Origin of the sequence: Scytonema hofmannii PCC 7110, assembly GCF_000346485.2 — a bacterium.
In the GTDB taxonomy this organism is placed as follows: domain Bacteria; phylum Cyanobacteriota; class Cyanobacteriia; order Cyanobacteriales; family Nostocaceae; genus Scytonema; species Scytonema hofmannii.
In genome coordinates, this window is sequence record NZ_KQ976354.1 from 11,119,795 (window position 1) to 11,177,465 (window position 57,671).

General features: G+C 41.1%; 48 protein-coding genes (1 of these 48 running past the window's edge). 30 read left to right on the forward strand and 18 right to left on the reverse strand.

Annotation, left to right across the window (positions count from 1 at the left end):
• On the reverse strand, positions 1-2,357 hold the 5' portion of the coding sequence (locus WA1_RS46805; protein WP_017744978.1) for a helicase-related protein. 1,207 nt of this gene lie to the left of the window's left edge; the window shows 2,357 of its 3,564 coding nt (coding positions 1-2,357); its start codon is at positions 2,355-2,357; its stop codon lies off the left edge, out of view.
• Positions 2,358-2,636: 279 nt separating this feature from the next.
• Positions 2,637-4,565 carry an ABC-F family ATP-binding cassette domain-containing protein gene (locus WA1_RS46810; RefSeq protein WP_017744979.1) on the reverse strand — a complete coding sequence of 643 codons (1,929 nt, stop codon included), beginning with the start codon at positions 4,563-4,565 and terminating at the stop codon, positions 2,637-2,639.
• 303 nt (positions 4,566-4,868) lie between these two features.
• Between WA1_RS46810 and WA1_RS46815 the strand changes: the two genes are divergently transcribed.
• Both WA1_RS46815 and WA1_RS46820 read left to right on the forward strand, forming a co-directional pair.
• A complete protein-coding gene (locus tag WA1_RS46815) occupies positions 4,869-5,321 on the forward strand; it encodes a DUF6932 family protein (RefSeq protein WP_017744980.1) in 453 nt (150 codons plus the stop codon).
• Entirely contained in the window at positions 5,318-5,860 is a 543-nt protein-coding gene (locus WA1_RS46820; RefSeq protein ID WP_272819372.1) for a helix-turn-helix domain-containing protein, read from the forward strand. The genes WA1_RS46815 and WA1_RS46820 overlap by 4 nt, the downstream gene beginning before the upstream one ends.
• 137 nt (positions 5,861-5,997) lie before the next feature.
• On the opposite strand, the gene WA1_RS46825 is transcribed toward WA1_RS46820, so the two are convergent.
• The gene (locus WA1_RS46825; protein WP_017744982.1) at positions 5,998-6,414 is read right to left on the reverse strand and encodes a DUF1824 family protein; all 417 of its coding nucleotides are present in this window, start codon (positions 6,412-6,414) and stop codon (positions 5,998-6,000) included.
• Between the two features lie 74 nt (positions 6,415-6,488).
• Complete coding sequence (locus tag WA1_RS46830; protein WP_017744983.1) at positions 6,489-7,340, reverse strand: prohibitin family protein; 852 nt, start codon at positions 7,338-7,340, stop codon at positions 6,489-6,491.
• Positions 7,341-7,628: 288 nt separating this feature from the next.
• On the opposite strand from WA1_RS46830, the gene WA1_RS46835 reads away from it, so the two are divergent.
• Positions 7,629-9,428, forward strand: coding sequence for an ABC transporter ATP-binding protein (locus WA1_RS46835; protein ID WP_419183634.1), 1,800 nt, complete (start codon positions 7,629-7,631; stop codon positions 9,426-9,428).
• Between the two features lie 85 nt (positions 9,429-9,513).
• The gene (gene ccmS, locus WA1_RS46840; protein ID WP_017744985.1) at positions 9,514-9,942 is read left to right on the forward strand and encodes a beta-carboxysome assembly chaperone CcmS; all 429 of its coding nucleotides are present in this window, start codon (positions 9,514-9,516) and stop codon (positions 9,940-9,942) included.
• A gap of 103 nt (positions 9,943-10,045) precedes the next feature.
• Here ccmS and WA1_RS46845 read toward each other — a convergent pair whose 3' ends face one another.
• Positions 10,046-10,315, reverse strand: a complete 270-nt coding sequence (locus tag WA1_RS46845; RefSeq protein WP_026134832.1) for a GlsB/YeaQ/YmgE family stress response membrane protein — start codon at positions 10,313-10,315, stop codon at positions 10,046-10,048.
• Between the two features lie 511 nt (positions 10,316-10,826).
• Here WA1_RS46845 and WA1_RS46850 point away from each other — a divergent pair.
• The 3 genes from WA1_RS46850 (at position 10,827) to WA1_RS46860 (ending at position 12,555) form a co-directional block, all read left to right on the forward strand.
• Positions 10,827-11,333, forward strand: a complete 507-nt coding sequence (locus tag WA1_RS46850) for a hypothetical protein (protein WP_017744987.1) — start codon at positions 10,827-10,829, stop codon at positions 11,331-11,333.
• An 82-nt stretch (positions 11,334-11,415) separates the two neighbouring features.
• Positions 11,416-11,739, forward strand: coding sequence for a hypothetical protein (locus WA1_RS46855; RefSeq protein WP_017744988.1), 324 nt, complete (start codon positions 11,416-11,418; stop codon positions 11,737-11,739).
• A 300-nt stretch (positions 11,740-12,039) separates the two neighbouring features.
• Positions 12,040-12,555, forward strand: coding sequence for a DUF4168 domain-containing protein (locus WA1_RS46860; protein WP_017744989.1), 516 nt, complete (start codon positions 12,040-12,042; stop codon positions 12,553-12,555).
• Between the two features lie 134 nt (positions 12,556-12,689).
• Here WA1_RS46860 and WA1_RS46865 read toward each other — a convergent pair whose 3' ends face one another.
• On the reverse strand, positions 12,690-13,010 hold the full coding sequence (locus tag WA1_RS46865) for an MGMT family protein (RefSeq protein ID WP_017744990.1): 321 nt from the start codon (positions 13,008-13,010) through the stop codon (positions 12,690-12,692).
• Positions 13,011-13,403: 393 nt separating this feature from the next.
• On the opposite strand from WA1_RS46865, the gene WA1_RS46870 reads away from it, so the two are divergent.
• Positions 13,404-13,994 (forward strand): hypothetical protein, encoded by a 591-nt coding sequence (locus tag WA1_RS46870; protein ID WP_148662906.1) that lies wholly within the window; start codon positions 13,404-13,406, stop codon positions 13,992-13,994.
• A 49-nt stretch (positions 13,995-14,043) separates the two neighbouring features.
• On the opposite strand, the gene gcvP is transcribed toward WA1_RS46870, so the two are convergent.
• The 3 genes from gcvP to gcvT form a co-directional block, all read right to left on the reverse strand.
• The gene (gene gcvP / locus WA1_RS46875; protein ID WP_419183635.1) at positions 14,044-16,881 is read right to left on the reverse strand and encodes an aminomethyl-transferring glycine dehydrogenase; all 2,838 of its coding nucleotides are present in this window, start codon (positions 16,879-16,881) and stop codon (positions 14,044-14,046) included.
• Positions 16,882-17,179: 298 nt separating this feature from the next.
• Positions 17,180-17,566 (reverse strand): glycine cleavage system protein GcvH, encoded by a 387-nt coding sequence (gene gcvH / locus WA1_RS46880; protein WP_017744993.1) that lies wholly within the window; start codon positions 17,564-17,566, stop codon positions 17,180-17,182.
• A gap of 102 nt (positions 17,567-17,668) precedes the next feature.
• Complete coding sequence (gene gcvT / locus WA1_RS46885) at positions 17,669-18,814, reverse strand: glycine cleavage system aminomethyltransferase GcvT (RefSeq protein WP_017744994.1); 1,146 nt, start codon at positions 18,812-18,814, stop codon at positions 17,669-17,671.
• 727 nt (positions 18,815-19,541) lie between these two features.
• Here gcvT and WA1_RS46890 point away from each other — a divergent pair.
• On the forward strand, positions 19,542-20,291 hold the full coding sequence (locus WA1_RS46890; protein ID WP_017744995.1) for a class I SAM-dependent methyltransferase: 750 nt from the start codon (positions 19,542-19,544) through the stop codon (positions 20,289-20,291).
• Between the two features lie 264 nt (positions 20,292-20,555).
• Here WA1_RS46890 and WA1_RS46895 read toward each other — a convergent pair whose 3' ends face one another.
• Positions 20,556-21,476, reverse strand: coding sequence for a GIY-YIG nuclease family protein (locus WA1_RS46895; RefSeq protein ID WP_017744996.1), 921 nt, complete (start codon positions 21,474-21,476; stop codon positions 20,556-20,558).
• Between the two features lie 27 nt (positions 21,477-21,503).
• Positions 21,504-22,373 carry a DUF72 domain-containing protein gene (locus tag WA1_RS46900; RefSeq protein ID WP_017744997.1) on the reverse strand — a complete coding sequence of 290 codons (870 nt, stop codon included), beginning with the start codon at positions 22,371-22,373 and terminating at the stop codon, positions 21,504-21,506.
• 215 nt (positions 22,374-22,588) lie between these two features.
• On the opposite strand from WA1_RS46900, the gene WA1_RS57830 reads away from it, so the two are divergent.
• Complete coding sequence (locus WA1_RS57830; protein ID WP_017744998.1) at positions 22,589-22,729, forward strand: hypothetical protein; 141 nt, start codon at positions 22,589-22,591, stop codon at positions 22,727-22,729.
• Between the two features lie 87 nt (positions 22,730-22,816).
• Positions 22,817-23,842: a DUF6745 domain-containing protein gene (locus WA1_RS61035; protein WP_017744999.1), complete on the forward strand. Its 1,026-nt coding sequence runs from the start codon at positions 22,817-22,819 to the stop codon at positions 23,840-23,842.
• Between the two features lie 80 nt (positions 23,843-23,922).
• On the opposite strand, the gene WA1_RS46910 is transcribed toward WA1_RS61035, so the two are convergent.
• On the reverse strand, positions 23,923-25,329 hold the full coding sequence (locus WA1_RS46910) for an ATP-binding protein (RefSeq protein WP_017745000.1): 1,407 nt from the start codon (positions 25,327-25,329) through the stop codon (positions 23,923-23,925).
• Positions 25,330-25,464: 135 nt separating this feature from the next.
• On the opposite strand from WA1_RS46910, the gene WA1_RS46915 reads away from it, so the two are divergent.
• A complete protein-coding gene (locus WA1_RS46915) occupies positions 25,465-26,424 on the forward strand; it encodes a 50S ribosomal protein L11 methyltransferase (protein WP_017745001.1) in 960 nt (319 codons plus the stop codon).
• Positions 26,425-26,572: 148 nt separating this feature from the next.
• Here the strand turns inward: WA1_RS46915 and WA1_RS54225 are convergent, their stop codons facing one another.
• Complete coding sequence (locus tag WA1_RS54225) at positions 26,573-26,926, reverse strand: four-helix bundle copper-binding protein (protein ID WP_081403083.1); 354 nt, start codon at positions 26,924-26,926, stop codon at positions 26,573-26,575.
• A 1,079-nt stretch (positions 26,927-28,005) separates the two neighbouring features.
• Between WA1_RS54225 and WA1_RS46925 the strand changes: the two genes are divergently transcribed.
• The 5 genes from WA1_RS46925 to WA1_RS46940 all read left to right on the forward strand — a co-directional run bounded on the left by WA1_RS46925 (position 28,006) and on the right by WA1_RS46940 (position 36,576).
• Complete coding sequence (locus WA1_RS46925) at positions 28,006-28,710, forward strand: DUF305 domain-containing protein (protein ID WP_201789176.1); 705 nt, start codon at positions 28,006-28,008, stop codon at positions 28,708-28,710.
• A gap of 203 nt (positions 28,711-28,913) precedes the next feature.
• On the forward strand, positions 28,914-30,602 hold the full coding sequence (locus tag WA1_RS46930; RefSeq protein WP_017745004.1) for an efflux RND transporter periplasmic adaptor subunit: 1,689 nt from the start codon (positions 28,914-28,916) through the stop codon (positions 30,600-30,602).
• A gap of 2 nt (positions 30,603-30,604) precedes the next feature.
• The gene (locus WA1_RS46935) at positions 30,605-33,730 is read left to right on the forward strand and encodes an efflux RND transporter permease subunit (RefSeq protein WP_017745005.1); all 3,126 of its coding nucleotides are present in this window, start codon (positions 30,605-30,607) and stop codon (positions 33,728-33,730) included.
• 319 nt (positions 33,731-34,049) lie between these two features.
• On the forward strand, positions 34,050-34,190 hold the full coding sequence (locus tag WA1_RS57835; RefSeq protein ID WP_017745007.1) for a hypothetical protein: 141 nt from the start codon (positions 34,050-34,052) through the stop codon (positions 34,188-34,190).
• A gap of 361 nt (positions 34,191-34,551) precedes the next feature.
• Entirely contained in the window at positions 34,552-36,576 is a 2,025-nt protein-coding gene (locus tag WA1_RS46940; protein ID WP_017745008.1) for a tetratricopeptide repeat protein, read from the forward strand.
• A gap of 141 nt (positions 36,577-36,717) precedes the next feature.
• On the opposite strand, the gene WA1_RS46945 is transcribed toward WA1_RS46940, so the two are convergent.
• A complete protein-coding gene (locus WA1_RS46945) occupies positions 36,718-38,154 on the reverse strand; it encodes a PP2C family protein-serine/threonine phosphatase (protein WP_017745009.1) in 1,437 nt (478 codons plus the stop codon).
• Between the two features lie 804 nt (positions 38,155-38,958).
• Between WA1_RS46945 and WA1_RS46950 the strand changes: the two genes are divergently transcribed.
• From WA1_RS46950 to WA1_RS47005, 12 genes are all read left to right on the forward strand, one after another.
• Positions 38,959-39,714: a VOC family protein gene (locus WA1_RS46950; RefSeq protein ID WP_017745010.1), complete on the forward strand. Its 756-nt coding sequence runs from the start codon at positions 38,959-38,961 to the stop codon at positions 39,712-39,714.
• A 19-nt stretch (positions 39,715-39,733) separates the two neighbouring features.
• On the forward strand, positions 39,734-40,300 hold the full coding sequence (locus WA1_RS46955) for a hypothetical protein (protein ID WP_017745011.1): 567 nt from the start codon (positions 39,734-39,736) through the stop codon (positions 40,298-40,300).
• Between the two features lie 241 nt (positions 40,301-40,541).
• A complete protein-coding gene (locus tag WA1_RS46960; protein WP_017745012.1) occupies positions 40,542-41,204 on the forward strand; it encodes a DJ-1/PfpI family protein in 663 nt (220 codons plus the stop codon).
• Between the two features lie 18 nt (positions 41,205-41,222).
• Positions 41,223-41,825, forward strand: coding sequence for a 6-phospho-3-hexuloisomerase (gene hxlB / locus WA1_RS46965; protein ID WP_017745013.1), 603 nt, complete (start codon positions 41,223-41,225; stop codon positions 41,823-41,825).
• A 33-nt stretch (positions 41,826-41,858) separates the two neighbouring features.
• Positions 41,859-42,488, forward strand: coding sequence for a DJ-1/PfpI family protein (locus WA1_RS46970; protein WP_017745014.1), 630 nt, complete (start codon positions 41,859-41,861; stop codon positions 42,486-42,488).
• A 211-nt stretch (positions 42,489-42,699) separates the two neighbouring features.
• A complete protein-coding gene (locus WA1_RS46975; RefSeq protein WP_017745015.1) occupies positions 42,700-44,517 on the forward strand; it encodes an AGE family epimerase/isomerase in 1,818 nt (605 codons plus the stop codon).
• A gap of 197 nt (positions 44,518-44,714) precedes the next feature.
• The gene (locus WA1_RS46980; protein WP_017745016.1) at positions 44,715-46,196 is read left to right on the forward strand and encodes an NAD(P)/FAD-dependent oxidoreductase; all 1,482 of its coding nucleotides are present in this window, start codon (positions 44,715-44,717) and stop codon (positions 46,194-46,196) included.
• A 31-nt stretch (positions 46,197-46,227) separates the two neighbouring features.
• Complete coding sequence (locus WA1_RS46985) at positions 46,228-47,286, forward strand: methyltransferase (protein ID WP_017745017.1); 1,059 nt, start codon at positions 46,228-46,230, stop codon at positions 47,284-47,286.
• A 132-nt stretch (positions 47,287-47,418) separates the two neighbouring features.
• Positions 47,419-47,757 carry an anti-sigma factor antagonist gene (locus tag WA1_RS46990; RefSeq protein WP_017745018.1) on the forward strand — a complete coding sequence of 113 codons (339 nt, stop codon included), beginning with the start codon at positions 47,419-47,421 and terminating at the stop codon, positions 47,755-47,757.
• A 153-nt stretch (positions 47,758-47,910) separates the two neighbouring features.
• Positions 47,911-50,040 carry a glycogen debranching protein GlgX gene (glgX, locus tag WA1_RS46995; RefSeq protein ID WP_017745019.1) on the forward strand — a complete coding sequence of 710 codons (2,130 nt, stop codon included), beginning with the start codon at positions 47,911-47,913 and terminating at the stop codon, positions 50,038-50,040.
• A 116-nt stretch (positions 50,041-50,156) separates the two neighbouring features.
• Entirely contained in the window at positions 50,157-50,495 is a 339-nt protein-coding gene (locus WA1_RS47000) for an anti-sigma factor antagonist (protein WP_017745020.1), read from the forward strand.
• Between the two features lie 112 nt (positions 50,496-50,607).
• Complete coding sequence (locus WA1_RS47005) at positions 50,608-51,036, forward strand: ATP-binding protein (RefSeq protein WP_272819373.1); 429 nt, start codon at positions 50,608-50,610, stop codon at positions 51,034-51,036.
• A gap of 249 nt (positions 51,037-51,285) precedes the next feature.
• Here the strand turns inward: WA1_RS47005 and WA1_RS47010 are convergent, their stop codons facing one another.
• The 4 genes from WA1_RS47010 to WA1_RS47025 all read right to left on the reverse strand — a co-directional run bounded on the left by WA1_RS47010 (position 51,286) and on the right by WA1_RS47025 (position 56,112).
• Positions 51,286-51,909 carry a hypothetical protein gene (locus WA1_RS47010; protein WP_017745022.1) on the reverse strand — a complete coding sequence of 208 codons (624 nt, stop codon included), beginning with the start codon at positions 51,907-51,909 and terminating at the stop codon, positions 51,286-51,288.
• A gap of 295 nt (positions 51,910-52,204) precedes the next feature.
• Positions 52,205-53,959: an iron uptake porin gene (locus WA1_RS47015; protein ID WP_017745023.1), complete on the reverse strand. Its 1,755-nt coding sequence runs from the start codon at positions 53,957-53,959 to the stop codon at positions 52,205-52,207.
• A 206-nt stretch (positions 53,960-54,165) separates the two neighbouring features.
• Entirely contained in the window at positions 54,166-54,939 is a 774-nt protein-coding gene (locus tag WA1_RS47020; RefSeq protein ID WP_017745024.1) for a GntR family transcriptional regulator, read from the reverse strand.
• 642 nt (positions 54,940-55,581) lie between these two features.
• Positions 55,582-56,112: a hypothetical protein gene (locus WA1_RS47025; RefSeq protein ID WP_017745025.1), complete on the reverse strand. Its 531-nt coding sequence runs from the start codon at positions 56,110-56,112 to the stop codon at positions 55,582-55,584.
• Positions 56,113-56,642: 530 nt separating this feature from the next.
• Between WA1_RS47025 and phnD the strand changes: the two genes are divergently transcribed.
• The gene (gene phnD, locus WA1_RS47030; protein WP_017745026.1) at positions 56,643-57,602 is read left to right on the forward strand and encodes a phosphonate ABC transporter substrate-binding protein; all 960 of its coding nucleotides are present in this window, start codon (positions 56,643-56,645) and stop codon (positions 57,600-57,602) included.
• Positions 57,603-57,671 lie beyond the last annotated feature (69 nt).

Here is a 57,671-nt window from a genome sequence, read left to right on the forward strand (position 1 = left end):
ATCAGTTGCTTGTCAAAACAAATCCTCTCGTAACGGGTGAGAATTGCTTCTCTAGTCCCTACAACCCGTCCTCGGTTGCGAATTATGGCTGGAACATAAGTAATTTCATAACGGTGAGATTCCCGTTCCCTGACTGTTCCGCCTAACTTTTGAAAAGCTTCCAAGAAAAACGAAGCAACGAAATGCGGTTGCAATTTTCTGGCTTCGGCTCGTTCCATTTCTTCTCGAATTTGCCGTACCTTAGAAATATCCATTGCATCCCGTGCTAGAGCTTTTTCTTCTAATAACTGTTGCAAGCGCTGACGATCTAAGCAATCGGCAACAACTTTGGTGAGTCGCTCTTTCACTTCCAGAGAATCACCATAGCGAATTGCCTCAATCAAAAGTTCCCGCAGTTGCACGCCGTCAATGGCTTTGCCCAGAACATCAAAAACTTTACCTCCCAAGGCATCCTGCTCGACTTCCAGCTTTTTCAACAGTGCTAAGTAGACATCACCTTCACGAGTTTCCTTCGCAACCAAATTCCACAGGTGACAAACTTCAGTTTGCCCAATACGGTGAATGCGACCAAAACGCTGTTCCAAGCGGTTGGGGTTCCAGGGCAAATCGTAATTCACCATAAGGTGCGCTCGTTGCAGGTTAATGCCTTCTCCAGCAGCATCTGTCGCAATCAATACTTGTACGTCAGGATCTTGGGTAAATGCTTCTTGGGATTTTCGCCTTTCTTCTCGCCCCATCCCCCCGTGAATTGTTGCTATAGCTTCGGGGTTTCCCAAGAGGGTACTAATCTGCTGTGTTAAGTAATTTAACGTATCGCGATGTTCGGTAAATATGACGAGTTTGCGGCGGTGACCCTTGGCATCAAACAGTTCTGCTTCATTTTGTAGAATCTGGGAAAGTTCCTCCCACTTTCTATCCGTACCTCCACGACGAACTTTTAAGGCAAGCTGCTCTAATTGCTGTAACTGAGCAATCTCTACTTTGAGTTCAGCAATGGTTCTTGCAGCAGAAGCTTGGTCAACCACTTCTTCTTCTGTTGCTTCTCGTTCATCACTGGGGCTATCTTCTTCAAATTCCTCTACATCTTCAATTACGACTCCGAATATATCAATTCGGGCATCATTGCCTCGTTTGAGTAATTCTTCTTCTCGCAAGCGTTTTTGTAACCGTTCCCGTCGCCGTCGCAGTGACTGATAGATAGCTTCTGGAGAAGATGCCAAGCGGCGCTGTAAAATCGTCAAAGCAAAGCCTACAGTTCCTTTGCGTCCTTGATTGTCAAGGGCATCAGCACGGTTAAACTCTTCGCGAACATACTCGGTAACCTGTTTGTAAAGCACCGCTTCTAAGTCGGAAAGTTCGTAATCGACAGTAGAAGCGCAGCGTTCGGGAAATAGAGGAGTGCCATCAAATTTCAACAAATCTTCTTTGACCAACCGCCGCATCAAGTCGGAGGTGTCGCAAACGTGAACTCCATCTCGGAATCTACCCTCAAAGCGATCGCCATCTAACAACGCCATGAAGAGTTGAAAGTCTTCTTCCTTACCGTTGTGAGGTGTAGCAGTCATGAGCAAGAAATGCCGGGTAATACTGGAAAGCAACTTACCTAGCTTGTAGCGCTTTGTTTCTTTAATATCACCGCCAAAAAAGGAGGCAGACATTTTGTGTGCTTCATCGCAAATCACCAAATCCCAATCAGTTTGGGCTAGTTTCGCAAGTAGGTCATCGTCACGGCTCAATTTATCTAGACGTGCAATGACTAGAGGCATTTCTGCCAAAGCATTGCCTGTACGGGCGGCTTCAATGCGATCGTTGGTGAGGATTTCAAACGGGAGGTGAAAGCGCTGGTATAATTCATCTTGCCACTGAGCAGCGAGACTGCCCGGACAAACTACAAGACAGCGGTGTAAGTCACCTCGGACAGAAAGTTCTGCCATCAGCAATCCCGCCATAATCGTTTTCCCTGCACCGGGATCGTCAGCCAGTAGAAACCGCAAGGGTTGGCGAGCGAGCATTTCCCCATAAACTGCCGTAATTTGATGGGGAAGGGGTTCGACTAGGGATGTGTGTACTGCTAGTAGGGGGTCAAAAAGGTGTGCTAAACGAATGCGGTGTGCTTCTGAAACCAGACGTAATAACGAGCTATCGGCGTTAAAACTCCAAGGACGGTCTTGAGTAACGCTTTCCAGTGTGGTTTCGCGATCGCGATACAATAACTCATTTCCCGGACGACCACTGGTGTCTTTGTATGTTAATTCTATAACATCAGAGCCAAACCATTTTATGTCAACAACTGTAACCGCTTGATTGAGTAAAATGCCTCTGACTATTGCCCCTTTAACCAATTCCTCTAGTCGCATTGCTCGCGAATCTTTTAGGTCTAATATTATTTTATGTTATGGATTGGGCGGGAAGAGAAATTTTGATTTTGTAACGAAGTGTAAAATTTTTAGCTTCGATTTGTAGTTGAGATGCACGCGAAGACAGCGCTACTACGAACCAATTATGTTACGAACCCAACTATGCTCTTGTGGTACGGGCGAGGACGCCCGTACCACAAGAATTAGGTTGATTAAGATTGTGCAAGTTAAACAATTCTGAGCTTAATCTTCAATTCACAATTAGCAATTAGCAATTAACTAAGACTCCCTTTCAGCCAATTCCAACCATCGTTCAGTTGCTGTATCAATTGCTTGCTTTAAAGTTTCTACTTGTTCGTAGAGTTTCTGCACTTGGCTGTAGTTACCAGGAGGAACTTTTGTCAGTGCTTTTTCCGCTTCTGTTTTTTGAGTTTCTAGCTGAGCAATTTTCCCTTCTAATTGTTCAAATTCGCGCTTCTCCCAATTGGATAATCCTCGCTTTTTCGCTGTTCCATTCTCTTGAGAGTGAGACTTTGCATCTAATGTCTCATTTTTGACTTTCTCTTTGGTAGGAGCGCTTTGTTGCAGCTGTTCTTCTTCTGCTTTCTTATAATCTAAATAAACCGAGTAATTGCCTGGATACTGTCGAATATTTCCACCTTCTTCAAAAGCCAATATAGTGTCTACTGTCCTATCTAGAAAATAGCGATCGTGAGAGACAACGATCGCACAACCAGAAAAATCCTCTAGATAATCTTCCAGTACTGCCAAAGTCTGAACGTCCAAATCGTTCGTCGGTTCATCTAATATTAGGACATTGGGCGCACCCATCAAAATACGTAGCAGAAATAACCGTTGTTTTTCTCCTCCAGAAAGTTTGTGAATGGGAGCATATTGTTGGTTACCTGGAAACAAAAAGCGCTCTAGCATTTGGGAGGCAGTAATTCTCGTGCCATCCGCTATACTGACAAATTCTCCTTCTTCTTTAATGTAGTCAATCACGCGCTGATTTTCGTTCAATGCCGATAGCAATTCTTCAGAATGTTGATCGAAATAACCAATGTGAATGGTAGAACCGATGTCTACAAGCCCGGAATCTGGAGTACTGCGTCCCGTAATGATGTTTAGTAAAGTGGATTTACCCGCACCATTACTACCAATGATACCAACTCGGTCTTCCGGGCTAAATTCGTAGGTAAAATCTTTGATTAATGTTCTTTCATTATAAGCCTTAGATACGTTATTAATTTCAATAACTTTTTTGCCGATACGACGACTTACTGTAGAAATATCAACTTTACCTTGAACTTGTTTAAACTCTGTTTCCCTCATTGCCTGAATGCGGTCAATTCTGGCTTTTTGTTTCGTACTGCGGGCTTTGGGTCCCCGTTTTAACCATTCCAATTCACGCCGCAAGACACCTTGATGTTTTCGTTGGCTGCTAACAGCAGAGTCTTCCGCTAATGCCTTCTTTTCTAAGTAGTAGGAGTAGTTACCTGCGTAGGTGTAAATGTCTCCTCGGTCAATTTCAATAATCCGATTGGTGACTTTATCCAAAAAGTAGCGATCGTGAGTTATCAGTAAGAGTGCGCCACGATAACGATTTAAGTAACTTTGCAACCACTCTACAGAATTGGCGTCTAAATGGTTTGTCGGTTCATCCATGAGCAACAAATCAGGTTCTGACAGCAAAGCCGTAGCCAAAGCGATTCGTTTGCGATAACCACCAGATAAAGTGCCAACAAGAGCATTAAAGTCTGTGATGCCTAATTGTGAAAGAATGATTTTAGCATTTGTTTCCAGTTCCCAAGCATTAATTGAGTCCATCCGCTGCATGACGGAAGATAAACGCGATAGCAACTGTTTATTTTCTGGTGTATGGGCTAATTTATCGGAAAGTTCTTCATACTCCCGCACTAAAGTCATTTGTTCGCCACTGTCAGCAAAAACTTGCTCTAAAACTGTGTGGTTTTCATCGACTTCTGGTTGTTGGGGTAGATATATGATTTTAGCACCAGAATTGGCTAGAATTTGACCGCTATCAATCGGTTCTAATCCGGCAATCATTTTTAACAATGTGGATTTTCCAGAACCATTGGTTCCAATTAATCCGACTTTATCATTTGCATCTAGGCTAAAACTTGCCTCTTTGAGAATTTCTTTGATACCAAAATCTTTTTTAACTGATTGTAGTGTGATAATACTCATAATATTTGGTTAGTGGTTAGTTGTTAGTAGGGGCGCAAGGCTTTGCGCCCGTACAGTGGTTGGTACATTGAGAAATCCGGGAACTACAGATGAACGCAGACGGTTGATTGCTCTTCCGAATGATAATGTTATCAATACCTCTTTTGAGTTTGGTTAAGATTTATTGTAGCAAGCAAATAACCACTTACCTCCAACTAAACACACTAATCTAAGGGGAAATGCTTAAATACATTGTTGACTTTGCCTTGAAATTAAAGTTACTTAGAGAAGGAGTAATTATGATATGTGCTAAGGTGTGAGTTAATGATTCCGGAGTTTGACGAAAATGGTAATTTGCCACTAGGCATTCATTTCTGTGAGTGGGAGGAGTTTGTCGAACGATTTGGTACTACACCGCGTCGGTTGAAATTGATAGATGGACTAAAAAAAGCAATGGAGCAACTCAAAGAAGCTGAGTGTCCTACTATTTATATAGATGGTAGTTTTGTTACCAGTAAACAAAATCCTGGAGATTTTGATGCATGCTGGGAAGATAATGGAGTTAATGTTAGCTATCTAAAATTTATAGCGCCTACTTTATATAATTTTACAGTTATGCGTGTCGAACAGAAAGTTAAGTATAGAGGTGAAATTTTTTCCTCGAATTATCCTGCTAATGAATCGGGTATGGTTTATATAGATTTTTTTCAATTTGATACAAGAACGAATACACGTAAAGGGATTATCGCTATAGATTTAGTGAGGTGGGAACCATGATGATTAAAAATGACCAACAGTTACGCAATACAAAGGAATGGTTACAGCGATTTGAACAATCTGTAGCCGAACTAGATAATAATGATACTTTAAAAGCAGACCTTACACGCTGGAAGTTGCATAGAGATTCATACCAGAGCCAAGTTGATGAGTTAAAGGAAAAAATTGCTGAATATGAAGCCCTCGTTAATCACGATTATTTGAAACCAATTGTCCTAAAAATTAATGAGATTAATCATCTACCTCAGATCCTAATTAAAGCACGTATGGCAGCTAAACTTAGTCAAAAGGAACTAGCTGACTTAGCAGGACTAACAGAGGAACAAATTAAGCTTTATGAAGATAAAGATTACGAGGGGGCTAGTTTTTTAGATGTGCTGGCAGTATTTGATGCATTGGAGATAAAAATCCAAGCAGGTGAGTTTTTAGTTCCTTTAGATACTTTAAGAAGAACACCAATTACTAAAGATGAATTAATATCATCTCATCAAGAAAAGAGGAATCAAAACCAACAAACAATTCAAGAACTACAAGCTTAACCAAGTTTACATTTTAACTGACTCTGAAGTAATGCCTGTTGCTCTGGTTCTACAGTTTTTTTGCATTGTATTAAAAAGGAGAGCAATGCCCATCTTTTGAATACAAGCAGCACGAACAACAGGTAACTAACTAATAACTAAACAAACAAATCAAGAGGTAAATGCCCAAACATTTCATTAACTCCTCCCTGAGAATAAGATTGACAGCTAACAAGTACACCACGATGATGTCCTGAGTAAGAATCAAGGTAGCACAAGCCATTTTTCCCATTTAATTTGATGTAGACTGGACCCTCCATCATAGGTAGATCGCTAGGTGCTTCATAACCAAAGGCATGGGAATAAGTTTTCATTGCCAACATTCCTTCTTCAGCAGTATCAGCACAGATACCTAAAATTTGATAGTCAGAAAGATTTGCAAATAAAATTAACGCTTCACGGACTGCAGCCTTTTCTGATGATTTGAGATTGGGGGCAATGTCTACGCAGTTAAATTTATTAAGAATTTTTTTAGCTTCTTGAATGTTCAAATTGTTTTGTTGTCGATTGGTCATATATGAATTTATGATCCTTGATGTGTTATTCGTCATTGGTCACTGGTTACTGGTCACTGGTCACTGGTCACTGATTACCGATCGCTAGTCACTGTATTGCCTAAGTTAAAAAGAAATGGCGCGCTACTCTTAGAATCGCTATCCATAACCAGAACTTTTGGCATTTGAGCACCGCCACTTTTCCAAGCTTCAATAGCTTCTTTCTGCAAAACTAACTGTCCCCCTTGAGCTTTCAACGTTTCGGCTAATAGTCTTTGGGCTTCTGCTTTACCCTTAGCACGATTGATATCTGCTTGTGCTTCTTGTTCAGCTTCTTGTGCTACATAAACTGCTCTTTGTGCTCTTTGTTCGGCAATTTGTTTTTCTTCTACTGCTCTAGCAAACTCTGGAGAAAACGTTAAGTCTACTACACTAGTATCCAGTACTATTATTCCATATTTATCTAAGCGTTGCCCCAAGGCTGCGTCAAAGTCTTCTTTTAATTCACTCCTTTTAGTAATAGCTTCTTCTACTGTTCTTCTGGCAGCTGCAATTTTGAAGGATTCTTGTGTTTGTGGGGCAATAATTTTGGTAACAATATTTTCTAGTGTCCCTTGTTTCCTTCTAATTTGAACAACCTGGATGGGGTCGATGCGAAAGTTAATTGCAAATCTTGCTGTTAAAGTTTGCAAATCCTTTGTCGAACTCTCTGCAGGAACCTCAAACTTTTGTACTGTTAAATCATACACATCCACTACTGAAATAAAAGGTGGTATGAGGTGGATACCTTCTATCAAAACTCCATCTTTAGCTTTACCCAAAATACTCAGTACCCCTGCTTGTCCGGGGTTGATAATAATGAAGGAATTTAAGCTTAAAGCGACAAGTATCGCCGCTACAATTCCCAAAACTGTGATTTGCCAATTTGCAAACTGCTGATTTTTCAATTCCTTCTCTCCTTCAAATTTTGGATTAACCGATTTTGGATTTTAGATTTTGGATTTGGATTTTGGATTAACCGATTTTGAGTTTTGGATGGAAAAGCTTTACATTTGAACTGTCTTAACCTTAGCAAACAATACTAAGTAGAAGCTCTCAGATCGAGTGTAAAACACTCAAAACTAGTACAACTTTTTATCCTTCTGCCCAATCCCCGATGCCCAATGCCCAATGCCCAATGCCCAATCGTCGTGCTACTATTCAGATCCAAGCATCTACTTACGACAGTGGCTAAGATACTTAGGTCTTATCAAAAATCGAGAAGGCAAGCGTCTTCAACCCATCCCCTTAAGCGATTGCTGAATTACGGACATCGATATCGCAAACAAATTTGGCTGGCGACAGGTTGTTCGATCCTCAATAAGCTTTTTGACTTAGCACCACCAGGGTTAATTGGCATCGCAGTGGATGTGGTGGTAAAGCAGCAAGATTCTATCATTGCTCAGTTGGGTGTGAAAGATATCTTTTGGCAATTCTTAATTCTTTCATTTTTGACTGTTATTGTCTGGATACTGGAATCTGTTTTTGAATACGCTTATGCCAGACTCTGGCGCAATTTAGCGCAAGATATCCAGCACGATCTCCGTCTAGATGCTTACAAACATTTGCAAGAGTTGGAACTGGCATATTTTGAAGAACGCAGTACAGGTGGTTTGATGTCCATACTTAGCGATGATATCAATCAACTGGAACGTTTTTTGGATGTGGGAGCAAATGATATTCTCCAAGTTGTCACTACCGTTGTGATTATTGGTAGTGCTTTCTTTATTTTGACTCCTAGTGTTGCCTGGATGTCAATGCTACCAATACCTTTTATTCTCTGGGGTTCTTTTGCGTATCAGGATTTGCTTGCACCTCGTTATGCGGCTGTCCGGGAAAAGGTAGGGCTGCTTAATTCTCGTCTGGCAAATAATTTAGGTGGCATCACGACTATTAAAAGTTTTACCTCCGAAGATTACGAAATTTCACGGTTGGCAGAGGAAAGTGAGGCATATCGTCGCAGTAATAATAAAGCCATCAAGCTATCTGCGGCATTTATTCCCTTGATTCGGATGTTGATTTTAGGTGGGTTCACGGCATTGCTGTTGTTTGGTGGTATTGCTGCTGTCAATGGCAAAATGTCTGTTGGTACTTATAGTGTCCTCGTTTTCTTAATTCAGCGCTTGCTTTGGCCCCTCACAAGATTGGGTGAAACTTTTGACCAATACCAACGGGCGATGGCTTCTACAAATCGAGTGATGGATTTGTTGGATACTCCTATCGCCATTCCTACAGGAGACATCGCGTTACCTATCGATAAAGTACGTGGTGAGTTGGCATTAAAAGAGGTGACGTTTAGTTATAAGAATAGGTTACCTGTCGTTGAGAATTTATCTTTGCATATTCCGGCGGGTAAAACAATTGCCATTGTTGGTTCTACTGGATCGGGTAAAAGTACCCTAATTAAACTTTTATTACGCTTATATGAAGTCCAATCGGGACAAATTACCCTAGATGGCATCAATATCCAAGATTTAAAATTGCGGGATTTACGCCGTTGTATTGGTTTAGTCAGTCAGGACGTCTTTTTATTTCATGGAACTGTTGCAGAAAATATATCTTACGGTAGATTTGAAGCAAAAGAGCATGAAATAATCAAGGCAGCTAAGGTGGCTGAAGCACATGATTTTATTATGCAGTTACCTCAAGGATACAAAACAATTGTCGGCGAAAGGGGTCAAAAGTTATCTGGCGGACAACGACAGCGAATTGCGATCGCACGTGCTGTCTTAAAAAATCCACCCATTCTGATTTTAGACGAGGCTACCTCAGCCGTCGATAATGAGACAGAAGCGGCAATTCAACGCTCCTTAGAACATATTACCGTCAATAGAACAACAATTGCGATCGCGCACCGTCTTTCTACGATTCGCAACGCCGATTGCATTTATGTCATGGAATACGGACAATTTGTAGAATTAGGAACTCACGAACAACTCCTCAACCAAAACGGAGTTTACGCAAGTCTTTGGCGCGTACAATCTGGTCTAAAATAGGGATCGCGCAAAGACGTAAAGACTCCTAGAGAGACGCTTTGCGTTTTTGCGTGAGATTCTTCTTATCCAAAATCCCAAATTAATTATGTTCTTTGGTAATACCCAACCCGAAACAACAGATAACAAGTGGCGGCGTCAGTTAGATAGCTTTGTGAAAACACATCAACAAGAATTAGCAGCGCTGTCTTGGGGTTTGTGGTTAGAAAATGGTAACGACCAAGGCACTATAGGCATAGATCTACAACCAACGCCACATTTTGTTTATTGTCCCAAAGAAGCTGTAGAAAAACTAAATAGTAGCGTTGAAAACAGGCTTCAGGAAGTTATGGGAATTGTAGAGCATTACAATCCTGAAGTCGAAGTTCTGATGATAGGAATTGGCAAAGAGCAAATTAAGTTAATTCATTTTCAACCCGCAACCTCACCACCTGTCTGTTACGAACAAGTCGGTAAAGATGTCAATAGTTTATTGGAACAGTTGGAAGAGGAGTTAAGTCAAGAGTTAGTTATGTAGGGTGGGCATCTTGCCCGCCCATTTCATCGAAAAATTTTGTACATAGGGCTATGCTACCGCCTTATGCTTTATGTGTGGCATAGCCTTACCTACTTGCAAATTTCTAGAGCGCTCTGTGAGAAAATCGGTAGTACAAGAAAATTGCAATAATTGCACCTAAGACAGCAACAAACAAACCAGGAATACTCAGCGTTGCAGAAGTTAGAGTGAAAGTTCCTGTTTGCACTAAGTTAACCAATGTTCCGCCAACTAAAGCACCAACAATTCCCAAAAGTAAAGTAGCTAAAATCCCACCGCCTTGATAACCGGGATAGATAGCTTTTGCGATCGCACCAGCAAGAAGACCCAAAACAACCCAAGCAATAAGATTCATTGTTTTAATTCCTTTGTGTTCTGCACCGAACACGTCCTATTTTAATATCATGCAATACTTTGCTTCATCTTTCATCAGAAACAATCCCAGCTTTTCTGGAGAAAGAGAATAAGGTGTTAGAAGTTACAATTGATTAAGTCTTGAGAAGGTATAGCTCGCTCTAAAGTTATACTCATTGCATAAATATTTGTAAGTAGGGATTTTCCAAAAATCCATTACACATCTTGTGGTGCGGGCATCTTGCCTGCTCTTAATAAATCGCGGGCAGAATATCTCTCTTTCATGAATCGCGGGCAGAATATCTCTCTTTCATGAATCGCGGGCAGGATGCTCGTCATCAATGAATCGCGGGCAGGATGCTCGTCATCAATGAATCGCGGGCAGGATGCTCGTCATCAATGAATCGCGGGCAGGATGCCCGCACTACAAAAAATTTTGATGTTTTTTTAAAATTGGAAGTTACTAGTAACTGTTATTATCGTTTTTAGCAGTAAAAATAAACATTGTAAAAATGAATTTAGAAACTGAAAACTCCCAGGAAATTGTTGAATTGAAAACAGAAGCGCTCGCCAAACGCAATCAAGGAGAAGTTCTATTTGAAATCAAAAAAATCATACCCGATAACTCAACAGAACACCCAACCAATCGCTCTATTGAACCCTCTCATGAGGTTATAGAACTGATCGATTCATTCGTTAGTCAACAAGGATGCCATAATCTGGGAGAGCGTTGGAGAGAAATTAGTCAAGAAGAAGCTGAAAAAATTATAAATTTTATTATGACGAAAGATTTAGCTTATTCTGTAGAAATTATGTCTTCTCAAGAAGCTCAGCAACTTTCTTCTAAAGTGTTAACTCTGTTTACAGGAGATTGCAAATATTTTACAAATGCATCATTTGTAAACAATTTTTCGGGAATGAGTGAATGGAATTCGATTACAGAATCAACCTTTGATACAGGAGTCATTATTGTTAGTGGCGATCGCATTGGTATGTTGTGGGTTCAAGATGAAGATTAAGTAAAAGTAAGTAAACGCCACCCATAAATCATCAACTCATATGCTAAATAGTAATTCATTCATTAATTAAATGCAGTTTGATATGTCTAAATTAGTTCCACCTTTCAAGGTAATGGGGGGAGCAATATTACTGCTGTCCTTTTTTATTTTTAGAGCCAATAGTGCCACAATTTTAGAAGGATTTGAGTCTGGAGATCGAGAAAATTACGCACCTGCTGAGGTGAAGATTAGTACAGGTATTTGGAATTTAAACAATGCTGTAATTAGTAATTCTCGTTCTCCTTCTACTTCTCTCCCTTCCAATACTACTCGGATAAGCCATTCTTTCCTCCCCTGCACAAAGGTGCTTGTCTTGATGAAAAATCTTGTTAACCGAGCAGTATTGAACCCCAAGTGCCTACAGTAGCAACTTCACAAGTTTTAAAATATTACCAAGGCTTTTGGCGATTGTTACGAGAGCAGTCAAATTGTGAAGTGCCACTTTGCACAGTCAACATTAACTCTATTTCGTTAATATGTATGAAGCCGTACCACGATAGGGTATATCTTGAGTCGCGAGCTAGCAACAGCAGTCAATAGACCTGTTGCTGTTTAAGTGCTGCCTTAGGATATCCCCGATGCATCGATGGAACTTGACGAGCTAGTCCAAGAAGCCCAATACCTTCTCTAATGTGGGGTAGGTAATCTCTCTAAGGAGGAACTCAACGTGTTCAAGCAACTTCTGACAGGTAGCTGTATTTTTCTTTTCTTGCTTGTCGGCAACCTGTCGGTTCAAGCACAACCAAAACCAGTATCCCCATCCTCATCCCCTCAATCTCAGCCTCCAGCATCCAATACTCCAACCAACACCCAAGTTAGTTCAGAAGAACTTCAAAAATTTGCACGCACAATAAAACAGTTGATAGGTATTGAGCAGAATGCAAATCAGGAAATGTCCCAGACGATCACTAAATCTGGTTTAAGTCAACAACGATTTATGGAGATTTATAAATCACAGAAAACCCCTTCTGCTCAACCAACACAAGCAGTCAGTTCCCAAGAAAAGCAGCAGTTTGAGAAGGCATTCACAAATTTGAGGCAGATTCAACAACAAGCTGAGACTAAAATGAAACAGGTATTGCAGACCGAAGGGCTACAACCAGAACGCTTTAATCAAATTGAAGCAGCCGTCAGACAAGATCCAGCGCTTCAGAAAAAAGTGCGCGAGATGATTAAGGGATAGTCTTTCAGAACAAGGTAATAGGTGCATTCTGACTTTCTCATACACTTTATCTATTGGGGGAATCGCTTTTGGTTTTGGGAACTACGGAACTAAGGCAATTGCCCCTTTTTATCTACCGTTTTACTTAGGGCTTGCTACATTTCACGAGTCTCCCAAAGATACTCTCGCAGATTAATTTTTCCATCAGGAGTAAATTTTATTCCTTCTTCTTCTAGAAGTAATTGTTGCCTGTAATCAGTTCCATGTCGTAGAGGGGAATGGGATATTTCACCTTTAGCATTCACTACGCGATGCCAGGGAACATTTGATAAGCTTATATCGACTCGGTAAAGAGCATATCCAACCAAACGGGCTTTGCCATATAGATGAGCTAAGTCTGCCACTTGACCATAAGTAGCAACCCGACCTCTGGGAATCTGACGTACAATCGCGTAGATATTTGCGTAAGTAGACACTTATTTTTCCTCTGACTATTAAAAATCAAAAATTTGATAAATACTGACCGTATATTTACGTAAGCAATTTTCTAGAACTTTTAAGATAACTTGATATAAGGTTTGAACTTTAGTACTGATATTTTATGATCATTTTATCGAATATATGACAAACTTACGTCAGTATATACGAAACAGAAGAAAAAACACGCAAGAGAATTGAAATCGCGGCTATACAAACAAAGTCCACCTGCGTGGACTGATGCATCAAAGCCTGCGGAGGCTGGCTTTGTTTGTATAGCAAGAGAATTCTATTCTTGCAGGCTTGTGCCAAAATGGGATGCTCCCCAATCTTTGGATTAAAAATTAAATATATATAATTTGTTTACCAAATTTTGAAATTGCTAAGAAAAAATGATGAAATTGCTTAAAAAACTTAGATCGTTAATAACAGGTTTTAATGCAGCCTTAGAAACAGGGATACTGCCAACGTCTCCATCAAAAGCTGTTACCATAAAATTTTCCGGTCAGTTAACAGGATATGGGCTTGCCGTTTTAGGCAATCAATTTTATGGAAAATTAGAACTGCCCGTAACTTTAGATGAACTTTATCAGAAAAGCCAATTCCATAGTATTCTAGAGACGACAAGTATAACTAGCGATCGCGGAATTATTCTCCCAGTTGATATTCGACTATCCGTATTTAATTTCCATTCCAATTATAGTTACAGCTTATTTATTTCTAGTGGTTTGACTGGTATTTCTGCTTACTACGATATAAAAGAAGAGAGAGACGTTGTCAAAGATTTTAAAATTCCTTATTGGGTAGTACAAGAACACAATTTTTTCGGTTCGGGTTTTGATTCTATCTTAGGCAATCTACAAGAATCAGAAATTTGCTTTCACAATTTATTATTACAAATTCAGAAAAAGTCTACAGTACTAGTTTCCGAAAATTTGAAAATTCAAGACAAAGCAGTAGCCAGTAGAGGGCGGTATAGATAAACCATCTGTAGAGACGCGCCATGGCGCGTCTTTACACACCTAGCTAACTCTAATAAGCATCCATTGGCAAACAAGAACAAACAAAATTCCTGTCACCAAAAGCAGCATCAATGCGACCTACACTAGGCCAGAATTTGTGTTCGCGAGTCCAAGGTGCGGGGTATGCAGCTTGTTCTCGCGAGTAGGGATGCTTCCATTCTCCAACAATAAGACTCTCTGCCGTATGAGGTGCATTTTTCAAGACATTATCTTGAATATCCATCTTGCCAGATTCAATTTCAGCAATTTCTTGACGAATAGCAATAAGTGCATCACAGAAACGATCTAACTCTTCTTGAGATTCACTTTCTGTTGGTTCTACCATGATTGTACCGGCCACAGGCCACGAAACAGTGGGTGCGTGAAACCCATAGTCCATCAGACGCTTGGCAATATCATCAATTTCTATGGAAGCAGATTTTTTCAGCGATCGCAAATCCAAAATGCACTCATGAGCAACCAGATTGTTCTTCCCTTTATAAAGCACAGGATAGTAACTTTCGAGCCTGCGAGCAATGTAGTTAGCATTAAGAATCGCCACCTTAGTTGCTTCCGTCAAACCGACTGTACCCATCATAGCAATATACATCCAAGAAATGACCAAGATGCTAGCACTACCCCAAGGTGCAGCAGAAACAGCACCCACGCGTTGGGAATTGGGCACTGAGAATTGGGCACTAGGAACTAAGTATTGATTTTCTTTGCCATGCCCTACAACTACGTGTCCGGGAAGAAAAGGCACTAAATGAGAAGCAACGCCAATAGGTCCCATACCAGGACCGCCACCACCGTGAGGAATACAGAAAGTTTTGTGCAGGTTGAGGTGACAAACATCCGCGCCGATATCTCCAGGACGGCAAAGCCCTACCTGGGCATTCATATTTGCCCCATCCATATAAACTTGCCCGCCGTTAGCATGAATCACAGCGCAAATTTCCTGGATTTGTTCCTCAAACACGCCATGAGTTGAGGGATATGTCACCATCAAAGCTGAAAGTTCCTGGCCGTGCTTTTCCGCTTTAGCTTTCAAATCATCTAAATCGACATTTCCCTCAGAATCACAAGCAACAGCAACCACTCTCATCCCACACATGACAGCACTGGCGGGGTTTGTGCCATGTGCAGACTGAGGAATTAAACAGACATTCCGATGCCCTTCCCCACGACTTTCATGATAGCGACGAATCACTAATAATCCCGCATACTCACCTTGAGAACCAGCATTTGGTTGCAAAGAAATCCCAGCAAACCCAGTAATTTCACCCAACCATTCCTCAAGCTGCTGAAACAGGATTTGATAACCCCGTGTTTGAGACTGAGGCGCAAAAGGATGTATCTTGCCAAATTCCGCCCATGAGACAGGCATCATCTCAGATGTTGCATTGAGCTTCATCGTACACGAACCCAAAGGAATCATCGACGTTGTCAGTGACAAGTCTTTAGTTTCCAGCCTGTGCAGGTAGCGTAGCAACTCAGTTTCTGAGTGATAGCTGTTAAAGATGGGATGAGAGAGGTAGCTAGTGGTACGGGGAAGGGGGAGAGAGGGGGAGAGGGGGAGAGGGGGAGAAGCTAGATCTTCTGGAGTGAAGGGTAAGTCATTTCCGAGAGCAAATATTTTCCAGAGGACAATTAAATCTTTGACTGTAGTTGTTTCGTCTAAAGATAGACCAACACTACTTGTATCAAAAATCCGTATGTTGATACGTTGTGCTTCGCAACCGGCTAAAATCTCCTCTAAACTGCGTTCTCCTAAATTGACACGCAAAGTATCAAAGAAAGACTCATTTGAAATGCTGTAACCCAACTGCTTCAGCCCAAACGCCAGCATTACAGTCAGTTGGTGGACATTCGCAGCAATTTTTCTTAACCCACTCGGACCGTGATACACAGCATACATACCTGCCATCACTGCTAGTAACACTTGTGCCGTACAGATATTACTGGTAGCTTTTTCACGACGGATATGCTGTTCTCTAGTTTGTAAAGCAAGACGTAATGCAGGTTTACCCCCAGCATCTTTTGATACACCAACAATTCTCCCTGGAACTTGCCGCTTGTACTCTTCTTTAGTAGCAAAGTAAGCAGCATGAGGTCCGCCATAGCCCAGAGGAATACCGAAGCGCTGGGTACTGCCTATAGCGATATCAGCACCAAATTCACCTGGAGGTGTCAGTAAAGTCAAACTCAATGGATCTGCGGCTACCGTTACCAATGCTCCCTCAGCATGGGCTTTTTCTACAAAAGCGCGGTAATCGTAGATTTTACCATCAGTTGCAGGATATTGAAGAATTGCACCAAAAATGGGTTCAGAAAAATCAAAGGTTTGATGATCGCCCACAACAATCTTGATTCCCAAAGGATTTGCCCGTGTTTGCAACACATCTATCGTTTGGGGATGACAGTCCTGAGAAACAAAATAGCTATTTGCTTTACTTTTGCAAACACCATAGCTCATACTCATAGCTTCTGCTGCTGCTGTCGCTTCATCAAGTAATGAAGCATTCGCAATTTCCAAACCGGTTAAATCAATAATCATTGTTTGGAAATTCAGCAGTGCTTCTAGCCGTCCTTGAGCAATTTCAGGTTGATAGGGAGTATATGCAGTATACCAACCTGGGTTTTCCAAGATATTGCGCTGAATTACGGGAGGTGTAATACAGTCATAGTATCCCGTACCAATGAATGAACGGAAAACTTGATTTTTTGAGGCTATTTCTTTTAACGTAACGAGGGCTGCGTACTCAGTTTGTGCTTCTGGTAACTTTAACGGGCGAGATAACCGGATTCCTTGTGGAACTGTTTTGTTAATTAGCTCGTCAAGGGATGTGTAGCCCAATACCTCAAGCATTTGCTGAATATCATTGGATGACGGTCCAATGTGCCTTGCTTGAAAGCTCAACCTCTCACTTTTGTTCTCCAACGGTTGTTGAAGAGTACACTCAACACGAGACTCGGAGTTTATCACAAATTTCTCTCTAGACGCGATACTTAATATTTTGCAACAAGTATATTTAACACGTCAGGTATATGTGATTAGTTTATCGAATTGTAACGAAATTCAGGGCTAGGGAGTAGGGAGTAGGGAGTAGGGAGTAGGGAGAATTCTACCTCCTCACCCCCACTCCCTATTCCCCACTCCCTAACTCTTACCCTTCTACCTGGGCGCTATACTCCTCTGCAGTCAATGCGTCCTCAATATCTTCGGGATCGTCAGCGCGGACTTTTAACAACCAACCATCTCCATAAGGGTCATCTGCCACTTGTTCGGGAGATTCAATTAAAATTTCATTGCGTTCTACAACTGTGCCAGTCACTGGTGAATTTAGGTCTTCAACAGCTTTCACTGACTCGATTGAGCCAAAGCGTTCTCCTTTGGTCACAACATCACCAATTTCTGGGAGTTCCAAAAACACAACGTCGCCTAATTGATCCACAGCAAAGGCACTAATGCCAACGGTGGCGATTTCTCCATCTAGACGCACGTATTCATGGGTATCTAGGTATCTTAAATTCTCAGGATATTCCAAAGACATATCACTTCCTCATCCACATCAAAAAATTAACACAGCTAATGGCTAATCGCTTATAGCTAATAGCTAATAGTAAAGACACAATTAGCAATTAGCAATTAGCACTTATCCATTACCACTCATGACACGATTTTTTGAACGGTAAAAAGGTTTCTTAACGACAACCCCAGGGTAGGCTTTGCCCCGAATTTCTACTTCTAGGTGCTGACCAACGGTTGCAAGTTCCGTGGGAACATAGGCAAGAGCAATAGGATAGCCAAGCGTAGGTGATAGTGTACCACTTGTGACTTCTCCAACGACTGCGCCTTGAGAGAGCACTTGGTATCCATGACGGGCAATATTGCGTCCTTGCATTCGCAAACCAACTAATCGGCGTTGCACTCCGCTAGCTTTTTGCTGTTCCAAGACTGACCGACCAATAAAGTCTTCTTTTTTATCAAGATGTACCAGCCAGCCTAAACCAGCTTCTAAAGGCGTGGTGGTGTCATCAATATCTTGTCCGTAAAGTGCCATTGCAGCCTCAAGGCGAAGGGTGTCTCTCGCACCCAATCCGCAAGGAATAACACCAGCATTAAGCAGGCTGCGCCACAACTCTACTCCCGCATCTGGATCTACCATGACTTCAAATCCATCTTCCCCAGTATAACCAGTACGGGCAAGGAATGCGGTCTTACCAAATACTGTTGCCTCTAAGTGTCCAAATGCCTTAACCTGGGTAATGTCTTTGTCAACAAATGATTGCAGCAAACTCACAGCTTGCGGTCCTTGTAAGGCAATTAAGACTTTTTCGGGTGAAAGGTCTTGGAAAACAAGCTCATCTGAGTTTAGGTGTTGCAGGAACCATGTTTTATCTTTGCTGGTAGTGGCAGCGTTAACAATTATAAGTCCTCGTTGTCCTCCAGTTGAATCTTCACTTTGGTAATAAACAATAATGTCGTCGATGATACCACCTTGGGGGTTTAACAAAACAGTATATTGTGCTTGACCGGGTTGCAAACGGCTTAAGTCTGAAGGAACTAAATGCTGGAGTTGCGTAATGAGGTTTTTGCCTTGCAGGATAAACTTACCCATGTGGGAAATATCAAACATTCCTGCTGTATTTCTGACCGCTTCATGTTCTTTACTAATACCAGCAAACTGTACGGGCATTTCCCAACCACCAAAGCTGGTGAGTCGTGCTTTGAGTTCTTGGGCAATAATAAATAAAGGTGTTCTCGCTAAAGACAGGGCGATTTCTTCTTGATTAGCCACAGGTTGTTTCAGTAGAGTGGGTCAACATATATATCCTAATTGCCACGGCAGATGCTTCGCGAATGTGCCTTTATGGTTCAAAAATAATTTTTAACCGCAAAGACGCAAAGAGCGCGAAGGGCGGGTAGTAGATAAACCACGCTCATTGGCAGGATCGCAAATGTTCAAGCCGAAAAATTATGTATTTTTAAGGTTTGAAAAATGCTCTGTATTTTGCATAGCATTTTTTCTGGTAACGGGGTGAAATGAGCATCCGTTCAGAAACCTACGCTAAGAACTTAATGACCTGTTTTCAACATCCTGTCCACCTGGGCGTGATGTAAGTACCAAGATTTTGTAGGTCTTTCTAACCAAATGAGAAATTCTTTGACGCATTGTATTATTAAACCGTTCAATATGATTACCTGATTGGGGGCAAGCGGCACATATTGCTGTTCAGGCTTGTTTGCCAGATTTCCTAACGTTTTCAATTTTACTTCATCTTGAACGAATGCGTTCCTTCCTACTTAGTCAAAGAATTAACATTCATATTTCCAGGTACAAGATATAAGTGTACTAATTGCTCAGTTAATGCTTGACGCTCCAAGAATCCTAGTTCTGATTTCATAGCTTTTCTACTCGAAGTGCAGTGTTTAAACTTGGTCAATAAGTGTATCGTAATTTAAAACAACGAGACCGAACTGTATCAGATATCCTTTGATAAAAAACTTGCAACTGAGGTAAAAAAATGGCAGATGTGTATGATAGTATAGCTCTTCAGTTTCAAAAACTTAACAAATTGCCTTATCGCTTGTATGGTGAGGCATATACATACTTAAATCTCATCGGAGATGTTGCCGGGAAATCAATCCTCGATCTAGCTTGTGGAGAAGGATTTTTCACACGATTGCTCAAGCTAAATGGCGCTGCACGTTTGGTTGGTGTGGATATTTCCTCAAAAATGATAGAACTGGCAAGACTTGAAGAAGCCTCTGGTCCCAAGAAAATTGAATATATCATCGGTGATGTCACCGAAGTTGGTTCTCTTGGCAGCTTCGATATTGTGGTATCCTCCTACTTGCTGAATTACGCTTCAACTAAAGAGCAACTACTCAAAATGTGTCAGGCCATAGCAATTCATCTCAAACCTGGTGATCGATTTGTCGGTTTGAACAATAATTTAGAACTGCCAAGAGAGTTTTATCATAAACATGAGAAATATGGCATTTCTAGAAAATGTGCCCAGTCGCTGAAGGAAGGTACTCCCATAACTTTAACATTAACAATTCCTGATGACGGTGAGTTTATCAGTATCAGTTTTGACAACTACTACCTCAGCAAAGCGACTTATGAATGGGCCTTGATGAGTGCTGGTTTTAAAGAGATCTGCTGGCATCAACCAACAATCAGTCCTGAAGGCATACAGAAATTTGGCTTTGAGTTCTGGCAGGACTACATTGACTATCCCGATATGGTAGGCATTACCTGTATAAAATAGCTTTCGATGCGGTTGGTTAGGTAAGTCTTGAGTCCGTAGGAGCGATCGCACATCCCCAGGGCAAAGTTTCACCCAACCACCCGGTGAAGCTCACTCATAGTTAACGCTCTTTCTAACTCAAGCAAATAACTGGTGATCCAACTATCATTACAGGAAATACAAACGCATTCTGACGCTCCCCCACCGCAGACTTCAGGAACTTCAGGCGGTTCTCGACTACAGTTAGCTTTATAACCACTGTCAGTTTTTTTTAGTCATTTCTGTCTACTCAATCTGTGTATATAGAATATTTAACTCAGCTTGACTGAGCACTTTTGGCTTCATTTGTTGTAAATCCCGCAGCACAATTTTAGCATCCTCAGTATTGAAGTTGTAGTATTCTGTTAGAGTTCCTATGGGATGATTGAACTCTTGGTAGCGATGCTTGAAATATTTTTCTACATTTCCTCGATGTACCCAACTTCCTAGCACTTGTATATTCACTGTCTGAAAGTACTTTTTTAGATCGCGTTGTATCTCTTCAATTCGTTCATCTACAGACCGCTGTGTCACTCCAATTTTATGGAATATTTTATCATCACCTTGAATTATTAAATAATAAAGAGTTGTAGATAAAATTCTTTTTAGTTGAGTGCGGTATATTCGTAAATCTACAAGCAATTCCGGTAAATTAGACAAGTTGATAAGTTGAGCACGCTCGGTTTTTTCTTCTAAATCAGATAACTTCTTTAAGAGAAGTGGTTCCTGCACCTGATTAAAATGTACAGGTGGTAAACCACCAAAAGGAATTTTTCCCAATTTTGTAAATTCATAAACTGGAGGGTTGAACCCAGGTTTTTCTTGTACTAATTCACGATATAAAAAGCTGGTAAAAATCAATTCTCTCATAATAATTTGATTCTTCGAGCCAAATTCCCGCCAAAGAAGTTTTAAGCGATCAAACTCCTTACCTGAAAGCTGAAGATTAAAATTTTCGTATAAAGGCAGTACGGGTATCTCCCTGTTAGTAGCTGCAACTGCACGACAGGTTTCCTCGGAATGAGCAAAGTGATGCTCTTTTATCTTTCCTTTTTTAGCTGTGAGACTTGTACCACAATAGGGACACTGCAACGGAGTTTTCCCTTTAGGAACATCTTCAATACTGACTAATGCTCCATTTTTATCTACACCATACTTTAACCACATAAGAAAACCATCACTTTCACAGCACAATTACCACAAACTCAGTTGATTGGGGGCGTTATCAAGAGTATTCCAAGGTAAAGAGGGAACTTCTGCTTGATTTTGTTCTAATAATTTTTGGAAGTAACGTGCTGTGCTGGGTGACTTCTCTTCTACAGGACAGTGAACAAAAAAATAAATTTGCGTTCCTTGCTTAAGCCACTGTTTAATTTGAATCATCCACTCCTCCATAAACGGCTGATTGACCGATAAGGTGGGATGGGAAATAAACCGAATTAAACTAAAGGGCGCTGTAACGCTAAATTGTACTGGCAGTTTGGGTTTGCGCCGTTCTGATTGTATTTGAGGGTCATCCTCTCCACTATAGATAGGACGCGTGTCTAGCAGTACTTTCCCTATATGCAGCTTTTCTAGCAGTGCTATTAAATGACTGGTATGAGGTTCTGCAAACCAGTCCTGATGCCTAACTTCTAATGCTAAACGAGTTCCTGTTTGTTGCCACGCTTCGAGAAAAGCAGCTAGGTCATCAATTAACTTGGGTGAATAACTCGGAGGTAATTGGGCAAAGATAGGTCCTAGGTGTTTACCTAAAAGGCTCATTTCCTCAAAAAACTTTAAAGCTGTGGGGATATTGGGTTGTAGCAAACCTTTATGAGTGATATCTCTTGGCAATTTTAGGCAAAACTCAAAACCTGGAGGGGTATCTGCAGCCCAACGAGTGACAGTTTCCGCGTTAGGTACAGCGTAGAAAGTTGTATTACCTTCAACAGTGGTAAAGCGCCTGCTATACAAGTGTAAAAAGTCAGCAGCACGAGTCCCTTGGGGGTAAAGTTCACCTACCCAACCCTTGTATGCCCAAACAGCACAACCAATAAAAAATGGAGATTGACCAGACAGCACAGCCTTTACACTTCAGTTTGTTTGCAGTTCATTTCCTACGTTAGCAAAGCTTTCCTCGAATGTTGTGCTGGATGTTTAAACTTGTACTGATAAGGTGTACAGTAAAACTAAGTGTAAAATAAACTTACACCGAAAGAAAGAAACTAAAATCATTAAAATTTGTAAAGATGGTGAGTAAAGAATAAGGTATCGGTTCAATTATTTGTAGGTGTGCCATGTCTGATACTAAGAAATATGCCAAAGAATCTACGAGTCCAGATATTTGGAAAAATATAGACCCTGAAAAAATCAAGCAGAGGATTGATAAAATTTCTGCTAAGTTAGAAGCGGTTATAAGTAAACATAACATATTGTAAGTAGGCGATAAGCTGGATACGGCTTGCGCAATCGATCGATCGCAAATGGCTCAAGCTAGAGTTGAACAGTAGTGTTTTTTCCTAGTTATGTCCAATCAAAAAATTGACAAGATCGCTCCAAAACAAGAAGCGTTAATTTCAGTCTATTTGGATAAATGGAAAAAAATTATATTTTCAACAGAAAAAATTCATAGAAAAAAAGCTACCAAATCATTAAATAAAGCATATGCATTAAATGGTTTATCTAAACCTAGAATTATATTTCTTGATAGCCCTGCTGCCATAGAGTCTATTGGTTTACAGGTATGGATAGAACCACGAGGAAAACTATATAGCTACTTATCAAGTCAGTTTCAAAATCAAATTGAAAATCCTCTTTGGCACATCATTTCTGCAAAACTTTTCCACGGTAGTATCAATGAACACGCATTATTAATAAATTTATATTTTCCACTTGAATCTTTGATTAAAAATCATTTATATAGAGTTGATGGATATGAAACGTTTGAAACAAAATATTGGTTAGCTTATAGCTGTTTGTTTGATTTTTGTATTTCCGTTTTGAATTGTGCTTATCCAGCAGAGTATTGGTATATTATGCAAGACGTAGCTGAAAATTGTGGCTTAATTTTTGGCTCTGAAAGTGTAGCAATTATTTGCGATCGCCCCACAAAAATTTCCTTTGATAACCAAAATCGGCTTCATGCCGAAGCCGAACCAGCTATTCAATTTAGTGACGGCTATAGCGTCTATGCCTATCATGGTGTAATTATACCGGAGAAATACGGTCTATCTTTGCCGCAAAAATGGCAATCGGAATGGATTTTAGAAGAAGAGAGTGCCAAATTGCGACACGTACTTATTCAAGGTATTGGTTATGCTCGTATTTGTGAGGAATTAAAAGCAGTTGAATTGGATTTATGGAAAGATTATGTGTTACTAGGTATTGATGAAGGGTTAGGTGTTGAACCTCTTTATTTCTTAAAGATGATTTGCCCAAGTACGAAACAAATTCATTTACTAAGAGTACCACCTAATATAAATTCTGCAAAGGAAGCAATCTGTTGGATGAATTGGTCAATTAACCTAACAGATTTTCCCATGCAAGTGTGAAGAGGTTCACTAGCCTGCGGCGATGTTAAAGGCATAGGCGAACGCAATTTTTGGCATGAAAGGCTGAAATAAATGGAGTGCTAATTTTTATCGATAGGCAAGCAGACAATAAAGCAGGTTTTTCCAGGTACGGACTCAACCAAAATATTTCCATGATGCCGATTTTCCACAATTCGTCTAGAGGTTTCCAAACCCAGACCTGACCCTTTACCTACGGGTTTAGTTGTAAAGAATGGCTCAAAGATGCGGGATTGTATGTCCGCAGGAATGCCTGAACCTGAGTCGATAATTTCAACTAGGACACGATGTCCTTTAGATAAAGTTTTGATTTCTAAAATACCTCGACCGTTCATTGCATCTATGGCGTTGTCGATTAGATTTGTCCAAACTTGGTTTAATTCACTGCCATAAGCGGAGATTTTGGGAAGGGATGGATCGTAAGAACACTTGACTGCGATCCCTTCTTTTAGTTTGTGGGAGAACAACTGTAATGTATCTTCTATTCCTTCATGAATATCGATGATTTGTTGTGCGCCTCGGTCAAGATAGGTGTAGGATTTCATTGCGTTTACCAATGTATCAATCCTTTCGGCTCCGCGCAATCCGCTACGTATCATAGATGTCACCTCAAATGATAGTGCTAGCCAGCGAATTCCCAAATCCCGTAGTTCTGTGGTGGTATTTCGCCAAGGTTGGGTCAGTTCCTCAAGTATTTCTATCTTGATACCTGCTGATGCTAGGGGTGTTGCTAGTTTCCACGCTTGCTCAACTCCATAGTTTTCCAGCCATTCTAAAAGTTCATCCTCGCGATCGCTTAGCATAATGGGGTCAACCAAATCGTTGACAATAGACTCGACTCCAGCATCTCTCACTTCTAACCATTGCTGAGTATGTTCGGAATCTACACGCTGTTGTCCGTAGATAAAGTTCATCCGCTCTAGTTCTCGGACTGCTGGAATCATCCCATTGAGCGATCGCACTAGGGCGGCGGCTGGATTATTAATTTCATGAGCCAATCCTGCTGCTAGAGTTCCCAATGCAGCCATCTTTTCACGAGTGCGAATAAAAGACTCCAAACCTCTCAGGCGTCGTTCAACAGTACGAAAGACAACTCGTTCAAAATCGCGACATTTATGTAGCAGGGAGAGGAAGTCAGCCGCCGCCAGTTTATACAGCTTACAATCTATTATTGCTCGCATAGTCACTGCCATCGGTTCTTCTGTCAACACCGAGACTTCTCCAAAAAAATTAGGAGCACTGTGCTGACCGATTGGCATTTCAACGCGATCGCTCACACGAGTAATGCTTATTCTTCCCTTAGCTAAGATAAACACGCCTGTGGTACTGTCAGTAGCATCACCTTCATGAATGAGGGTTTCTCCCTGACGCAAATCGATGGGTTCGACGCGATCGCATACCCATTCCAATTGCTTTGGTGGAAGCTGTCGAAAAGCGTCTAGTTTCAGTAAATCATCCACGCACAGCATAAAAAGCTATCTCCCCGTTCATTAAGATGATTTGCCATCCAACACAGTCAACTGCCGCTCGGTTTGCAACCTTAACCAAGGATTTCATACACTCTTGTTATCATAGGGCATGAGTTAAAACAAAAGATAAAAAATATGTCGTGGGTAGAACTAAGCCTCAACATCACGCATGAGGCTGTTGATTGGGTTTGTACACTGCTAGCTGCAACTCGCTACACAGATGATATTTATGTAGATAAATATACTAATTTAGATGCAAACTTCCCAATTAATTCAGATGTCACACAACCCCAATGGGCGTTTACAATCCGTCTCTACGTATCTAGCGATATATATATAGAAGAAATTGCTAACTCGCTCTTATCCTTGCAACGGGCTGGACTATGCAGTCCTCTTCAAGAGGCTTTTGTGGAAAAAAAACCTCAGAGGGGAGGAATTAACCCTATAATTCACCGTATTGGTCAACGCTTTGTCGTCCTAACTCCCGAAGTCCCTTACGAACGCGCATCTGACGAAATTGTCTTACGGCTCAAAACAAATCTTGCATTCGGCAGTGGTTTACATCCAACAACAATTCTTAATCTGCGACTCCTCGAACGCCATGTAGTCCCCAAGATGAATGTTCTCGATCTTGGTTCTGGTTCGGGAATTTTGAGTATTGCCATGGCAAAACTTGGAGCATACGTTTTGGCAGTCGATAACGACAGTATTGCCGTGCAATCCACTCAAGATGCTGTCAATCGTAATAGCGTAGAGCAACAGGTCACAGTTATGAGAGGAAGCCTGGGACGTGGTAGTGAATTGGGGCATTGGATGGGCATAGGTACTATTGATAATGTGTCTACTATTCAGGAAACACAAACCTTTGACCTGATTACCGCGAATATCCTAGCACGGATACACATTACCCTTGCCCCAGATTTTCGGCAAGCTTTGCGTTGGGATGGAACACAATCCGGTCTCTTGATTGCGTCCGGTTTTGACACCGATTACGAGAATGCAGTGACGAAAACCTTTACAGAAGTTGGATTTGAAGCGATCGATCGCGAACAATTGGATGAATGGGTTGCAATTGCTTATCACCTTAAAGAATAGTTGGTTTTTGCAGAAGGAAAACTAGAATTTTCCCTCACCGGGCTTCACTATCACAAACTTGTACGACAAAGGGCACGGTAATGACGTGCCCCTTAAGCTTTCAATCTTATCTTCTTACTTCATCACAGTTGAAGCCTGCAAGCGCAACTTATGCCATTGCTCCAGCCATTTGACGACAGGATTCGGCGCAACGGCGGCAGGATGTAGCGCAGCGTTTGCAGTGGTCGTGGTCATACTTCTCACACTCAGCCGCACAGCGATCGCAAGCTTCAGCACAGATCTTACACATTTGAGCATGGAGAGCCGAATTGCGAGACATAAAACGGGCGCATAGAGCGCAAGTGTCAGCGCAATCTCGGCACAGCTTGATACACTGAGCCATCATCTGTACCATATGGCCACTTAAGCAGGCATCAGCACAATTTTCGCAATCACGCAAGCAATCAAAACAATTCTGAATGCAAGTTTCAAGCAGGGATTGGTGCGATTTAGATACTGCCATAATTTAACTCCTACTAAAAGACATTAGTTGTACAAGAGGCAGCATTTATACCTCTTCGCCCTTACATTAAGAACTAATTAGTGCGCTTGCGTCTTCCTAATGACGTGATAATTATTTATTTCTCATGAACGATATTCATTTCATCCGGATTTCATTTCTCTATGCATAACTGTTTATTTGTATTAGGAATTACAAGGATTTTAAACTTATTTTATTTTTTATGAAAACATATATGTGTATGTAGGGAACCTTAGCATTGTTAGAAACTGGGTTAATAATTATAGCAATTCCCGCATTCGTGAGGTACAGGATATTGAATTAACCGCAGCCTGTAGCGGATGGACGCAGATAAATTTGTACCTCAGCAGCCTAGAGCACTGGTACATTAATCAAAATCGGGAATAAAAAACCCGGTTTCTTCGCCTGCAAAGCTTGATATCTCGTTGACTCAACTTAAAGAAACCGGGTTTTTGGGACTACTGTACCGATGCTCTAGGAAACGCTATATGATTTTTGATGAAAAACTATTTGTAATTAGTGCATGACTTGGAAAAGGTAGGGTTTAAAACCAAACTTTGTCTTACGGTGTTGCTGTTCGACATCTGTTTTCCTCTTATACTGTGAACGGCTAAGAACTGTTCTTTTTCAGGATGGTTTCACAACAATTTTTATATAAATGAACCATAGGATTTGTAGGGGCGCAAGACCTTGCGCTCCTAAGAATTTTGACAATTATTGAAAAGTCAAGTTCTAAACGGTTTTTAGTATAGTTGTTGTTTCAATTCAGCACTTATACCAAATCAAAGGGGCATTAGTTCATCGCTTTCAACAACCTGTAGAACGGCGTTATCTGGCAGCTTAAGTACAAGCCAGATACAAGCATTTCATCCAAATTTCATTTGTCTTTGAAATACTTAATATGTAGTAGTGAAATTTTATGAGTCAAGTAGCAAATTTGCTATCTTGCCTCAAAAATCAGCTACTTGGACAAGAAGTTGACACTTGACACTCCAGCTAGCTGGAGATTTCAGAATAGTAGAAGAAAACTTTGCATGGTAATTTTAGGTGAGTACTTGGTTATGCAATCTATTTCTTGGAAAACTGGATTTTTTGCGTTAAGCTTTGTAGCACTCGCATCTTTAACAGGCGGTGTTCTGACAGCCTGTTCTACAACTGCCTCCCAAAACGAAACCCAAGCCCCAAACAACGTAACTGAAGCTAGTGACAAGCAAATGAACCACGGTGGTATGTATCATGGCGGTGGTATGAGTCACAACATGGATCTAGGTCCGTCTGATACTAACTATGATTTGCGGTTCATTGATGCAATGAGGTTGCATCACCAGGGGGCGATCGCGATGGCGAAAGAAGCCGAGCCAAAATCTCAACGCCCTGAGATTAAAAGTCTGGCACGCAACATCATTGTGACTCAAAGCAAAGAAGAAAACGAGCTGTTGCGAAACTGGAGACAAGCTTGGTATCCCAAAGCAAGTGCAGAGCCTGTTGCTTATGGTGGTGAAGGTAAATCTGTCGTACCCATGTCAAAAGAACAACAAAAAAGTATGGCAATGGATGAGGATTTAGGACCAGCCAATGCTGAGTTCGACCTGCGCTTTATGAATGCCATGATTGTCCATCATGAAGGCGCTGTGGAAATGGCTAAAGATGCCTTAAATAAGTCTAAGCGTCGTGAAATCAAGCAATTGGCGGCGGAGATTATAGCTTCACAGCAAAAAGAGATTGACCAAATGTCGCAATGGCGACAAGCTTGGTATAAACATTGACCTCTCCCCTATCTGAAGAAAGGGGATTTAATCGCGTTGTTTGCACTGGGTAAAATCGAGAGACCTGCCTGTCCTGAGTGCAATTTCATCTCAATTTCATTTCTAAATGCAAAACTGGGGAAGAAGTGCATTCTCAATGCTTAAAAGCACAAAGGTGCGCTCCCAATTCCCTTTCCTCAGTACTCAAGAACTACTGAAGCACAATGTCTGACTCTGATTCCAAACTATCTACAAACATTCATTATATTTCTGGAACACTTCTTTCGCTTTTGTTATTTGCTAGTCCCGCATCTGTTTTAGCCCACGGCGGACACGGGAACGAGTTTCAAGGAGTTCGTGAAGCCGCTCCAGCAACTAGCTCTATTAAGGTAGATGCTCAAACCGCGAAACGGTTAGGAATACTAGTTGAGCCAGTCAAACGTCAGCCCTTAGCTGTTGGCATTAAAACTACAGGACAGATTGAAACTTTGCCCAGCCAACTCGTGGAAGTCACTACCCCTATTTCTGGGGCGAAAGTGGTTGAGTTGTTGGTAGAACCAGGCGCATCAGTAAAACAAGGTCAGCCTGTTGCCGTTGTGACTAGCCCCGATCTAGTAACACTGCGCGTTGAATCTCAGGAAAAACTGGCACAAGGTCAAGCTGATTTGCAGCAAGCGCAAGCTGACTTAAGGCTCGCTCAGCAAAACTACCAGAAGTATCAAGGAATAGCTACAGCTGAAATTGCTCAAGCACAAAGCCAAGTAGACTTTGCTCAAGAAAAGTATGACAAAGACAAGCAGTTAGCTGATGCTGGCGCTCTCCCGCGTCGCGATGCCTTGGAATCCCAAACCCAGCTAGCACAAGCCAAAGCTGAACTGGTCAAAATGTCGAGTCGTCGAGACGTTATCGCGGCAGAAAATCAGCTAAAACGTGCCCAAGCAGCTGTTGATGTAGCCAGATCGCGTATCCAACTCAGTAATACTGCTTATCAAACACGGCTGCAACAATTAGGAAATCGTGCTAATGCTAAGGGACTGGTGACGGTGACGGCTCCCATTTCTGGGAAGGTTGCTGATAGGGAAGTTACAATTGGTCAATCCTTTGAGGATGCGGGTGGCAAGCTGATGACTATTGTGAATGACAGTCGGGTATATGCCACAGCAAATATTTATGAAAAAGATTTGGGAAAGGTGAAGACGGGTCAACGGGTCAGCGTTAAAGTGACTTCTGTGCCTAATCGCACCTTCACTGGAAGAATTGCCGTGGTTGGGTCAGTGGTAGAAGGTGAAACACGGGTAGTTCCTGTGAAAGCCGAAATAAATAACCCCGGTGGAGTTCTCAAGCCTGGGATGTTTGCTGAACTAGAAGTTTTGACAAATCAAACATCAACAGCTACATTAGCTATTCCTAGTGCGGCTATAGTTGAGGCAAATGGCAAGAAACAGGTTTACGTGCAAAATGGTGATGCTTTTCAGCCTGTAGAAGTGTCATTAGGTCAAGCATCTGGAGACATAGTTGAGGTGAAGAGTGGCTTATTTGAGGGGGATATGGTAGTGACTCAACGTGCGCCTCAACTTTATGCTCAGTCTTTGCGAGGCGGTAGCAGTGCAAACGAAGATGAACACACCCAAACTCCGCAAGCTTCTTCACAGGCTCCGGAAGCTAAAACGCCCAAGGAGCCAGTACCGCTATGGCTGGTGGCAGCAGGTGGCTCAGCTGCACTAGCGACTGTGGCTTTCATGGCTGGTGCTCTCTGGTCTGGTCGTCGCAAAAAATCTCAGCTTCAACCATCAGCAGAATTTACCTTCTCATTAGAAGAACTTCCCACCCAATCGCCAGCATGGAATGACAACCACTGCGTCCCCCATCAAGAGCCAAAAGTTACAATTATCAGTAAAAATACTCAAGACTAAAAATGCTCAGTTCCATCATCAAATGGGCGATCGCTCGTCGTTGGCTAGTCATCCTGGGTACAGTTATCGTTACTATTTGGATATTTCGTACAATTATCCAAATGCCTTTGGATGTCTTTCCTAGCTTTGCACCGCCTCAAGTTGAAATTCAAACTGAAGCGCCAGGACTCGCTCCCGAGGAAGTAGAATCTCTGGTGACTTTACCAATTGAAAGTTCCATTAACGGTACTCCCGGTATACAAGCAGTACGTTCTTCGAGTGCATCGGGAATCTCCGTTGTCAAAGTTATTTTTAACTGGGGCACTGATATCTATCAAGCTCGCCAGTTGGTAACAGAGCGATTGCAACAAGCTCAAAGTAAGCTTCCATCCGGGGTGGAAACACCGCAAATTTCCCCTACTAGCTCTCCTATCGGTACTGTATTGCAATATGCCTTCACTTCTTCTAGTACACCTTTAATGGAAGTGCGGCGCATAGTTGATTGGCAGGTGACAAACCGTATTTTGGCTGTCCCTGGTGTGAGTCAGGTAATAGCCTATGGTGGGGATGTTCGTCAATATCAAGTATTAGTCGATCCAGAAAAACTAAAAGCTTTTAATGTCACTTTAGAAAATATTGTAGAAGCAGCCTCAGCTGCCAATGTTAACGCTCCTGGTGGCTATTTAATCACTCCTGACCGAGAAAAGTTAATTCGGGGTATTGGACGGATTGAGTCTATTGAAGAATTACAGCAATCAGTGATTACTGCCCGTAATGGGACTCCTGTGAAAATATCTGATGTTGCAAATGTGCAAATTGGAGCAGGTGTTAAACGAGGTGATGGCAGTTTTAACGGTGAAAAGGCAATTATTGTCATGATTAATAAACAGCCTCAAGCCGATACTCCTACTGTCACCCGTGCGATAGAAGCAGCGATGTCAGAAGTGAGAGCAGGCTTACCCAAAGATGTTAAGGTACATCCTACCTTTCGGCAAGAAAGCTATATTGATTCTTCGATTGAGAATGTTAGAGAAGCTTTAGTTGAAGGTAGTATTATTGTTGCCCTTATTTTGATTCCCTTTTTGATGAATTGGCGCAACTTGGCTATTTGTTTAACTGCCCTTCCTTTATCTTTGCTGATAGGAGTCTTACTACTCAATTGGTTAGGACAAGGTTTAAATACTATGACCTTGGGAGGATTGGCAGTGGCAATTGGTTCTGCAGTTGATGATGCAATTGTTGATGCTGAAAATGTCTATCGGAATCTGCGAGAAAATAAGCACTCTCTCAATCCACGTCCCGTTTTAGATGTGGTATTTGACGGCTGTCAAGAGGTACGCGATTCGGTGTTTGGAGCTACGATAATTACTATAGTTGTTTTCTCACCAGTTTTTGCGTTGACTGGTGTAGAGGGTAGCATTTTTATTCCTATGGGGTTGGGCTACATGGCGGCAGTTATTGCTTCTAGTTTGACAGCATTAACTGTGACTCCGGCTTTATGTGCCATTTTATTGCCTTACGGTCACTTGCCAGAAACCGAACCTTGGGTAGCAAGATTTTTTAAGGGACTTTATCAGCCCCTGTTAAAATTGTCTCTGCGGTTTTCTGGAATTATAATAGTCGTAGCTGCTGCTAGTCTCATAGCCGCAATGGTAATTGTTCCTTCTTTTGGCAGAGTGTTTTTACCAGAGTTTCAGGAGCAAACTTTGGTTAATACCCTAACTCTTTATCCTGGTGTATCATTGGAAACTACCAATGCTGCAGGTGAGGCGCTTCAGCAGGCGCTTAAGGGAGACAAGAGATTTCCCTATGTACAGTTGCGTTCCGGACGTGCGCCAGGAGATGCGGATGCAGCGGGGGTAAATTTGGGACATTTGGATATTGAGTTGAGCGACGAAGGTTTGAAGGATAGGGAAGAGACTATCGAGAAGCTGCGCTCCGAATTTGCTAAGTTACCAGGGGTAGCACCAAATATTGGGGGTTTTATTTCTCACCGGATGGATGAGGTGTTGTCTGGGGTTAGGAGTGCTATTGCCGTCAAAATTTTCGGTCCTGACTTAGAACAACTCCGCACCATTGGCTCTCAAGTGGATGCGGTGATGAAAACCGTTAATGGTATTGTAGATTTGCAACTTGAACCCCAAGTTCCAGTAGAACAGATACAAATTAAGTTCAACCGTTCTGCTGCGGCTCGCTATGGTTTGACAGTCGGAAAACTTTCCGAAATTATTGAAACAGCCCTCAATGGACGAGTGGTTTCCCAAGTCTTGGAGAAACAACAAACTTTCGATCTCGTTGTGTGGTTACAGCCAGATGCACGTCAAAACTTGGATACCGTTCGTAATTTGTTAGTTGATACTCCTAACGCTCAAAAGATTCCTCTAGCACAAGTTGCCACAATAGAAAATGGGACTGGTCCCAACACTATCAACCGAGAAAATGTATCCCGCTTGATTGTTGTTTCTGCTAATGCTAAGGGCAGAGATTTACGCTCTATTGTCAATGAGATTCGAGACAAAGTTAATCAACAAGTACAAATGCCTGCTGGTTACTACATTCAGTACGCGGGGCAATTCGAGGCGCAAGAACGAGCCACTCAGAATATTTTAATTTTCAGTGCCATCGCCCTTGTCGCCATTACTGTCATTATGTACCTTTCCGTCAAATCTATCCCTTCTACCGTGATGATTATGATTAACTTGCCTTTGGCATTAGTAGGGGGAGTCTTTTCGGTGGCTTTGACTGGCGGCATTATTTCAATCGCCTCTTTGGTGGGCTTTGTCACCCTATTTGGAGTGGCTACCCGTAATGGGTTGCTGTTAGTAGATAATTACAGCACCAAATATGCTGAAGGTATGCCACTTAAAGAAGTGTTAATCAAAGGTTCAATGGAACGGCTTAACGCCATTTTGATGACAGCGTTTACCTCGGCTTTAGGATTAGCACCTCTGGTCATTGAGAGTGGTCCTGGAAAGGAAATTCTGCAACCACTGTCAATAGTGGTGTTGGGTGGGTTGTTTACTTCTACAGCATTAACACTGGTAGTTTTACCAGCGTTATATGCTAAGTTTGGCCGGATTTTGCTGCCAAAGCGAACTACGCCAGTTGTTAATAATGGTAAGGCAGTTGGAGTCGTCTTGGAGCAGTAATGTTTTCATGGGTTTAGCAGTTGCTGTTTTGGCAGATATGGGAACCTTCTTACTTGTAACCGCTAACGGGATGCGGCTGTTTAAAGTCAAGAGTTATCAATTTTAGTAAGCGTGTTTCTGATTTTACTTTTGTGATTAAAAAATCTGTTCAATCTTCTAAATTTTTCTGCTTTATAGACTGGTTGGATGTCTCAACATTTGCTGCTTGGGGAATATTAGGGGTCACCGTGCCAAAACGGACTAATTGTACGCTAAGCGCAAAATTCCTTCTAGACAAGGATTTCAGCCAACAAAGCAGGACGGTTTTTCTAGAGATTGAGTGAATGTCAATGTAGGGAAGAAAATAGTTACGCTGCAACAAAATGCCACAGAAAATTTAAAATCCTTACTCAAAGTAGGTTTTCAAAACGGTAACTCCTTAGTCAACTCTTTCAGCAAAGTGAATGGCATTGCCGTTTAAGTCGAGTATCACGAACTCCTTTAGTCCCCAAGGCTTCAGTTCCAACTGGCTCGACGGGTGGATAACATCCACTCGCTGGTATTCAGCATAAAGCCCAGAACCCAGACTATATCGTTTGTCTAAAAAAGTCGCTCTGCCAAAAGTGGATGCTCCCGGTTTTCAATCCTATGTTTATTTGAATTATAAAAATTTAATAAACCACACCAGAAGCAGAGATCGCGGAGGGAAGAAAAAGAGGATTTCAACAATCAAACTGGATTGCTAGATAAAAATTCTGAAGTATTTACGGGATTCTACTCAGGTTGCTATTTAAAGGGATAGTTATTTTGGGATAGCACGTAACTAATTTAATTTATTAACTATGAAAAATTATAGTTTATTTCTCTTAGCATTGAGTACTTTAGTCACTACAGCTATTGCTAGCACTAGCGATCGCGCAATTGCACAGCCACCCCATTTTGATAATTATTATTTTTCTCAGAAACGAATTGCCCAAGGAATTAAAGTTGATGATTTGTTTAAAGAAGCGAGTGCTTTAAGAGGAACTGGAGATTATAAACAAGCGCTTCAAGTCTTAGAAGAGGTTGTGAAAATTAAACCAGATAATTTTCTGGCTTGGTACTTGCTAGGGTATACCTACAGTAACAATTTTGGCAATTACAATCGAGCGATCGCAGCTTACGAACAAGCAATCAAACTCAATCCAAATTATTTATTAGCCATAGTTGAGAAAGGCAACACTCTTTATGAATTGCAGCGTTACGAATTAGCACTTAATAGTTGGAAGCAAGCACTCAAAATCCGTCCTCAATCTGAGTTGGAAGTGTCGCTGGTCAAAAATATATTACCTAAGAAAATTGCTCAAGTTCTCATAAATGACTTGAAACGTTATGATGAGGCGATCGCCTATTGCGACCAAATTGCTAAAATGAATCCTAACATGGCTGCAATTTGGACATATCGCAGCAATGCATTATATCACACAGGTAAATACCAAGAAGCGCTGACATCATATAACAAAGCACTTCAAATTGACTCTCAAGACTATCAAGCCTGGAATGGTAAAGGACTTACCCTGTATCGCTTGAATCGTCGCCAAGAAGCAATTTCTGCTTTAGAGAATGCATCCACCATCAAACCAGATGATTTAGAAATTGCTGGCTTAATTGTAGCCCTCAAAAACTTTAATGGCTCGGAAAATCAAGGACAACTCATTGGAAATCAAAGCCAGACATCACAGCAGTCTATTATTCAACTTCAAAGAGAAGTTCGCAATCAAGAGGATAAATTAAAAGTCTCTCAAGAAGCAGTAAAGACATCTGAAGCGAGATTGGCTTTAGTGCAAAACCAAGTGCGCGAATCAGATTCAAAATTTCAAGCATCGGAAGCTCGATTAACAGCATTACAAAATGAAGTTCGTGTAGCTGAAGACAAAGTAAAATTATCTCAAGCTGAGGTTAGGACATCTGAAACTAGACTAATCGCCATTAAAAATGAAGTCAGTGCATCAGAAGCTAAATTAAAAGTTTCTCAAACCCAATTAATTGCTCTGCAAAGCGAGATTCGTCAAGCAGAAGAAAAACTAAAAATCTCTCAAGCCGACGCGGGTAAATTTGAACAAAGATTGGTAGCACTGCGTGGGGACATCACAAAATCAGAAGAGAAGCTCAAAGTCTCCCAAATAGCCGTGGTTAAATCTGAAGAAAGGTTGGCTTTTCTCAAAGGTGAGATTAAAACTTCTGAAGATAAGTTAAAAACTTCCACAATTGAGGTAGACACACTTCAACAGAGATTAGTTGCCGTGCGTGGAGAAATTAAAACCAACGAAGATCAGCTAAAAACCTCCAATGCGGAATTACGTACACTAGAACAGAGATTAATTGCCGTGCGTGGACAAGTCAGCACCTCCGAAGAACAGCTAAAAATCTCTCAGGTCGAGACGAGGAAAATAGAACAAAGATTGGTTGCTGTGCGCGAGGAAATAAAAACCAGCGAGGCTAAGTTAACAGCATCTCAATCTGAAGTAAAAACACTAGAACAGAAATTGGTCGCCATACGAGGGGAAATTAAAACCAACGAGACCAAGCTAAGCGCCTCTCAAACTGAGGTCAAAACCTTGCAACAGAAGATAGTCGCACTGCAAAGCGAAGTCCGCACCTCTGAAGAAAAACTCAAACTCTCTCAAGTAGAATTACGGCAGATGGATGAGAAGAAGCGAGTTACGACAGAAAAACTGACTGCAGTACAAGTACAGTATTGTGCCATGCAGGAAAAGCTGAGCGAACTGGAGGTTGGAATACGTCAATTGAGGGGTAGGCAACAGGCATCAGATACTGTTCAACGTTGTCCTTTGGCAAATCGTCGTTCAGTGACCAGCGATCAGTGACCAGTGACCAGTAATCAGTGACCAGTAATCAGTGACCGTATCTAGTGGTTTGCCACATTAGACATTTCCGAAACACAACCCAGAGACGCGCCATAGCGCGTCTCTGGGTTGTACACAATTCTTTTTCCCAGTCTCCAATCTTTAGTCCCCAGTCTCTGAGGGGATTCTCTGTATAGCTAGCATGGTAATGTCATCAAATTGGGGTGCATCATCAATATGGGCGAACAAATGAGTTTTGATGCGATCGAGTAAATCGCTAACTGACAAAGTAGGCTCCTCTAAAAGTTTTAGCAGTCGTTTGAGAGTAAAGAAATCACCGTTAGGAGCACGAGCTTCTGTCACCCCGTCTGTATAACCAATTAAAATGTCTTCCGGCTCTAATTGTACCTGATGAATTTTAAACTTCATATCTGGTATCATTCCTACTGCAGGTCCGGTAGGTTTAAGACTTGTCTTGACTCCTTGCGAGTTAACGATAAACAGGGGTTCATGTCCGGCATTGATGTAAGTTAGCGAGTGAGTCGCTGGATTTAACACTCCAAAAAAAAGCGTGGCGAACATACCCATTTGAGCATGATTTTGTGTGATGTAGTTGTTTGTTAGCTCAACAGCTTTGAGAGCACTGATTTGCTCTAGATCGGCTGGGCAAAGGTCATTAACATTGCAGCACGAAACCTCATCATTACTTACTATAGACAAGCCATAGATACTAGTTTGTCCAGAAAAAATTCTGATTAAGCTACGGAACAAAGCCATAAAGAGTGCAGCTCCGACACCCTTATCACAAACATCAGCAAGAACTAATCCAAGGTAATTACCAGGAAGGATAAAAGCGTCGTAAAAATCACCCGCAACCTGACGAGCAGGATAAAAACACGTTGCAATTTCTAAGTTAGGTAGTTTTGGAATGTCGGTAGGTAAAAAATCTATCTGAATCTGCCTACCTTTTTCTAGTTCATCATCTAGCGCTCTTTTAGCTTGGGAAAGTTGATCGGTTTGCTTCTTTATTAGACGTGTTGCTAACTTATGAATTTGAGCTTGAGCTACCAGTAATTGATGTATATCTAACAACTTATAAACTTCATTGTCAAATTTTACGACTAGCGGTTCCCTAAGTAATTCCGGAGGACGTTGTAAACATCGACTCGCCGCTTTGACAATTAACGTATTGCTATGCAAAACTAATACATCTGTTTCAACATAGGTGTATAAGCGACTGAGTGGAGCAGTAAAAAACAGTTCTCTGGCATAAGGACGGCTCAGAATTCTCAAGAATCGTTGGCGCGAAACTTTCCCCTTGAACTTCCCTTGCTCTGTTAGAATTGCTCCTGGCAGTAACGGATTTTGTTCAAAAGCTTTGGATAGGTCTTCCCCCAAGCAAGAGAGTTCTATTTGGAAATCATAAAGAGACAGTTCTTGCAAAGTGGACTCTAACTTAAGACTCTCAGATAATTCTTTAGAACGCTCTTGCTTAGAGCCGGACTGTGGAGGCTCGTGACAATCGGAAGGGGTTGGTTGGGCGTTGCCAATAACCTCGGATGACTCAGTGCTAGCGTTTATGAACTGATGAATCAGCATAGATCAATTATATAAGTGTTAGCCATTTCATATTTGCCTATTGACGTAGTCTTGCCTGACTTGATGGTTACCATCTTCAGACTAAAATTACGGTTCTCCACAAATGCTGCCTGTAATTTATAGCTGCCATTTATCTAGTATAAAGTACAATTCTTTACAAATTCGTGTTGGCAATCTTATTAAATCTTAATACAGTTCTTGAATAATCAGTTTTGCTTTATAGTATATTACCGAATCTTGAAGATTTTCAAATATATTAAATTCTTATAAATGTGAATACTTTGATTTTTAATGCTAAGCTTCAAAACGCTTATATAATAAGGCTTTTCATCTTATAGATTTTAGATAAATCTAAGATGCTACCATAAAAATAAGATTTGGAGTAGAGAGAGAATAGGGTAAAATTAAACCCCGTTCTCTCTAAGAGTTTAGAGAAGTTTAGACAACAAGTCAGGATAATTTAACAAACTTTTTCGACAACAATTAAGCCTAATTTAAATCTTCCTTATTCTAAATTTAACTAAATATTAACTCTATACAAGTTGGCTTACTTATATAGATAACCTCATAAGTAATCTTTAATAGAACAGTCCCTTTAGATTTAAGCAATCCAACGTAAATTAAAAATAAGATGAATCGAGGTTGGCTGCTATCAATATTTCTGCAATGGTTCTTCCCTCGATAGCATCTAACTTAATAATGTCAGAAGAAGTTAACGCGTACTGCACTTAGTTACCGATGGTTTCCTTCTGTCAAAGACTTATTCCTTAATTGCAAAAATCGTCATTTGAGAGGACTAGAGTTATGGCTGTAGGACAAGTAGCTAGTTCTTTTGAACAAAAAGCTTCCTCTGCTATTAGTAAGCAATTGAGAGGAGTTCACCATATTGGTCTCACTGTTGAGGACATGGGAAAAGCTTTAGAATTTTATACGGAGGTATTGGGTGGAAAAATCATAATTCCAGAAATCGGTCTTGCTGGCGAAGTTATGCACAATACTTTGCTGCAAAAAGAAGAGATTGAAGCGATCGCCCTTGGAACCGATCCAAAAACCCTTGGTATACCCAACCTTAGAGATGGGGAACAAAATCTAGACCTTTATTTTATTCAGTTTGATAATGTTGTCCTGGAAATTCTACAGTACAGAGATGCTTCAGAGCAACCCAATGGTTCCGTAGCTTTCCCAGTAAAAAATTCTTACTCCAGTCCAGCTTGCTTCAACTCAATGCATATATCCTTTTATTTAAAGGACGATGTAGATGTCGATGAGTTTGTGAACAACTTGGAAACAGAATGTCACAAGCGCGGAATGGATCGAGTCAAATGTAATCGAATTGTTCGCGTCAAAACAGAACAGGAAAGGGCAAATACCGATCCACAGTACAACTCATGCAAACTATTTGACCCTTCCTTTGGAGATTTTGAAGGATGGACACTCGTTTACTGTAAAGGACCCAACGGAGAGCAATTGGAGTTTAATCAAGTGCTACGTAAAGCCAAAGTTTTGTTTGAAACAGCACAAGATGAGTATCAAAAAGAGAAAGCTGAAATTAATAATTGAAACAAGGAGATAAACAATCATGCGTCAAAGAATAAACTACTACAAAGATTTAGCTGCTGATTATTCAAAGGCTGGACTAGTTTCCGAAGAGCTTAAGGAAAGACTTATCCAGCTATCTAAAGAATTGATTTCCAAAAAAGAAGAAACTTTGCCACCAATTAGTTCTGACTATACTGCAAAACAAGTTGAACAAGAAAATAGGGACTGGTGGCCTACTCATTGTGAAGCATTAAGACAGGGACGCGGTGATTTGTTAACAGGTGAATATCGCGATGACCTCGTTTATTTATGCCAAGACGGTTACTATGTTGGCTTGACAGAACAACAAGAGCGAGAGCAACACTGGTGGGCATTGATTTCACAGCCCGGAGTCACTATGTGTTGGCCAATTGTCATGTTTCATGATGATGTGACTTATTTTGAATGGAAATCTGTAGATGACGAAACAGGTGAAACCATTGCAAAGGGGAACGTGACTTTCCTACGTCGCGGTCATAGAGGAGGCGTTTACTTAAAAACCGAACAGTTGACTTTCTACCGTGATGTCTTTGCATCTCCCGAACTTCTGAAGCTCATTAAACTCTAATAAGTTAACAGTCAATGGTCAATAGTCAATAGTTATTGATTTCTGTTAATTACGGGCTATGAACCATTGACTCCCTATAAGTAGAGCTTTACTCCCTTCCCATCACACGATTACCGATTTTCTTCCTTCGTGTCCTTTGCGTCTTTGCGGTTCATTCAAATAAGCAATTTTCAGGCGAGATAGGATTAGTGCGATCGCAAACCTTCTTATTGACTTCTTTAAAAAAGGCTGTTGATCTCATATGACAGATAAAAAAGGCAAAATAGGTGTAATTATCGAAGAATACTTTGGGGAGCTTGAGTATCAACAATTTAACCACTTCTTTCCCAGAAACGGATATGAAGTAGAATACATTTCTCATCTCTGGAAGCAAAAGCAACTTACTTTCAGAGGGCATGAGTATATATCAGAAGTAACTGTTACAACCGATTTTAAGAATGTTGACCCAACTGACTACAAAGGTATTCTCCTTATTGGTGGATATGCAATGGATCGCTTGCGATATCAAGTGAGTTGCCATCCCGATCAACCCAACCAATCTCCTGCTGTAGAGTTTCTCCGCAAAGCAGTGAAGGCAATGGATACCGATTTATTAAAGATTGGTACAATCTGTCATGGCTTGTGGCTGTTTTGTGCAGCACCAGAACTTTTAAAAGGTCGTAGAGTTACCTGCATTCACAATATCATTGATGATGTGAAAAATGCCGGGGGAGCGATCGTGTATGAGGACGGTCAAACCCGATCTACTTGTATCGATGGTAACTTAATAACAGCACGTCATCCAGGAGTGATCGACGAATTCCTTACAGTTTTTTTAGAAGAACTTGAAAAGAAGGATAAGGCAACAAAACCCACCATTATAGAACCTTCTTTATCAATGCCAACACCTTCTAAAATAAGATAGCCAGAGAAAAAACATAATATGGTACAAGTATATCATAGCCATCCAGAAACGTCAGCGACTCTTCAAGAACACCTTACACAGGCAATTAATTTAGTTTTATCAGAGAACAAACGAGTTTTAGAAAAAATAGGTTATTCCGTAATTGAACACCTTACCGAAAAAATTGCAGGTGCAGAACGAATATTTGTGATTGGAGAAGGTCGTAGTGGTTTGGTAATCCGCATGGTAGCAATGCGGCTGATGCATTTAGGATATTTGGTTTACGTTTTGGGTGAAACGACTACACCATCCTTGAGAAAAGGTGATTTACTTATTGCCTTTTCTGGTTCGGGTAGTACGGGTAATGTTGCTATGATGGTTGCAAAAACAAAGAAAATAGGCGGTCATATTGTTGGTGTAACCACTCAATCAGAATCTCCTTTAGGAAAAATGGCTGATGTATTGATTGAAATTGAAGCCGCCCCCAAACAAGACCACAGCTATCAGTATTCAAAACAGTATCCTGGTTCTTTGTTTGAGCAGGCTGCATTGCTTTTATTCGATGCAATATTTCATGTTTTATCCCAAAGCTTAAATAAGAGTGCAGAAATGCTATGGGAAATGCATACCAATCTTGAGTAATGTGTAAACTCTTTCAAAAAAGTTGAGAAGAATATGACAACACAAACAAAGGGCAAAATCGGTATCCTTATTGAAGAACACTTTGATGAAACTGAGTATCGGCGATTCAATGAGTTTTTTCCAGAGCATGGATACGAAGTAGAATACATTTCTAATCTTTGGAATCAAGAGAGCCTTACCTTTAAAGGTAACGACCACACAGAAGAAGTAACAGTTACAGTTGATGTCAAAGATATTAATCTTTCAGATTACAAAGGGATTATCCTGATTGGCGGGTATGCCATGGATCGCTTGCGCTATCAAGTCCTTCCCAAACCCGGTCAGCCGAACCAATCTCCTGCTGTAGAATTTCTACGCCAAGCTGTAAAAGAGATGGATTTGGGAAATTTGAAAATTGGCACAATATGCCACAGTGTCTGGCTTTTTTGTGCCGATCCAGAACTTATTAAAGGTCGTAAGGTAACCTGCGCTCATAACATCATTTGTGATGTGGAAAATGCTGGGGGAATAGTCATGTATAACGATGATGGAACCCTAAGTATATATGTAGATGGTAACTTGGTTACATCACAACACCCTGGGGTTGTCGAAGAATTTATGGAAGTTTTCTTACAGGAACTTGAAAAGAAAAATCAATCAACGACTCCTGCTCTAATAGGTTGATTTTAAGGGATTTCCAGGAAATAAATTATCTTATACTGTAGGACGGGCGTCCCCGCCCGTCTTCTATATAGTGGCGGGTAGTGGCGGGCGAGGACGCCCGCACCACAAGAAATTTTGGAATATTTTTTTACTTGGAAGTCCCTAACTACTCACGATGACAGGCGAGACGCCTGTCCTACACCACTAACAACTAACCAATGAACAATGAACAATGAACAACATAAACTTTCCAATCTCAGACCTCATAGCTGGGTATGTGACCCACTTTGATGCAGAAAATGATATTTTTGGTATCAAAACTTCAGATGGCAGAGAATTCCACGCGGCCTTAAGTCCAATGACCTATGCCAAACTAGTGCAAAATTTAGAAGAACCTTACCCAGATGCTACTGGAGCCATGAGGTCTATGCTTGTACCAGGTCGGTATTTGTTTGCCTATGGTATTTTCTACCCGGATAGTTCTAAATTTGAAGCCAAACAAATTGTTTTCGTTGGTCGAACTGAAAACGATTATGTTTTTGAAAAACCTCACTGGTGGATCAAACAGATTCAGTCTCTGGCAGATTTTTACCTAAAAGCCCAGTTTGGAGAAGAAGAAATTGACTACCGCAACTATCGCACCGATTTAACTTTAGTTGGTGCTAAGCAAACCTACAATTTTCGCCAAGAAACTGATACGATCTCGCGCATGGTTTATGGGTTTGCTAGTGCTTATCTGTTAACTGGCGAAGAGCGATTTCTCGATGCTGCTGAAAAAGGTACCGAATACCTGCGCGAACATATGCGGTTTGTAGATTTAGATGAAGGTATTGTCTATTGGTATCACGGCATTGATATGTATGGCGATCGCGAACACAAAATCTTCGCCTCAGAATTTGGTGATGATTACTATGCGATTCCAGCCTACGAGCAAATTTACGCCTTAGCGGGTCCGATACAAACTTACCGAATCACGGGCGATCCCCGTATCCTAAGCGATGCTCAGTTAACAGTCAAGCTATTTAACGACTTTTTCCTAGACAGAAGCGAGCATGGCGGCTACTTCTCTCATCTTGACCCTGTCACTCTAAACGCCCACAGCGATTCCCTTGGTCGTAACAAAGCAAAAAAGAACTGGAACTCTGTTGGCGATCATGCCCCAGCATACTTGATTAATCTCTGGTTAGCTACAGGTCAACCAGAATACGCCAAAATGCTGGAGTATACCTTTGACATAATTGCAAAACGGTTTCCAGATTGGGAGAACAGTCCCTTTGTTCAAGAACGTTTCTACGAAGATTGGTCAGCTGATACAACCTGGGGATGGCAGCAAAATCGTGCTGTGGTTGGTCACAACCTCAAAATTGCCTGGAACCTAATGCGGATGTACAGCCTAAAACCCAAAGACGAGTACGTCGAACTAGCACAAAAAATTGCCCAAATCATGCCCGATGTTGGCAGTGACCAGCAGCGTGGCGGATGGTACGACGTAGTTGAACGCCTTCTCGAACCAGGTCAAACGGCTCACCGCTTTGTCTGGCACGATCGCAAAGCTTGGTGGCAGCAAGAACAAGCTATCTTAGCCTACTTCATTTTAGCTGGTTTACTAAAAGACGAAGACCATCTCCGATTAGCACGTGAGTCTGCTGCCTTTTACAATGCTTGGTTCTTAGACACAGAAGACGGTGGTGTCTATTTCAATGTTCTTGCTAATGGTATCCCCTATCTCGTCAGTGGAAATGAACGTCGCAAAGGTTCACACTCAATGAGTGCATATCATTCTACTGAGTTGTGTTATCTTGCCTCTGTCTACACTAATCTCCTGATTCATAAAAACCCAATGGACTTTTACTTCAAGCCCACTCCAGGAGGATTTCCCAATAATCTCCTACGAGTGTCGCCAGACATTTTACCCCCAGGCAGTATCAAGATTGGTGCTTGTGAAATCAATGGAGAAACCTACAACAACTTTGACGCTGAAAACTTAACCGTAACATTACCAGAAACGCAAGAGCCAGTCAAAGTCAAGGTGCAAATTATTCCTAAGTAATCAAGCAACAATTGCACTATAGCAATCCTCAATCATTTGTAAAATTTTCTCTTCTCTCTTTTCTTTGCGCTCTTTGCGTCTTTGCGGTTAATAATTCTTATAACTCAATAGGACTGCTATATTCTGTTCTTGCATCTATAACGGGCTCTTATCATCACTCAAACAAAAAGTCAAACAACTTACAGGAAAATCCTTCGATGTCTATTCTACCCAGTCATACACAAGTATTAGTTATCGGTGGCGGTCCTGCCGGTTCTACCGCTGCTACTCTTCTGGCTCGTGAGGGCTTTGATGTCACATTATTAGAGCGAGAAGTTTTCCCTCGCTACCACATTGGCGAATCGCTCTTACCGGCTGCGTTAGAGATATTCGATCTGTTAGGTGTGCGCGAAAAAGTAGAAGCCCACGGCTTCCAATACAAGCCAGGAGCTCGCATAGATTGGCGATCTGAGGCATGGAACGTCAAATTTGAGCGATCGGTAAAGACTCACACCTACAGTTATCAAGTTCGCCGTGACGAATTCGACCAATTGCTCTTAGAGCATGCCAAAAGCCAGGGAGTTAAAGTTTTTGAGGGAATTGAGGTCAAGAGTCTGTCTTTTGAGGGAGAAAGACCCCGGAGTGCAGCTTGGTCTCAGATTACTGGAGGAAGTGAGACTGGAGAAGCGTCCTTCGACTTCCTGATTGATGCATCGGGTCGCGCTGGAATTATGTCAACGCGTTACTTACGCAACCGTCGTGATGCCAATGCATTCCAGAATATTGCCACGTGGGGGTACTGGAAGAACGCAAAAAGGTTACCCAATGGTTTCGAGGGCGCGATTTCTACTGTCACTATCCCGGATGGCTGGGTGTGGGCGATCCCGCTTTCCGATCAAACAATGAGTATTGGTGCAGTGTACCCCAAATCAGTTTATAAAGAAAAACGGCAGGCGTCTCTGAGGGATTCTTATATTCAGGCGATCGCAGGCAATCCTTTAATAGAGGATATGATTAGCTCGGCAGATCTGGTATCAGAGGTGCGCGTTGAGCAAGATTACTCATATACAGCTAACCGTTTTGCTGGACAGGGCTACTACTTATTAGGAGATGCAGCGTGCTTTCTAGACCCCTTACTATCCACTGGCGTTCATCTGGCAATGTACAGCGCCGTGTTAGCAACAGCCAGCCTTGCTAGCGTCGTGCGTGGTGAAGTAGAAGAAAATCTTGCAATAGCTTTCTTTGAGAAAAGTTATAGTCGATCCTACCTGCGCTTGATGATGTTGATAGCAATCTTCTACAACAAAAACTGTAATTCAGATGCTTATCTTTCCGAAGCCTATCAGCTCAGCCGCTACAAGTCCGAATCATCTAATGATATGGAGTCCAAGACAGAGTCGTTTATAAACTTAGCAACTGGTCTTGAGGATATCTGGGATGCTTATAACCCTACACCCAGTCAGGTTTTAGGAGAGATATCGGAGCGTCTGGAGAAAAGCCTCAATTTTCTGGAAGAAGAGCGGGGTGCTGATACAAGAGTGAAGCCCAGCAAGTTGCAGAAGACAAATGCCCAATTTTTTGAGGCGATCCAGGAATTCATTTCACTATCTGCACCAGGATCTGGCGACGATTTGTATGTTGTAACCAAGCCAAGGTTGGGAATGGGAAAAGCAAGCGCTCCGATTTTACAAAATGTTTAGCAAGTGTTTAAGTAGCTCTAGGAGAATTAACATGACTCAAGCAATTGATAAATCTGCAATTAATCCCATTCCCCAACCACAAACAGATGGTACACAAGTTTGGGATGCAATTGTTGGTCTGCACGGTCACCCAACAGTGCTAGTAGCGCATGAACTGAAACTATTTCCGTTGTTGGCAGAAACACCACGCACTTTGCAGGAGATTAGTCAAAGCCTTAATCTTGCACCACGAGCAGCAAGTGCAGTTTTATCTATATGCACTTCAATGGGTTTTATTCAACTCAAAGATGGATATTACTCCCTGACTCTTGTCGCTTGTGAATATCTTCTTGAAAGCAGTCCCACTTCTTTTTGTGGGTGGTTGGACTTAATGATCGCTAATGCTAATTCTTTCTCTTATGAAGGAATTAAGGAAGCTATATTAACAGATGCTCCTGTTGTTTACGAGGGTGATTCTCTCTATAAGGTTCACGAACAAGAAGATAAAGATGAGCAAACTCGCATTTTTACACGAGCTATGCATTCTGCAAGTGTAGCTCCTGCTTTGGCTTGGCCTACAGCTGTGGATCTTTCTGGTAATACACATATGTTAGATATTGCTGGAGGTTCTGGCGCTCACAGCATTGGTGCGACTCTCAAATGGTCTAACTTGCGATCGACTATTTTGGACATTGCACCAGTTTGCCAAGTTGCACAAGAGTATATTGCTCAGTACAAGCTGCAAGAACAGATTAGCACTCAAGTCAGTGATATGTGGAACGATCCTTTCCCGTCTGCCGATCTGCACTTTTACTCGCTGATTTATCACAATTACGATTTAGAGAAAAATCGTTTTCTCACTAAAAAAAGCTTTGATTGTCTTGAGCCTGGTGGACGGATAATTATTCATCAATGGTTATTTAATCACGATCGCACGGGACCACTTGCAACAGCTGCATATAATATTATGATGCAGCTTTGGTGTGCTGGAGGGCAGGAATATTCTGATGTGGAATTATCAAATCTTTTAGCTGAGGTTGGGTTTGTTAATATTGAAGTTAAACCGACTTTTGGCTACTGGAGTATTGTGACTGGACGAAAAATTAATTAATAATAATCTGCTTGGATTGATGGAATTAATGGTTTTTGAACCGCAGAGAACGCAGAGAACACAGAGGAAAGAGAATGGAGATTTTTACGATTGAATTAGCATTGCTTGTGAACTACACATAGGGCTTTTAAGATGGAAATCAAAACCCTGACAGTTGAAGAGGTCATGTTGGTAGAACTGGCGGGTGAAGTGGATGCAAATACTGCACCGATAATTCAAGAGAAAGTTTTACCCCTAACCCTGCCAGGTAATAAGATTCTGATAGATTTGAGCAAAGTGCCTTATATGTCCAGTACTGGCTTGCGGATGCTCCTGTCGCTCTACCGACGGACAAACGCTCAGGATGGGAAATTAGTACTAGTAGGGCTTTCAGAAGAAATTCAAGATATTATGTCTGTGACTGGATTTCTTGATTTCTTTATGACTAGCGAAACGCTTGAATCGGGATTGTTGCTAATGGCTAATGGCTAATGGTTAATGGTTAGTAGTTAATAGTTAATAGCTAATAGTTAATAGCTAATAGGAATTAGTCATTAGCCATTAACAACTAACAACCAACAACCAACAACTAACAACCAACAACTAACAACTAACAACTAACAACTAACAATTAGCATCATCCATATGGAACGCATTGATATTCATCCAACGCATAGCTATAAGAATTTCAAATTGCGCTGTGGGCGACCGTTTCCTTTTGGTGCTACTCTTGTACCGGGAGGTGTGAATTTCTCAATTTTTTCTAGCTATGCTAAATCTTGTACTTTAGTACTTTTTAAAAAGCATGCACTTGAGCCATATGCAGAAATTCCGTTTCCTGATGAATTTCGCATTGGCAATGTCTTTCGTATGGTTGTATTCGACTTAGACTACGAAAATATTGAATACGGCTATCGCATGGATGGACCTTTTAATCCGAAGGAAGGTCACTGGTTTGATGAAAGCAAAATTCTCTTAGACCCCTATGCTAAAATTATAGGTGGTCGCGATATCTGGGGAACTTCTCCTGATTGGAGTGATATCTACCAACATCGTGCGCGTCTCGCTTTTGACGACTTTGATTGGGAAGACGATCGCTATGCAGAAATTCCACCGGAAGATTTGGTTATCTATGAGATGCATGTGCGTGGCTTTACCCGTCATGCTTCTTCTAAGATTAAGCATTTAGGAACCTTTGCAGGTATCCGTGAAAAAATCCCTTACCTAAAGGAGCTAGGTGTCAATTGTATTGAACTCATGCCTATTTATGAGTTTGATGAGTTTGAAAACAGTCGCCTTAACCCAGAAACTGGAGACTTGCTTTTAAATTACTGGGGTTATAGCACTGTAGGTTTCTTTGCTCCCAAGGCTGGTTATGCAGCTTCTGGGAAATGGGGAATGCAGGTTGATGAGTTTAAAGCCCTTGTCAAAGCACTACATAAAAATGGCATTGAAGTCATACTAGATGTGGTCTTTAACCATACAGGGGAAGGTAACGAGTACGGTCATACAATTTCTTTCCGAGGAATTGACAATAAAACGTACTATATGCTAACTCCCGATGGGTATTACTTTAACTTTAGTGGTACTGGCAACACGCTCAACTGCAATAATCCTATTGTTCGCACTATGGTGCTTGATTGTCTGCGCTACTGGGCGAGTGAATATCACATTGATGGCTTCCGCTTTGATTTAGCCACTATTTTAGGACGTGACCCTTGGGGAGCACCGTTAACTAACCCTCCGTTACTGGAATTACTTGCTTTTGACCCGATTTTGGCTAAGTGCAAACTGATCGCTGAAGCTTGGGATGCGGGTGGTCTCTATCAAGTTGGTAGTTTCCCTGCTTTTGGTCGCTGGGCTGAGTGGAATGGCAAGTACCGTGATAGTATTCGCAAATTCCTCAAAGGCGATCCCGGTCAAGTGGGAGAGTTTGCACAACGGCTACAAGGTTCACCAGACTTGTATGCTAAGGCTGGGCGGGGACCAGCAACATCTATTAATTTCATTACAGCACACGATGGATTTACTCTAGCTGATTTAGTTTCTTATAACGGGAAACACAACGAGGCGAATGGTGAATATAACAACGATGGTTGTAATGATAATGACAGTTGGAATTGTGGTGCTGAAGGATGGACGGAGGATTGGGGTATCCTTTCTTTGCGTCAAAGGCAGATGAAAAATGCGATCGCCATGCTGCTAGTCAGTCAGGGTGTACCCATGATTCTTATGGGGGATGAAATGGGGCGCAGTCAGTGCGGTAATAACAATACCTATTGCCACGACAACGAATTTAACTGGTTGGATTGGAATCTGTTGGAACTCAATGCCAACTTATTTCGGTTTGTCAAAAACTGCATTGCCTTCCGCATGGCTCACCCAGTTCTCAGAAATCGGTACCATTTTCGCAATATTGACTATGTGGGAAGCGGCTACGCCGATATTACTTGGCATGGCACTCAAGCTTGGAATGCAGATTGGTCTGAGCATAGTCGGACTCTCGCTTTCATGCTTTGTGGTAAGCACGCTAAGGGAGGTACTGTTCAAGATAACTACATTTATGTAGCGATGAATATGCATTGGGAAACACACTGGTTTGAAATTCCAGGCTTGCGAGATGGGATGAAGTGGCACGTATTTGCTAACACTGGAGCACTTCCACCAGAGGATATCTGGGAACCAGGAACAGAACCAGTACTAGAAAATCAATCTGGAATGATCGTAGGCGATCGCTCTGTTGCAGTCCTTATATCAGTGACCAGTGACCAGTAACCAGTGACCAGTGAGTTAATGCTGCAAGAAGCTTTTTTCTCTGGGCGATTGGGTCAATGACAAACCGATTACTGATTTAATCCAAAATCCAAAATCCCTCAATCCAAAATTGAACTATGACTTTTAACGCCAGTTTAGAAACAAACAACGATATTGCTACAATTACTCTCTCTGGAGAACTTGATGCAAATACAGCACCAGTGTTTAAGGAGAAGGTAGAAGAAGTCACAACGCAAAATGTCAAACGTCTTGTTTTGCTAGTACAAGACTTAGAGTATATGTCTAGTGCAGGTTTAAGGGTACTGATCTTTGCAAAGCAAAAGATGGGACCGAAGGTTGATATTTACATAGTAGGTGCTCAAGAAATGGTAAAGGATACTATTGAGCACACTGGTTTCCATTATAGTGTGGTGATGCTTGATGGATATAACGAGACTGAGATACAACATGTGTAAACCAGCACCTTTTCCCCACTTTTTAAGGAGGGGTGCTTGATACAACAGACTGACGCTATTCGCTCTGCAATCAATTGCAGAGCCATTGGAGCATTTTTGCATAAAAATAACAATGATGGAACAATTAATAGAACAATTAACTGTGCCTGATTCTCTGGATTCGTTAACAGCGATCGCTAAGTACGTTATGGCTGTGGCAAGTACTGCTGGATTGGATAAAAAAGCTTCTTATAAACTTCGCTTAGCAGTAGATGAAATTGCCACGAATATCATTATTTATGGTTATCAAGAAGCAGGTCGCGCAGGAGTGCTAGATTTACAAGCAGAAGTTACCGAACAACATCTAATTATCTGTATGGAAGATACTGGTTTACCTTATGACTCCACGCAAACAGATACTCCTGACAATCTTGATAAGCCTTTAGAAAATCGGCAAATAGGCGGCTTAGGTGTATACCTTGCTATTCGTAGTGTTGATAAGTTCATTTATGAACGAATCGGGAACCGAAATCGAAATATTTTTATTGTCAATAGGAGTTAGATCAACTGAAGGATGAAAAATGAAATATAAATTTTTTTATCCTTTATCCTTCTTCATTTTTCATCTTTATCCTTAACCCCCCTTCCGCACCCCCTACTGTCATAATCGGTTTTTTCGGATTTTTACTAACTATAAAGGCTATATTTTTTACAAACAGAGGAAAATAGCGATGGCGATCGCTAACCCCAAATCCTCAAACGTTCAAAATTCGTAGTGTGACACTTTAGGGTGCGGAAGGTAGGCTTAATTTCACATATTTACATAGTGTAAAGTGGCGGCATGACTGCCATTCTCACCCACCTCATAAATTGTAATTTTATGAATTGTGCCTATAAGGTTTGAAGACAATGATTTTACTAAATGAGTCAAAGCTGCTTCATCATTCATCCGCCTATTATCAAAAGTCCTACCTAATGTAATATGAGGTTGAAACGCATCTCCAATATAACGATATCCATAGCTAAGATAATTGATTTTTTCTAAATAACTATAGTGAGAAGTATTTTTTTGCTTATCTTCTTCCGTAAGAAATAACGAATCTTTAAGTTCTTCAAAAACAAATCTATGAGCACCATGAAACATATAATTATGAGGGAATTTTAGAAAATACCAACCCGATGGCTTGTATTCTAATTCAACGTCTTTAAGTTCTAAAGAGTACTTTTGTCTGTGGCAATAATTTCGCAATTCTAAAACTAAGCTCATCCAATTAATCTGATTTCTAAACCGCCCTTGAAGAAGTGTGATGTGAGGAATATTTTGCTTGGTTTCTAATAGAGGACTAAGTGGACAAATTCGCAGAGTTTTTTTTTGTAATTCCACAAGAGATTCAATCATCTCAATATCAGGAATCATGGCAATACCAAATTTCATACAATTATCCTGTCTTCATTTTTTATACCAGAAATTAGGCAAATTTAACCTACTTTCCGGGATTCTAGACATTGCAGATCCCCCCAACCCCCCTTAAAAAGGGGGGCTATGCGTAAGTCCTATATACGTAAAAGTGATGGATTTAACTAATTTGACCAGTTAGGTATACAGTACAAAACCCTAAATTTATTTATGAAAAAAATAAATTGTTCATTATTCAAATCCCCTACTTTTAAGTCTGGGGATTCACTGGTCACTGGTCACTGGTCACTGGTTACTGGTTACTGTTAATGCTCTAGAAAGTGAATGTTGCCCGGACAGAGCCTACATAAATGTTGTCATTGTTACTATTATGTTCTGGATTAAAAATGATAAATGCCCCAGGAGTGATGGCGAGATTGTCAGTCATCTTGAAGCGATAGAAAGCTTCCAGATGGTATGAGGTATCTCGATCTTCACGAGTACTGATATCGTTATCTGTTACTTTAGGCGGCATACCGAATACAAAACCTAGTAGGCTTCCTTTTGATCCCACATCAAACAAACCTAAAGTTACTGCCCAGTTCCAAATCTTAGCACTATCTCCTTTTGTGATTGCAGCGCTTCCACCATCTTCAGCGATCGCAGTCGTGTAACCAGCCCAACCAGATAGGGATATGCTAGGGCTGAACCGTAAATTGGTTTGGAATCCATAGTGATTGGCAGAAGTTGCAATGTTACCGAAGGGTTGATTGGCAAAGATGCTACCAGTTGTACCTGAAACTTGGACACCGCCTGCAGGATTATAGTAGGAATGCACATAGGTGAAACCTAAGTTAATCACATCATTAGGTCGAAACGCTAACTGAGCTAAAGCTGCATAAGAACCATCGTAGAGTCCAAACTTATCATTTGGGTTATTGGCGACTCTAGGGTTCGTCATATAGCCCAAAGATATAGCAAGTGGCTTACTAAAGTTATAGGTTAAAGTAGCTCCTGTACCTTCAGCACTTTGACGGTAGATGGGACTGAAGCGCCCGAATCGGGAGAGCGCACCACTACCACTTGGATCGAAGCCCGGATTGAAGTTAAACATATTGTCATTGAACTCACCTCCAACTGCTGACACATAGACAACCGCCTGCGACGTCAAGGGGAAACGATATTCCAATTTTTGGAGGAAGACATCGTTGTTATCATCATTCCCGTCATACCCCAATCGGGTCATATTGGTACCTGTTACTCCGGTATTAAATGGAGTAATATTTCGGGCTTGCAGACGGGTTTGCAGCCGATCTTTACCAGTGAAACTAGTTAGCAAGTTCAAGCGTACCCGATCGGAGAAGATAGTGTTGAGGTCTAAGTCAGGATTGGAAGCAGTATTACCAGAAGGAACAGCCCTTTCATCACCAAAAACATCAGCAACAGTAAAGATGACTTCACCAACGAGTTTAGTGGTAGCGGAAAACTGATTGGCTTCCAATTCAGCAGTTCGTGCTTCTAACGCATCTACTCGACCCCGTAGAGTTGCTAGTTCAGCAGCAAATTCTTCCTGTAATCGCTGCAAGGTTGCTAAGTCTTCTTTTCTGACTAATTCAGCTGTTGCTGTTGCAATCAGTTCGTTAACCCTATCCAGACAAGCATTTAAACCAGCTGCAAACTCATAACGGGTCAAAGCACGGTTACCACGATAAGTTTCATTGGGATAACCAGCAATACAACCATAGCGTTCAACTAAAGACTGCAATGCTTGGAATGCCCAATCAGTTGGTTGTACATCAGAGAACTGAGAAACTGATGTGACTTGAGACTGAGAATTTTTCTTTCCTTGGTTACTGTACTGATTAACTTGCTCTAAAACTTCACTAGTTTCTTGAACAGTAGTCATATCCATTACAGAAGTTTGAGCTAGCTGTATGCCTGTTGACACATTTGCTTGCACGATGGCGTCTTCCAAATTATCAATGCCAGCTGCAGATGCCTTGGCAGACACAATACCATTCGTTAGTAACAAGATGATGCCCAAGGCGGCTGACCATACTTGTAAGTTATTCCAGAGGATGATTAACATTGTTTTATTCTCACACCTTAACAAACTAAAGCTGTAAATTTTTCAACAGGTTTAGTTCTTAATTTATAGGGTGTGTGTTAAGTCTTTAGAAGCCGTTTTATAAAGAACTACTTATGAGCACTTTCATACAAGTCATATGACTTGTATATTTATTCTAGTATCTGATTGACTGGACAAAATACGATATCACACAACATCTTGATTGTTCAGTAAGAAATACCTAGGGAAAAGCGATCGCCACGAAAACGACTGACTGTATACTCGAACAATTGATTGTGTTGGTCACAAACTTGGCTTTTTGTTGTCAGTATTGGTGAACCAGGAGAAATCTTTAGCAGTTTTGCTTCTTCTTTATAGGCTGCTTCCGTTTCTACCTGAGTACGAATACGACGCGGATGAGTGCCATAATGATTTCGCAGTAAGCTGTACAAAGAGTGGGATTTGTATATGAGTATAGGTAGATTGGGAAATTTTTCCAAAAGTAAATAGGAATCACTAATACACAATGGCAACATCTCCGGTACAGCAGGCTCGGTATTTGTATTCTCTGTCATTGTCGGTGATGCTGCACGCAGAACTTTAACTCGAAACACAGAAGTTCCTATTTGAGTCTCTAGTAAATTAGCAAGTTGTTCACCAGCAGTTAGAACTTTACTACTTACAATTCGGATGCAGGGAAGATAGCCTAAGTTAAACAAAGCTTGAGTAAAATTAGTATTTAAGTTCAGACAATAATCAATTTTTTCTTCTTTTACAAAAGCACCGCGCCCTTGTATTCTATACACTAAATCTTTCTCTACTAGAGTTGTGATTGCCATCCGTGCAGTCAATCGATGGACACCATATTGGGCTGCTAGTTCATTCTCCGAAGGTATGCGATCGCCCGGACAATAAACCCCACTCTCTATATCTGCAATTAGTTTCTGGGCTATTTGGTTATAGAGAGAATTCCCTTTTTCCTGTTGCTTTGTAGGCTTCATAAATCAACTTACTCCGCTTCAATAATCAAACTGTTGCTTGTAACCTCTAGTTGAATAATCTGATTTCACCTCCTAAACTTTAACTAATTAAAAGTAACACTAGCAAAGTCAGTATGTCTTTGACTACACTGTGAAAGTAGCAAACTACAGAGCCATACATTATTTCAAGAACTTGAGTTAATCAGGTAATTCCTTGGTTATTCAAAAGAATAACAGATGGTTCCCTGTCATCAGATCTATGAGCAAATATCTTTTTAAGACAGATATTAAATCACAAAGCTGATTTTTGACAATAAATTAAATCTTTATTTATATAAAAATTCTAAAATTTTTATCAATTTAGGATTTGGTATTTTATTGTTTAAAACAATTGCCAATATATTTAAAATTAAATTATGTATTTAAGATTTCTTAGTTAATTAAAGGTTAAATTATAGTTAATAAGTAATTGAATTTTAGAAAAGTCTATCTTTCCCCAGACGCGATCGCTCATTCTGTAAACAAACGCCCGTCCCGCCCACTATACCAATTGCAGTATATGTAACACGGTACGAGCGCTGATTTTTCGGTAAGGGTTAGGAAAAATTTCCCCTAGTGGTCTACCACATTAATTTTTATGGGTAAACTAATTCTTACGATAATCTACTTAGCGTTGACTCGCTGTCCTGTGAAAGTAAACGTCCCTACAACTGGAGCATCAGTTTCTAGAGGATTTGCCTTTAAATCGTAAAAACGAAGCGTGATGTCCCCTTGCAATGCTTTAGTTTGAGGATTGAAAGTCACGCGATAATTTTGTCGAGCAATGCTGGCGGAACCAGAACTTCCTGGATAACTGAAATTAAGTGTCGTTGCAGTAATCTCTTGCTTGTCAGTATATTTCCAACTACCTTGTGAATCGCTGAAAGGATTGAATTGACCTGGAACACCCCCTTGGTTGGAGTCAACAACAAAGAAGTTACCATCTTGTGTAAACGTGATAATTGAGCGGGATGCAAATTCACCACTAGATGTGGATACAGTTATCAGATATGTACCAGCGAACTTGCGGGAATTAGCCTGGTAAGTATGGGTATCAACCTGTTCAGCCGCTACTTGATGTAGGCTCAAGGCAGGAACGCTGAATGTTGATATGGCACAAACTGCAAACAGTGCAAAAGTTTTACACGTTTTCATCACAAATCCTCCAATAAACTTTGTATTCTCTTTTACGCAAATGTTGCTTTTACTATGTAGAGTATCTAAAGAAGAGGCAGCTTTTGTTTAAAGTTTTTATGAAGTTTTCACCTAAATGAACCACGGATGTAGGGGCGCAATGCCTTGCGCCCCTACATTTGCGATCTATTAACCTGAAAATGGCTGTAAGAGGCAATGTGCAATTTGTATGTATATACTACCCCTATGCTACAGGGGTCTATTGCAACCCAAATACGGCGTATTTTTTCGTTCGCGTAAGGCAACCTATACAAGTCGAGTTACTTGTATAGGTTGCCTCATAAGTAACTTTTAATATAACAGCTCCTTTGGATTTAAAAAAGAAAGCGTAGATTGTCATTAAGATGAATCGAGGTTAAGAGTTCTCAAGGATTCCAACCTGATAAGGCAACTAACCTCATAAGCTAAAAACTTCTAACTATAACCATTTTAGCTAGATAATCTTATACTTCGATATCACTCATTCTTAATTTGAGGAGGAGTTTTGCGCTATGTCTCACCAAAAGTTTTTTACTGCGATCGCTCTTAGCGCAAGCCGTACCCGGCTTATCGCATCTGTGGTCTCTATTATAGCAGTTAGCAGCCAAGTCAACCCTCAAGGAATCAATACTTTACTACAGGGACAATTTAACCTACCAGTCGCTTCAGCTCAAAACCGTCCAATTGTCATGGGATTAATTCCTGCGGAAAATAACCAAGAAATGACCCAGAAATTTGAGCCGATGCGGGCTTACCTAGAAAAGAAACTCGGTCGCCCTGTCAAAGTTTTCACAGCAACTGATTATGCTGGCGTGATTGAAGCCATGAGAAGAGATCGAGTAGACATTGCTTGGTTTGGTCCTCTCTCTTACGTGCTTGCTGAGCAAGAAGCAGGAGCAGAAGCCTTTGCTGTAGGCGTTCGTAAAAATGGGCAATCCACATATCGCAGTATCTTTGTTGTTCCCGGTGACTCTCCTGTCAAATCTTTGCAAGATTTAAAAGGTAAGAATGTTGCTTTTGTCGATCCCGCTTCTACTTCTGGAGCACTTGTACCCAGTTTTATCGTCAAGAAAACTACAGGTAAACTACCTCAAGAATTTTTCGGTAAGCTGACTTACGCTGGTTCTCATGATGCAGCCGAACTAGCAGTGAAAAACAAGACAGTAGATGCAGCAGCTGACAATGACATTACCTACGAAAAGATGCTTTCTCAAGGTTTAATTACCAAACAAAGCAATCGAGTTCTACTGACTTCTGACCCCCTACCTGGTTCTCCCCTCACTTACCGGAACGATTTGGATGCAGCTATCAAACAAAAAGTTCGGGACGCTATTTTAAACGCCCACAAAGAAATCAAGGTAACAGGTTACGGAGATCTTCTGCGTTACGATGCAGTAACTCCGCCTAAATATCAGTCAATTCGGGATATGGTCAAGCAGTTAGGACTCAGACGCGAACAGATGCTCAAGTAGTTAGTTGTTAGTTGTTAGTTGTTAGTTGTTAGTTGTTAGTTGTTAATAGGGTTCTAGCAATTAACTACT

Coding starts and splice junctions, on each gene's coding strand:
- WA1_RS46985 (WP_017745017.1), top strand. CDS start 46,228: ATGACTCAAGCAATTGATAAATCTGCAATTAATCCCATTCCCCAACCA.
- WA1_RS46945 (WP_017745009.1), bottom strand. CDS start 38,154: ATGCTGATTCATCAGTTCATAAACGCTAGCACTGAGTCATCCGAGGTT.
- WA1_RS46955 (WP_017745011.1), top strand. CDS start 39,734: ATGCGTCAAAGAATAAACTACTACAAAGATTTAGCTGCTGATTATTCA.
- WA1_RS47005 (WP_272819373.1), top strand. CDS start 50,608: ATGATGGAACAATTAATAGAACAATTAACTGTGCCTGATTCTCTGGAT.
- WA1_RS47000 (WP_017745020.1), top strand. CDS start 50,157: ATGACTTTTAACGCCAGTTTAGAAACAAACAACGATATTGCTACAATT.
- WA1_RS46940 (WP_017745008.1), top strand. CDS start 34,552: ATGAAAAATTATAGTTTATTTCTCTTAGCATTGAGTACTTTAGTCACT.
- ccmS (WP_017744985.1), top strand. CDS start 9,514: ATGTTCTTTGGTAATACCCAACCCGAAACAACAGATAACAAGTGGCGG.
- WA1_RS46845 (WP_026134832.1), bottom strand. CDS start 10,315: ATGAATCTTATTGCTTGGGTTGTTTTGGGTCTTCTTGCTGGTGCGATC.
- WA1_RS57830 (WP_017744998.1), top strand. CDS start 22,589: ATGTCTGATACTAAGAAATATGCCAAAGAATCTACGAGTCCAGATATT.
- WA1_RS46820 (WP_272819372.1), top strand. CDS start 5,318: ATGATGATTAAAAATGACCAACAGTTACGCAATACAAAGGAATGGTTA.
- WA1_RS47025 (WP_017745025.1), bottom strand. CDS start 56,112: ATGAAAACGTGTAAAACTTTTGCACTGTTTGCAGTTTGTGCCATATCA.
- WA1_RS46925 (WP_201789176.1), top strand. CDS start 28,006: ATGCAATCTATTTCTTGGAAAACTGGATTTTTTGCGTTAAGCTTTGTA.
- hxlB (WP_017745013.1), top strand. CDS start 41,223: ATGGTACAAGTATATCATAGCCATCCAGAAACGTCAGCGACTCTTCAA.
- WA1_RS46870 (WP_148662906.1), top strand. CDS start 13,404: ATGATGAAATTGCTTAAAAAACTTAGATCGTTAATAACAGGTTTTAAT.
- WA1_RS46810 (WP_017744979.1), bottom strand. CDS start 4,565: ATGAGTATTATCACACTACAATCAGTTAAAAAAGATTTTGGTATCAAA.
- glgX (WP_017745019.1), top strand. CDS start 47,911: ATGGAACGCATTGATATTCATCCAACGCATAGCTATAAGAATTTCAAA.
- WA1_RS46915 (WP_017745001.1), top strand. CDS start 25,465: ATGTCGTGGGTAGAACTAAGCCTCAACATCACGCATGAGGCTGTTGAT.
- WA1_RS46930 (WP_017745004.1), top strand. CDS start 28,914: ATGTCTGACTCTGATTCCAAACTATCTACAAACATTCATTATATTTCT.
- WA1_RS46890 (WP_017744995.1), top strand. CDS start 19,542: ATGGCAGATGTGTATGATAGTATAGCTCTTCAGTTTCAAAAACTTAAC.
- WA1_RS46975 (WP_017745015.1), top strand. CDS start 42,700: ATGAACAACATAAACTTTCCAATCTCAGACCTCATAGCTGGGTATGTG.
- gcvP (WP_419183635.1), bottom strand. CDS start 16,881: ATGCTTGAGGTATTGGGCTACACATCCCTTGACGAGCTAATTAACAAA.
- WA1_RS46895 (WP_017744996.1), bottom strand. CDS start 21,476: ATGTGGTTAAAGTATGGTGTAGATAAAAATGGAGCATTAGTCAGTATT.
- WA1_RS46855 (WP_017744988.1), top strand. CDS start 11,416: ATGTCTAAATTAGTTCCACCTTTCAAGGTAATGGGGGGAGCAATATTA.
- WA1_RS46850 (WP_017744987.1), top strand. CDS start 10,827: ATGAATTTAGAAACTGAAAACTCCCAGGAAATTGTTGAATTGAAAACA.
- WA1_RS46815 (WP_017744980.1), top strand. CDS start 4,869: ATGATTCCGGAGTTTGACGAAAATGGTAATTTGCCACTAGGCATTCAT.
- WA1_RS46825 (WP_017744982.1), bottom strand. CDS start 6,414: ATGACCAATCGACAACAAAACAATTTGAACATTCAAGAAGCTAAAAAA.
- WA1_RS47020 (WP_017745024.1), bottom strand. CDS start 54,939: ATGAAGCCTACAAAGCAACAGGAAAAAGGGAATTCTCTCTATAACCAA.
- WA1_RS46980 (WP_017745016.1), top strand. CDS start 44,715: ATGTCTATTCTACCCAGTCATACACAAGTATTAGTTATCGGTGGCGGT.
- WA1_RS46950 (WP_017745010.1), top strand. CDS start 38,959: ATGGCTGTAGGACAAGTAGCTAGTTCTTTTGAACAAAAAGCTTCCTCT.
- WA1_RS46935 (WP_017745005.1), top strand. CDS start 30,605: ATGCTCAGTTCCATCATCAAATGGGCGATCGCTCGTCGTTGGCTAGTC.
- WA1_RS46960 (WP_017745012.1), top strand. CDS start 40,542: ATGACAGATAAAAAAGGCAAAATAGGTGTAATTATCGAAGAATACTTT.
- WA1_RS54225 (WP_081403083.1), bottom strand. CDS start 26,926: ATGGCAGTATCTAAATCGCACCAATCCCTGCTTGAAACTTGCATTCAG.
- gcvH (WP_017744993.1), bottom strand. CDS start 17,566: ATGTCTTTGGAATATCCTGAGAATTTAAGATACCTAGATACCCATGAA.
- WA1_RS47010 (WP_017745022.1), bottom strand. CDS start 51,909: ATGAAATTTGGTATTGCCATGATTCCTGATATTGAGATGATTGAATCT.
- WA1_RS46970 (WP_017745014.1), top strand. CDS start 41,859: ATGACAACACAAACAAAGGGCAAAATCGGTATCCTTATTGAAGAACAC.
- WA1_RS61035 (WP_017744999.1), top strand. CDS start 22,817: ATGTCCAATCAAAAAATTGACAAGATCGCTCCAAAACAAGAAGCGTTA.
- WA1_RS47015 (WP_017745023.1), bottom strand. CDS start 53,959: ATGTTAATCATCCTCTGGAATAACTTACAAGTATGGTCAGCCGCCTTG.
- phnD (WP_017745026.1), top strand. CDS start 56,643: ATGTCTCACCAAAAGTTTTTTACTGCGATCGCTCTTAGCGCAAGCCGT.
- WA1_RS46990 (WP_017745018.1), top strand. CDS start 47,419: ATGGAAATCAAAACCCTGACAGTTGAAGAGGTCATGTTGGTAGAACTG.
- WA1_RS46910 (WP_017745000.1), bottom strand. CDS start 25,329: ATGCTGTGCGTGGATGATTTACTGAAACTAGACGCTTTTCGACAGCTT.